This window comes from Methanoculleus sediminis, assembly GCF_001017125.1.
Lineage (GTDB): Archaea > Halobacteriota > Methanomicrobia > Methanomicrobiales > Methanoculleaceae > Methanoculleus > Methanoculleus sediminis.
Genome location: NZ_JXOJ01000008.1, coordinates 154654 through 210386 on the forward strand (window position 1 = coordinate 154654; position 55733 = coordinate 210386).

At 63.9% G+C, this 55733-nt stretch carries 57 protein-coding genes and 1 tRNA gene (2 of these 58 only partly in view); 33 read left to right on the forward strand and 25 right to left on the reverse strand.

The annotated features are described in order from the left end of the window. The 3 genes in view from hisG to hisB are tightly spaced (at most 4 nt apart) and all read left to right on the forward strand, a layout consistent with a single transcriptional unit that may run on beyond the window. Positions 1–722: the 3' portion of an ATP phosphoribosyltransferase gene (gene hisG, locus SZ63_RS11920; protein WP_048185682.1), read on the forward strand. It extends 181 nt beyond the left edge of the window; the window shows 722 of its 903 coding nt (coding positions 182–903); its start codon lies off the left edge, out of view; its stop codon occupies positions 720–722. Positions 723–726: 4 nt separating this feature from the next. Further along, positions 727–1446: a 1-(5-phosphoribosyl)-5-[(5-phosphoribosylamino)methylideneamino]imidazole-4-carboxamide isomerase gene (hisA, locus tag SZ63_RS11925; protein WP_048185684.1), complete on the forward strand. Its 720-nt coding sequence runs from the start codon at positions 727–729 to the stop codon at positions 1444–1446. After that, positions 1433–2014, forward strand: a complete 582-nt coding sequence (gene hisB / locus SZ63_RS11930; RefSeq protein WP_048185685.1) for an imidazoleglycerol-phosphate dehydratase HisB — start codon at positions 1433–1435, stop codon at positions 2012–2014. The genes hisA and hisB overlap by 14 nt, the downstream gene beginning before the upstream one ends. 318 nt (positions 2015–2332) lie before the next feature. On the opposite strand, the gene SZ63_RS11935 is transcribed toward hisB, so the two are convergent. From SZ63_RS11935 to SZ63_RS11945, 3 genes are all read right to left on the reverse strand, one after another. Next, positions 2333–2539: a histone family protein gene (locus SZ63_RS11935; protein ID WP_011843678.1), complete on the reverse strand. Its 207-nt coding sequence runs from the start codon at positions 2537–2539 to the stop codon at positions 2333–2335. 186 nt (positions 2540–2725) lie between these two features. Beyond that, complete coding sequence (mtxX, locus tag SZ63_RS11940; RefSeq protein ID WP_048185686.1) at positions 2726–3487, reverse strand: methanogenesis marker protein Mmp4/MtxX; 762 nt, start codon at positions 3485–3487, stop codon at positions 2726–2728. Further along, entirely contained in the window at positions 3478–4488 is a 1011-nt protein-coding gene (locus tag SZ63_RS11945; protein WP_048185687.1) for a methanogenesis marker 2 protein, read from the reverse strand. The genes mtxX and SZ63_RS11945 overlap by 10 nt, the downstream gene beginning before the upstream one ends. Before the next feature lie 223 nt (positions 4489–4711). Between SZ63_RS11945 and SZ63_RS11950 the strand changes: the two genes are divergently transcribed. Further along, entirely contained in the window at positions 4712–6076 is a 1365-nt protein-coding gene (locus tag SZ63_RS11950) for a replication factor C large subunit (protein ID WP_048185688.1), read from the forward strand. 96 nt (positions 6077–6172) lie between these two features. On the opposite strand, the gene SZ63_RS11955 is transcribed toward SZ63_RS11950, so the two are convergent. After that, positions 6173–6580, reverse strand: coding sequence for a UPF0146 family protein (locus SZ63_RS11955; protein ID WP_048185690.1), 408 nt, complete (start codon positions 6578–6580; stop codon positions 6173–6175). 17 nt (positions 6581–6597) lie between these two features. Between SZ63_RS11955 and SZ63_RS11960 the strand changes: the two genes are divergently transcribed. From SZ63_RS11960 to SZ63_RS11975, 4 genes are all read left to right on the forward strand, one after another. After that, positions 6598–7137 carry an archaemetzincin family Zn-dependent metalloprotease gene (locus SZ63_RS11960; protein WP_048185692.1) on the forward strand — a complete coding sequence of 180 codons (540 nt, stop codon included), beginning with the start codon at positions 6598–6600 and terminating at the stop codon, positions 7135–7137. Between the two features lie 116 nt (positions 7138–7253). Continuing rightward, entirely contained in the window at positions 7254–7796 is a 543-nt protein-coding gene (locus SZ63_RS11965; RefSeq protein WP_048185694.1) for a universal stress protein, read from the forward strand. 11 nt (positions 7797–7807) lie between these two features. Next, a complete protein-coding gene (locus SZ63_RS11970; protein ID WP_048185696.1) occupies positions 7808–9130 on the forward strand; it encodes an ArsB/NhaD family transporter in 1323 nt (440 codons plus the stop codon). Positions 9131–9135: 5 nt separating this feature from the next. Further along, positions 9136–9585, forward strand: a complete 450-nt coding sequence (locus SZ63_RS11975; RefSeq protein WP_048185876.1) for a universal stress protein — start codon at positions 9136–9138, stop codon at positions 9583–9585. Positions 9586–9839: 254 nt separating this feature from the next. On the opposite strand, the gene budA is transcribed toward SZ63_RS11975, so the two are convergent. The 3 genes from budA to SZ63_RS11990 form a co-directional block, all read right to left on the reverse strand. Next, positions 9840–10655, reverse strand: coding sequence for an acetolactate decarboxylase (gene budA, locus SZ63_RS11980; RefSeq protein ID WP_052959156.1), 816 nt, complete (start codon positions 10653–10655; stop codon positions 9840–9842). An 8-nt stretch (positions 10656–10663) separates the two neighbouring features. Continuing rightward, positions 10664–11098, reverse strand: coding sequence for a nucleoside deaminase (locus SZ63_RS11985; protein ID WP_048185699.1), 435 nt, complete (start codon positions 11096–11098; stop codon positions 10664–10666). Between the two features lie 158 nt (positions 11099–11256). Then, on the reverse strand, positions 11257–11799 hold the full coding sequence (locus SZ63_RS11990) for a HEAT repeat domain-containing protein (protein WP_048185702.1): 543 nt from the start codon (positions 11797–11799) through the stop codon (positions 11257–11259). Positions 11800–11900: 101 nt separating this feature from the next. Here SZ63_RS11990 and SZ63_RS11995 point away from each other — a divergent pair, with 101 nt between their 5' ends. Next, complete coding sequence (locus SZ63_RS11995; RefSeq protein ID WP_048185704.1) at positions 11901–12326, forward strand: hypothetical protein; 426 nt, start codon at positions 11901–11903, stop codon at positions 12324–12326. 11 nt (positions 12327–12337) lie between these two features. Here the strand turns inward: SZ63_RS11995 and nadC are convergent, their stop codons facing one another. Genes nadC through nadX form a run of 3 tightly spaced genes read right to left on the reverse strand, consistent with a single transcriptional unit; the run spans position 12338 to position 14855 of the window. After that, positions 12338–13192, reverse strand: coding sequence for a carboxylating nicotinate-nucleotide diphosphorylase (nadC, locus tag SZ63_RS12000; protein ID WP_048185880.1), 855 nt, complete (start codon positions 13190–13192; stop codon positions 12338–12340). Between the two features lie 5 nt (positions 13193–13197). Then, a complete protein-coding gene (gene nadA / locus SZ63_RS12005; protein WP_048185706.1) occupies positions 13198–14094 on the reverse strand; it encodes a quinolinate synthase NadA in 897 nt (298 codons plus the stop codon). Positions 14095–14096: 2 nt separating this feature from the next. Continuing rightward, positions 14097–14855, reverse strand: a complete 759-nt coding sequence (nadX, locus tag SZ63_RS12010) for an aspartate dehydrogenase (RefSeq protein WP_048185708.1) — start codon at positions 14853–14855, stop codon at positions 14097–14099. A gap of 188 nt (positions 14856–15043) precedes the next feature. On the opposite strand from nadX, the gene SZ63_RS12015 reads away from it, so the two are divergent. From SZ63_RS12015 to SZ63_RS12040, 6 genes are all read left to right on the forward strand, one after another. Next, the gene (locus tag SZ63_RS12015) at positions 15044–16246 is read left to right on the forward strand and encodes a MiaB/RimO family radical SAM methylthiotransferase (RefSeq protein WP_394298777.1); all 1203 of its coding nucleotides are present in this window, start codon (positions 15044–15046) and stop codon (positions 16244–16246) included. A 43-nt stretch (positions 16247–16289) separates the two neighbouring features. Next, positions 16290–16733, forward strand: coding sequence for a metal-dependent transcriptional regulator (locus SZ63_RS12020; protein WP_048185713.1), 444 nt, complete (start codon positions 16290–16292; stop codon positions 16731–16733). Between the two features lie 62 nt (positions 16734–16795). After that, entirely contained in the window at positions 16796–17698 is a 903-nt protein-coding gene (locus tag SZ63_RS12025; protein ID WP_048185715.1) for a metal ABC transporter solute-binding protein, Zn/Mn family, read from the forward strand. Beyond that, positions 17695–18462: a metal ABC transporter ATP-binding protein gene (locus SZ63_RS12030; protein WP_048185717.1), complete on the forward strand. Its 768-nt coding sequence runs from the start codon at positions 17695–17697 to the stop codon at positions 18460–18462. Before SZ63_RS12025 ends, SZ63_RS12030 begins: the two co-directional genes overlap by 4 nt. Before the next feature lie 2 nt (positions 18463–18464). Beyond that, positions 18465–19274: a metal ABC transporter permease gene (locus tag SZ63_RS12035; RefSeq protein ID WP_048185719.1), complete on the forward strand. Its 810-nt coding sequence runs from the start codon at positions 18465–18467 to the stop codon at positions 19272–19274. A gap of 50 nt (positions 19275–19324) precedes the next feature. Then, positions 19325–19849, forward strand: coding sequence for a hypothetical protein (locus tag SZ63_RS12040; RefSeq protein WP_048185722.1), 525 nt, complete (start codon positions 19325–19327; stop codon positions 19847–19849). Between the two features lie 417 nt (positions 19850–20266). On the opposite strand, the gene SZ63_RS12045 is transcribed toward SZ63_RS12040, so the two are convergent. Next, positions 20267–20719 (reverse strand): hypothetical protein, encoded by a 453-nt coding sequence (locus tag SZ63_RS12045; protein WP_048185724.1) that lies wholly within the window; start codon positions 20717–20719, stop codon positions 20267–20269. Between the two features lie 157 nt (positions 20720–20876). Between SZ63_RS12045 and serS the strand changes: the two genes are divergently transcribed. After that, positions 20877–22154 carry a serine--tRNA ligase gene (gene serS, locus SZ63_RS12050; protein ID WP_048185726.1) on the forward strand — a complete coding sequence of 426 codons (1278 nt, stop codon included), beginning with the start codon at positions 20877–20879 and terminating at the stop codon, positions 22152–22154. 161 nt (positions 22155–22315) lie between these two features. Then, a complete protein-coding gene (locus SZ63_RS12055) occupies positions 22316–23539 on the forward strand; it encodes a serine hydrolase domain-containing protein (RefSeq protein ID WP_048185728.1) in 1224 nt (407 codons plus the stop codon). A 19-nt stretch (positions 23540–23558) separates the two neighbouring features. Here SZ63_RS12055 and SZ63_RS12060 read toward each other — a convergent pair whose 3' ends face one another. Together SZ63_RS12060 and SZ63_RS12065 are read right to left on the reverse strand one after the other, a co-directional pair. After that, positions 23559–24260, reverse strand: coding sequence for a heme exporter protein CcmB (locus tag SZ63_RS12060; protein WP_048185730.1), 702 nt, complete (start codon positions 24258–24260; stop codon positions 23559–23561). Beyond that, positions 24257–25183: an ABC transporter ATP-binding protein gene (locus SZ63_RS12065; protein WP_048185882.1), complete on the reverse strand. Its 927-nt coding sequence runs from the start codon at positions 25181–25183 to the stop codon at positions 24257–24259. The genes SZ63_RS12060 and SZ63_RS12065 overlap by 4 nt, the downstream gene beginning before the upstream one ends. Before the next feature lie 1047 nt (positions 25184–26230). Here SZ63_RS12065 and SZ63_RS12070 point away from each other — a divergent pair. Next, on the forward strand, positions 26231–27517 hold the full coding sequence (locus SZ63_RS12070) for a uracil-xanthine permease family protein (protein WP_048185732.1): 1287 nt from the start codon (positions 26231–26233) through the stop codon (positions 27515–27517). A gap of 226 nt (positions 27518–27743) precedes the next feature. On the opposite strand, the gene SZ63_RS12075 is transcribed toward SZ63_RS12070, so the two are convergent. Next, positions 27744–27816: transfer RNA gene (locus SZ63_RS12075), tRNA-Ile, on the reverse strand. Between the two features lie 343 nt (positions 27817–28159). On the opposite strand from SZ63_RS12075, the gene iorA reads away from it, so the two are divergent. From iorA to SZ63_RS12090, 3 genes are all read left to right on the forward strand, one after another. Then, on the forward strand, positions 28160–29929 hold the full coding sequence (gene iorA / locus SZ63_RS12080; protein WP_048185734.1) for an indolepyruvate ferredoxin oxidoreductase subunit alpha: 1770 nt from the start codon (positions 28160–28162) through the stop codon (positions 29927–29929). Beyond that, entirely contained in the window at positions 29926–30513 is a 588-nt protein-coding gene (locus SZ63_RS12085; RefSeq protein ID WP_048185735.1) for an indolepyruvate oxidoreductase subunit beta, read from the forward strand. The genes iorA and SZ63_RS12085 overlap by 4 nt, the downstream gene beginning before the upstream one ends. 239 nt (positions 30514–30752) lie before the next feature. Further along, positions 30753–32093, forward strand: coding sequence for a small ribosomal subunit Rsm22 family protein (locus SZ63_RS12090; protein ID WP_048185737.1), 1341 nt, complete (start codon positions 30753–30755; stop codon positions 32091–32093). A 337-nt stretch (positions 32094–32430) separates the two neighbouring features. Here SZ63_RS12090 and SZ63_RS12095 read toward each other — a convergent pair whose 3' ends face one another. Both SZ63_RS12095 and SZ63_RS12100 read right to left on the reverse strand, forming a co-directional pair. Next, positions 32431–33411 carry a hypothetical protein gene (locus tag SZ63_RS12095; protein WP_048185885.1) on the reverse strand — a complete coding sequence of 327 codons (981 nt, stop codon included), beginning with the start codon at positions 33409–33411 and terminating at the stop codon, positions 32431–32433. Positions 33412–33546: 135 nt separating this feature from the next. After that, the gene (locus SZ63_RS12100; RefSeq protein ID WP_048185739.1) at positions 33547–34179 is read right to left on the reverse strand and encodes a hypothetical protein; all 633 of its coding nucleotides are present in this window, start codon (positions 34177–34179) and stop codon (positions 33547–33549) included. A 213-nt stretch (positions 34180–34392) separates the two neighbouring features. On the opposite strand from SZ63_RS12100, the gene SZ63_RS12105 reads away from it, so the two are divergent. The 5 genes from SZ63_RS12105 to SZ63_RS12125 all read left to right on the forward strand — a co-directional run bounded on the left by SZ63_RS12105 (position 34393) and on the right by SZ63_RS12125 (position 39334). Continuing rightward, the gene (locus SZ63_RS12105) at positions 34393–34806 is read left to right on the forward strand and encodes a hypothetical protein (protein ID WP_048185742.1); all 414 of its coding nucleotides are present in this window, start codon (positions 34393–34395) and stop codon (positions 34804–34806) included. 499 nt (positions 34807–35305) lie between these two features. Next, complete coding sequence (locus SZ63_RS12110; protein WP_048185743.1) at positions 35306–37237, forward strand: S8 family serine peptidase; 1932 nt, start codon at positions 35306–35308, stop codon at positions 37235–37237. 37 nt (positions 37238–37274) lie between these two features. Further along, a complete protein-coding gene (locus tag SZ63_RS12115) occupies positions 37275–37835 on the forward strand; it encodes a hypothetical protein (protein ID WP_082122784.1) in 561 nt (186 codons plus the stop codon). A 118-nt stretch (positions 37836–37953) separates the two neighbouring features. Beyond that, entirely contained in the window at positions 37954–38583 is a 630-nt protein-coding gene (locus SZ63_RS12120) for a hypothetical protein (RefSeq protein WP_048185748.1), read from the forward strand. A 280-nt stretch (positions 38584–38863) separates the two neighbouring features. Beyond that, entirely contained in the window at positions 38864–39334 is a 471-nt protein-coding gene (locus SZ63_RS12125) for a hypothetical protein (RefSeq protein WP_241481347.1), read from the forward strand. A 136-nt stretch (positions 39335–39470) separates the two neighbouring features. Here SZ63_RS12125 and SZ63_RS12130 read toward each other — a convergent pair whose 3' ends face one another. Both SZ63_RS12130 and SZ63_RS12135 read right to left on the reverse strand, forming a co-directional pair. Continuing rightward, positions 39471–41885, reverse strand: a complete 2415-nt coding sequence (locus SZ63_RS12130; RefSeq protein WP_048185752.1) for a DNA-directed DNA polymerase — start codon at positions 41883–41885, stop codon at positions 39471–39473. A 13-nt stretch (positions 41886–41898) separates the two neighbouring features. Then, positions 41899–42765: a malate dehydrogenase gene (locus SZ63_RS12135; RefSeq protein WP_048185754.1), complete on the reverse strand. Its 867-nt coding sequence runs from the start codon at positions 42763–42765 to the stop codon at positions 41899–41901. Between the two features lie 205 nt (positions 42766–42970). Here SZ63_RS12135 and SZ63_RS12140 point away from each other — a divergent pair, with 205 nt between their 5' ends. Together SZ63_RS12140 and SZ63_RS12145 are read left to right on the forward strand one after the other, a co-directional pair. Next, positions 42971–43858 carry a dihydroorotate dehydrogenase gene (locus SZ63_RS12140; protein WP_048185756.1) on the forward strand — a complete coding sequence of 296 codons (888 nt, stop codon included), beginning with the start codon at positions 42971–42973 and terminating at the stop codon, positions 43856–43858. Then, entirely contained in the window at positions 43851–44615 is a 765-nt protein-coding gene (locus SZ63_RS12145) for a dihydroorotate dehydrogenase electron transfer subunit (RefSeq protein ID WP_048185757.1), read from the forward strand. Before SZ63_RS12140 ends, SZ63_RS12145 begins: the two co-directional genes overlap by 8 nt. Positions 44616–44642: 27 nt before the next feature. On the opposite strand, the gene SZ63_RS12150 is transcribed toward SZ63_RS12145, so the two are convergent. From SZ63_RS12150 to SZ63_RS12170, 5 genes are all read right to left on the reverse strand, one after another. Further along, positions 44643–45863, reverse strand: coding sequence for a WD40 repeat domain-containing protein (locus SZ63_RS12150; protein WP_048185759.1), 1221 nt, complete (start codon positions 45861–45863; stop codon positions 44643–44645). Positions 45864–46120: 257 nt separating this feature from the next. Continuing rightward, on the reverse strand, positions 46121–46732 hold the full coding sequence (gene mobA / locus SZ63_RS12155) for a molybdenum cofactor guanylyltransferase (RefSeq protein ID WP_048185764.1): 612 nt from the start codon (positions 46730–46732) through the stop codon (positions 46121–46123). An 18-nt stretch (positions 46733–46750) separates the two neighbouring features. Next, on the reverse strand, positions 46751–47662 hold the full coding sequence (locus SZ63_RS12160; RefSeq protein WP_048185771.1) for a ketopantoate reductase family protein: 912 nt from the start codon (positions 47660–47662) through the stop codon (positions 46751–46753). A gap of 21 nt (positions 47663–47683) precedes the next feature. Further along, a complete protein-coding gene (locus SZ63_RS12165; RefSeq protein ID WP_048185773.1) occupies positions 47684–48151 on the reverse strand; it encodes a methylated-DNA--[protein]-cysteine S-methyltransferase in 468 nt (155 codons plus the stop codon). Next, complete coding sequence (locus SZ63_RS12170; protein ID WP_048185776.1) at positions 48139–50148, reverse strand: ATP-dependent DNA helicase; 2010 nt, start codon at positions 50146–50148, stop codon at positions 48139–48141. Before SZ63_RS12170 ends, SZ63_RS12165 begins: the two co-directional genes overlap by 13 nt. Before the next feature lie 163 nt (positions 50149–50311). Here SZ63_RS12170 and SZ63_RS12175 point away from each other — a divergent pair, with 163 nt between their 5' ends. The 5 genes from SZ63_RS12175 to purB all read left to right on the forward strand — a co-directional run bounded on the left by SZ63_RS12175 (position 50312) and on the right by purB (position 55304). Further along, positions 50312–50566, forward strand: coding sequence for a DUF5654 family protein (locus SZ63_RS12175; RefSeq protein ID WP_048185778.1), 255 nt, complete (start codon positions 50312–50314; stop codon positions 50564–50566). Between the two features lie 60 nt (positions 50567–50626). After that, positions 50627–51649, forward strand: a complete 1023-nt coding sequence (gene corA, locus SZ63_RS12180) for a magnesium/cobalt transporter CorA (protein ID WP_048185780.1) — start codon at positions 50627–50629, stop codon at positions 51647–51649. 111 nt (positions 51650–51760) lie between these two features. Beyond that, a complete protein-coding gene (locus SZ63_RS12185) occupies positions 51761–52738 on the forward strand; it encodes a mechanosensitive ion channel family protein (protein ID WP_052959155.1) in 978 nt (325 codons plus the stop codon). Positions 52739–52891: 153 nt separating this feature from the next. Next, positions 52892–53890: a magnesium/cobalt transporter CorA gene (corA, locus tag SZ63_RS12190; protein ID WP_048185782.1), complete on the forward strand. Its 999-nt coding sequence runs from the start codon at positions 52892–52894 to the stop codon at positions 53888–53890. A 73-nt stretch (positions 53891–53963) separates the two neighbouring features. Then, entirely contained in the window at positions 53964–55304 is a 1341-nt protein-coding gene (purB, locus tag SZ63_RS12195) for an adenylosuccinate lyase (protein ID WP_048185785.1), read from the forward strand. Positions 55305–55322: 18 nt separating this feature from the next. Here the strand turns inward: purB and SZ63_RS12200 are convergent, their stop codons facing one another. Further along, complete coding sequence (locus SZ63_RS12200) at positions 55323–55598, reverse strand: winged helix-turn-helix domain-containing protein (RefSeq protein WP_048185787.1); 276 nt, start codon at positions 55596–55598, stop codon at positions 55323–55325. After that, positions 55595–55733, reverse strand: the end of a protein-coding gene (locus SZ63_RS12205; RefSeq protein WP_048185790.1) for a hypothetical protein. Its footprint extends 512 nt past the window's final position; 139 of the gene's 651 nt are visible here — the last part of the coding sequence; the start codon falls outside the window, past its right edge; the stop codon is at positions 55595–55597. The genes SZ63_RS12200 and SZ63_RS12205 overlap by 4 nt, the downstream gene beginning before the upstream one ends.

The window sequence follows — 55733 nt, forward strand, 5'->3', positions numbered from 1 at the left end:
TCCTCTTCGCCCGCCCGATCGACATACCGGAGTACGTGGCGAGCGGCGTCGCCGATCTCGGCATTACCGGGAAGGATATGGTCATGGAGCGGGGTTCAGTGGTCGAACAGGTTCTCGACCTCCAGACGGGGAGGGCCACGCTCGTCGTCGCCGTGCCGGAGGAGTCGGACGTCGAGACCGTCGCCGACCTTGCAGGCGCAAAGGTGGCGACCGAGTTCCCGGCGATCACCCGCGCGTTCTTCGCCGGGCACGGGGTCGCCGTGACGGTGGTGACCGTCGGCGGGGCATGCGAAGCGACGCCGCACCTCGGGATCGCCGACGCCATCGTCGACCTCTCCTCCTCGGGGACGACACTCCGCACGAACCACCTCCGCGTCGTCGACGAGGTGCTTGCTTCCACGACTATCCTGGTGGCGAACCCGGCCTCGCTCACGGCCAAGCGCGAGAAGATCGACGAGCTTGCCCTCGCCCTCGAGAGCGTCATCCGGGCGAAGGGGCAGTGCTACCTGATGATGAACGTCCACAAAAGCGCGCTTGCGGACGTGCGGGAGGTGCTGCCCGGCCTCTCCGGCCCGACGGTGATGGACGTGGCTTCCGACGAGAATCTGGTCGCCGTTCACGCTGTCGTAAAAGAAGAGCGGGTCTATCAGTTAATCAACCAGTTAAAGCGGGCCGGCGCAAAAGACATATTAGTCATGCCCATCGAACGGATCATACGCTGAGAGCATGGAGATCTATCCTGCAGTTGATATCCTGGACGGGCGGTGCGTGCAGCTTGTGCAGGGGCGGCCGGAGGCGGCGACGGTCTACGGCGATCCGGCCGCCTGGGCGCACCGGTGGCTTGATGAGGGAGCGGACGGCCTGCACGTCGTCAACCTGGACGGGGCGTTCGGCCGCGCGCGCAAAAACGCCGACCTGATCCGGGCCTTCACCCGCGAGACGGAGACGTTCGTCGAACTCGGCGGCGGCATCAGGAGCGTGGAGGATGCCGCGGGGTGGCTCGACGCCGGCGTCGACCGGGTGATCGTCTCGACCCAGGCCGTCCGGGAGCCGGAGATGATCCGGACGCTTGCCGAAGAATTCGGCGGCGAGCGGGTGATGGCGGGCGTCGACGCCCGGGCCGGCGAGGTGATGATCGAGGGGTGGGAGCGCCCGGCGGGCAGTTACCTCTCCTGGGCGGAGCGGTTCGAGAGCCTCGGCGCGGGCTCGCTCCTCTACACGAACGTGGACGTGGAGGGGCTCCAGCAGGGGATCGCCATCGAGCCCGTGACGGAACTCCTCCATCGGGTGAAGGTTCCGGTCGTCGTCTCGGGCGGGATATCGAGCCCCGAAGACGTCGCGACGCTCCGGGAAGCCGGAGCGGCAGGGGCGGTCCTCGGGTCCGCCCTCTACGCCGGGAAGGTGCGGCTCCCGGAGGCCATGGAGGCGGCGCATGCGAACGAGTGAGATCCACCGCACGACACGGGAGACCGATATCACCCTCTCCCTCGATCTCGACGGGACCGGGGCAGGAACCGTCGAGACAGGGATACCGTTCTTCGATCACATGCTGACATCGCTTGCCCGGCACGGGCGGCTCGATCTTTCCGTCCGCGCGGCCGGCGACCTCGCCGTGGACGCCCACCACACCGTCGAGGATATCGGGATCGTCCTCGGGACGGCTCTCGCCGAAGCGGTCGGCGACGGGAGAGGGATCACCCGGTTCGCCGACGCCGCCGTCCCGATGGACGAGGCGCTCGCCAGGGTAGCGCTTGATCTGGGCGGCCGGGGCTACCTGGTCTTCGAGTGCGGTTTCTCGCCGGCGGGCCCGGGGGGCATCCCCGGCGATCTCATCGAACACTTCTTCTACAGCCTCTGCAACCACGCCGGGATCACCGCCCATATCACGGTCACGGGCAGGAACGACCACCACATCTGCGAGGCGGCGTTCAAGGCGTTTGCCCGGGCGCTCAGAGCGGCCGTGGCGATCGACCCCTCTATAGGCGACGTGCCGAGCACCAAAGGCACGCTGTGACTCCGCCAGATATCAATCTTTTTTTTCTCGGGGAGACAACCGCCGTCCGGGGAGCGACATATCGGCCCGTAGGGGCTCTTGCGTTCAACAAACGTGAAAGTCCACGGCATGAGGGCATAACCGGGCTGGAATCGCGGATATGAACGTCTGACGTGCATCGGCGATCCGTCTGCCGGTCTCACAGGAGCAAAACACAGTACATGCTCTCCTCATCCTCGCTATCACGGCAGCCGATCACGAGAGCATGTATGCTGCCCAAGCAAGATCTTAATTGGGGCCCAAACGGACCCCGGTAAAGAGAAGGAAAGAGAGGTCGATTTACGCGGACTTAACCGCGAGGTCGACGTCTTCCGCCTTGATCGTCTTGCGTCCCGCGTGCTGGGCAAGCCTGTTGGCTTCCTTGGTCAGCTCGGCGATGTACGCCTCAGCCTTGGTAACCAGTGCGGCAGCGGCGTCGCTGCCGACTCTCTCAGCACCATTCTTCTTTGCGATACGTACAACCGCAGCAATAGGTAGATCTGCCATAATCTCATTCCACCTCTAAAAAGAGGTGTATTAGTTAATATTTAAACGTTTCGGGATAATCTCGGAAATTTGCGTTTCTCTTTACCATTGAGGGTATGTCTGGACAGGGCACCCCGATAACCGGCAGGGAACAGTGCCGATTGAAAAAATCAAGATATGGGCCCCGACAGGGAATCCGAGGAAAAATCACGGACTTTTTGATTGCACCAGAGATTTCGCAAGCATTATTGCATTGGTATAATCTGCAGAGGCGCGCGACGTATCCACGAAAATTCTATCGATATTTACCACCGGAGCACCATGCCCCGCCCCGGCTCCGAGGAACGTGAGCGTGCGAAAGATCAGGTTCCCCGAGATCCCGTCGGGGGCCACGACCATCCCGTACCTTCCCGCCGCCTCCTCGATCAGGATCTCGGTGTGCTCCGCACCGGTCAGGCGTGCGACGAGCTCGGCATCCGCCATCGTCCGGTCGACGGACGGATGCCGCCCGAGATCCCCGAGCCGCCCTCCCGAGAGGATCGCCACTCCTTCGGCGAGGCCGAAATTCCGGGCGATATCCCTGCCGATTTTGACGAACCGTACCTTTTCTTCGACCGTCCAGCCCTCGTCGACCCCGACCGGGGCGAGGAGGAAGAGGCGCCCGTCGGCGGTCTCGAGGAGAGCGATTCGCTCGAGGCAGTCGACGCCTGCGGCCTGCTTGAGGGCTTTTAAGGTGGAGGACGCAGGCAGGGTGCCCCTGACGGCGGCATCGATCCTGCCGGCATAGAGAGCCTCGATGAGGGCGATCTCCGGCTCCACGGACTCGACAACCGTAACCGCATCACCAAGCGACCCGGCGGTTCCCGGAGGGGAAAAAAGGATGAGATCGACCTCCCGGCCGATCGCCCGGACGGTCGAGAGGATCTTCGCGTCGGGGGACGCCGCACCAAGCCCGACCGTTACCGGCATGCCCCTCCTTCGGTGAAGAAGCGCATGATGCCTTCCTGGTCCAGGTCAAAGACCTGCGTCTCCCGGCCCAGGTACCTGACGGAGAGCCTCCGGCTCCCGTTAACCTCCCCGATAGCGGCGGCGGTGATCCCGACATCGGCAAACCGGCGGCGGACCTCCTCCACGTTCTCGGGTTTGACGGTCAGGATGAACCCCATGCCGGGATACATGCGCACCCACTGCTCGAAGGGGAGGTCGATCGCCGAGAGATCCGGCCGGGGTATCGCCTCGAGGTCGATCACCGCGCCCTTCCCGCTCACCTCAAGGAGCATCCCGAGCGTCCCGATGACGCCCGGGTTGCTGATGTCCTTGCCGGCCGTCACCAGGTGCTCCTTCCCGAGATCCTCCATCACCCGGATCTGGGCCCGCACCGTTTCCGCCGGCTTCATCGTGACCGAGTCCCAGTTGAAGCAGCACGACGGGTGCACCCGGCCGTCGAGGTCTATCGCCGCGACGACCACATCGCCCTCCTCTGCCGTGTCCGAGAAGATGATCTGGTCCATCGTGGCCGTCCCGAGGATCGCCACATCCACGACGCTGTATGGCGTATTCGGGTGCAGGTGCCCGCCCACGATCGGGACGCCGAACTGTGCGGACGCCGCGACCATGCCCCGGGTCACCTCGTCGCGGAGCCGATCGTTCGTGACGGAGAGGATATCGACCATCGCAACCGGCCTCCCGCCCATGGCGGCGATGTCGTGAACGTTCACGAGCACCGCGCAATACCCCGCCCAGAACGGGTCCGCCTCCATCAACTTGCTCCAGATACCGTCCGCCGCAAGAAGCAGCGCGTCCTCTGCGTTATGCCGGATGACCGCGGCATCCTCACCGAACGAAGCGACAACGTCGGGGCTCTCTATCCGGAGAGACCGGATCATATCTCCGATCTCCTTCTTCCGGGTGACGCCTTCGTATTCCCTGACGGCCTGTGCTACCGTATCGGTGGAGCAATCCTTCACCACAAGAACACCAACACTCCAGGTTTCTTTATGGTATTCTGCCTCATCAGAGATAATGTATTTGATTCACCGGTATTATGCACTCCGTTCCGGGAACCTATCGGGAAGGGAACTGCCGGCAGGCGTCCGGCCGGGACAGGTGCGGCCCCGCTGCAACGCGTCCTTCGGATCGTTTTGCATCCGCACCGGGGTGGCATTTTTGATGCATCGCGTCGAATAGTCGGGTATGGACTGGGTGGAGAAGTACAGGCCGCAACACCTTCAGGATGTCGTGGGGAACTCCGGCGCCGTCAGGCAGATATACGAGTGGGCGCAGGACTGGTCGCGGCGGAAGAAGCCGCTCATCCTGTACGGAAAACCCGGTACCGGCAAGACCTCGAGCGCTTACGCCCTTGCAAACGACATGAACTGGGAGGTGGTGGAACTGAACGCCTCCGACCAGCGGACGAAAGCGGCCCTCGAGAAGGTGGCGGGCTCGGGCTCCACCACGGCGAGCCTCTCCGGCGCGAGCCGCAAACTCATCCTGCTGGACGAGGCCGACAACCTGCACGGGCAGGCCGACCGGGGCGGGGCGAAGGCGATCGTGGAGATCATTGCGGCGGCGCAGCAGCCGATCATCCTGATTGCAAACGACTACTACTCCCTCACGAGAGAACTCAAGGCGGTCACGGAGCCGGTGCAGTTCCGGGCGCTCCAGGCCCGCTCGATCGTCCCCCGCCTCCGCCAGATCTGCGCCGCGGAAGGCGTGGCATGCGATCCCGCCGCGCTCGACGATATCGCGAACCGCGCCGGCGGGGATATGCGGGCCGCGGTGAACATGCTCTACGCCGCGGCGATCGGGAAGGAGCACCTCGCGGCGGGCGACGTCCACACCTCCGCAAAGGACGAGCGCTCGACCATCTTCGAACTTGTCGGAGCGACCTTCAAAGGGAAGAGAGACGCCGACCTGCTCCGCATGGCGGTGGAGGTCGAAGATACCCCCGACGCCGTCGAGCAGTGGCTCGAGGGGAACCTCGACCACATGCCCGACCTCGCCTCCCGGGCGAAGGGCTACGCCTGCCTCGCGAGGGCGGACGAGTATATCGGCCGGACCTACCGGCGGCAGTACTACACCCTCTGGCGCTACGCGAGCGCGGTGATGCTCCTCGGCGTCGCCGACGCCGCCGGGGGGCACGGCGTCCACGGCCGCATCATGCCGCCGTCGCGCTGGCAGAAGATGGGGGCGTCGAAGAAGCAGAAGGCGGTCCGGGCGGGCCTCTCCCGGAAACTCAGCGAGATGACGCACATCCCACAGGATGCCCTCCGGGAAGACTTCTTCACCGCGATCACCATCCTCGTCGAGCAGGACCCTGCGAAATACGTCCGCGAGTTCGAGCTCGACGCCGACGAGCTGAACCTCTTCATCCACGACAAAGCCCGGGCCACGAAGGTCGTCAAAGAGGTGGCAAAAGAGGAGAAAGCGAAGGCGAAGAAGGCCCCCGCCAAAGGGAAGGATGCCGGCAAAGGCAAAAAGTCCCGGGACGACGACCCGCCCGCCGATACCGGTGAATCCCGGCGGGACCCGCCCCCGGGCCAGGCGACGCTGTTCTAACTCACAAAGAACCCTTTTTTTTGAGAGGCCCGGTGGTCGAGGCCACCATGCACATGCGAGGTCATGGCGCCATAACGTTGAGATGAAACGGCTCCGCTACGGGGCACGCCGGCGGTATCGATGAAGGAGAACCGGGCCGCAGTCCACGACCTCGCCGCCGTCTTCGTAGATCTCGCATCCCAGGTGGTAGACCAGGAGATCGCTGTCGATCCGGCCGGCAAGCGCGATCAGCGGCGGAACCATCTCCACGCCGGGCCTCACGGCGTAGATCAGGTCCGCACCCTCATAAAGCCGGAGATCCGGCTCGAATATATCGTCGGTCACGACGTCGAGCCCGTCGTGCCGGATGCCCGGCCGTATGTCGGTGCAGAGCATCAGGGCGCCGGCAGCCTTGATCAGCCTTGCAGCTTCAGGGTTGTTGCCGATACCCACCTCGACGGCCCGCCGGTAGCTGGCGGCGATATACTCCCCGATACTCCGTTCAATATGTTTATACCGACACATTACCCAGAGATTAGGTAATGGGCATCAATATTCTTTGGGACCCACAGGCACCGGAAGGTATCGAACTCCCGGTCGTCAGGATGATCGCGATGATCCTCGGGAAAGAGCCCGCACTCGTCGAATACCCGTTCCTCATCGACGGCTACGACCGGAACCGCGACCAGCACGATGCTCAAAAGATCCTGGATCGCCTGCAGGACACCCTCACGCGCAGGTACGATATCGACGGCCCCCTGCTGCTCGTCACCTCCCGCGACCTCTACGTCAACGGGTGCGACTTCGTCTTCGGCCTCGCACGACCGGCATGCGGCGTCGCCGTCGTCTCGACCGCCCGTCTCGGGAACGACTACTACGGCAGGATGCCGGACGACAGCGACCTCATCGACCGGACGGCAAAAGAAGGCGCGCACGAACTCGGGCACCTCCTCGGGCTCGATCACTGCCCCGACCCCGAATGCGTCATGTTCCGGCCGAGAACCCTGGACGAACTGGACCGGAAGAGAAAGATGCTCTGCCCGGACTGCCGGGAGGCGCTCGCGTCGCTGGCAACGCGGTGACGGCAAGCCCGATCCCTGCTGCCGCTAACTCCCACCGGGCGAGTCTCTTCCGGCTTTTCGACAGGAAGCGGGCAGACAAAAGTATTAAACGAGCGTGCCGGGAAACCTAGATCACGATGGGATACTCTTCTTCCTTGATCCAGCGAAAGTTCAAAGATATCGTCGGGAGGCGGTACGACTCGGTCCTGAAGGACTACAGCGAGTTCCTGTTGACCGACGAAGAGATGCTCGTCCCGGAGGTCCGGTCGATCCTGGTGCCGCTCGACCTTTTCGTTCACGATATCACCGACGAAGCAATCGACGTGCTCTCCGCCTACGACGCCACGATCTCGCTCGCCTACATCACGGATGCCGAGGTGATCGAACTCCTCGAGCAGGCGCTCGACCGTGAATCGACGGAGGAGTTCCGGGCAAAGAAGGAAGAGTACGGCCAAAAACTCCTTGAACGGACCGCAGCCAAACTCGAGGGACACGGCTTTTCGACCCAGACACGGATGTTTGTCGGACATAAGGGCGACGACGTCGTCCGGATGGCGAAGAACCACGACATGGTCGCGCTCTGCCGCCGCTACGCCGACGGTGAGTCGACCGACGTCTCGGTAAGCCCGATCGTTCTGCGCATCTGCCAGCGGGTGGAGACCCCCGCGCTCATCTACTGACGGGTGCATAGATGGAAGCAGTGGCGCTGATCGCAGTAGCGGTCTTCCTCTTCACCTACGCGCTCATCATCGACGAGCGGATCCACCGGGCGGTCGCCGCCATGCTCGGTGCGGCGATCGTGGTCTTCGTCGGGATCGTCCCCTGGGAGGCGCTCCTCGAGCACGTCGACTTCGGGACGATCTTTCTGCTCCTCGGGATGATGATCATCGTCAATACCGCCCGCGGGAGCGGCCTCTTCGAATACATCGCGATACGGACGGCAAAGCTCGCGAAAGGCAGCCCGATCAGGGTTCTCGTCCTCTTTGCGCTCGTAACGGCGATCGTGAGCGCGTTCCTCGACAACGTCACCACGGTCCTTCTCCTCACCCCGATGCTCCTCTATGTCGCGAGGGTGATGAACCTCAACCCCATTCCCTTCCTGGTCACGGAGATCTTCTCCTCGAACGTCGGCGGGGCGGCGACGCTCATCGGCGACCCGCCGAACATCATGATCGCGTCGTCTGCGGGGCTGACGTTCAACGAGTTCATCATCCATCTCGGGCCCATCATGGTCGTCGATATGGCGATCCTCCTCCTGATGATGTACGTCATCTACGGCAGATCGATGAGGGTGAGCGCCGAAGAGAGGGAGGAATTGGTCCGGACGCTCAACGGTCTCGACGAGCGGGCGGCGATCGTCGATCGGTCCCTCTTCAACAAATCGGTGACCGTCATCGCCTTCGTGGTCCTCCTCTTCTTTGTCCACGACCGGATCGGAGAGATCCTGCACGTCGTCCTGCCGTTCGTCGACCCGGCGATGGGGCTCGAACCCGCGGAGGTGGCTCTCATCGGAGCGGCGATCCTCCTCTTCTGGAGCAGGCAGTCGCCGGAGGAGATATTCGAGAAGATCGAGTGGCCGGCTCTCTTCTTCTTCGGCGGGCTCTTCATCATCGTCGGCGCCCTGGTCGAGACCGGCATCATCTCGAGCATCGCCTCGATCATGATCGAGAACGTCGGATCGACCGGGGAGGCGATGTTCATCGTGGCATGGTTCGCCGCGATCGCCTCGGCGATCGTGGATAACATCCCCCTCACTGCGGCGATGATCCCGCTCATCCACGACCTGGGGGCGACGATGGACGTCTACCCGCTCTGGTGGGCGCTCGCCCTCGGCGCATGCCTCGGGGGGAACGGAACCGCCATCGGGGCGTCGGCAAACGTGGTCGTCATCGGTATCGCCGAGCGCGAGGGGATCGGCATCACGTTCATCGACTTCCTGAAGGTAGGGATGCTGGTGCTCTTCGTGACGGTGGCGGTAGGATTTGTGATGCTCTGGCTGAAATTTGCGGTGTGAACGACATGAAGATTCTCGTGCTTATCGATGGTTCGAAGTGGAGCCAGAAAGCGGCTCTGCATGCGATTGGACTGGCAAAGCGGAAGAATGCCGAGGTAGTCCTCTTCTCGGTGCTGGATATCGCGGAGGCCAAGGCGATGGCGTTCAACTTCTGCGCCCAGAGCGGGATCTGCGAGCAGTTGAAGGGCTACGAGGGGCGGATATGGAAAGATATGCGAAAGAGCATCGAGGACGACCAGAACAGCATCCTCGCCCGCTACCAGGGGGAGAAGGTTCAGTGCTCGTCAAAGATCGTCGAGGGGTCAATCAGGGAGGAGATCCTTAAGGAGGCGAACTCCGGCGAATACGGGCTGATCGTCATGGGCGCTTTCGGCAGGAGCGGAAAGTCCCGGATCAGCGCCCTGCTCGAGCAGATCGGCGGCGCGGTCAGACCGCCGCTGCTCGTCGTCCGCTAACATTTTTTTTTTGGCCGCGGTGATGCGGAGTTCCCTTCGCGGCTTCGCGTCCTTCGCGTGAGACCGTATCGTTGCTCAGCCCCACCATCTCACGCGAAGCCGTGAAGAACGCGAAGACCAAGTTGATTGTGAGTTACGCTCCGGATGAGACATCCGTCGCTCTTCGCGTGAGGCCTGTAGCCTTATCCGGAAACAGGTCGTGAAAACCAGAACTCAAGCACCATCAGGTGCGAGAAAAAAGTGGTCCCTCGGGCTCATTCCACCTGCTCAAGGTCTCCCGAGAGGTCTCCCGAGAGGTCGACCGTCCAGAAGTCACCGCTCGCCGGGAGCGCCATGGTGAAGTTTGTCGTGGTGTCGACCTGCACGGTGCCCTCCGCCAGGACCATATCGAGCACGTGGCCGCCGGCGGTGCGGTCGCCGGTGATGAAGTGAAGGTGGTAGCCGGGGACGTTGACCCCTTTCGCCAGTGCCGGCGTCCAGAACCCGACGGCGGTTCCGGTGACGTTCTCGAACGTAAAGACCGTCTGGTTCGCCGTCACATCGGCGAGCCGCGGGTACGGCTTCTCCTGGGCGGGCACGCTCCGGGTCACCAGATGCGGGAAGGTGCCGTCCACCCTGATCGCGTAGAAGAGATTCTTCGAGGGGAGCTCCGCCTGCACCCGGCTCTCGAGAGCGGTCAGGTTCATCGGCGCGTCGATCGGGACCGTCATGTCCGAATCGAAGAAAGTCGCGACCGCGAACGGCGTCGTCGCATTCCCGGCAACCGGATAGGCCCGCCCGTCGACCCGGATCAGGTACCACTCGCCGTCGACGCCGATCAGTTCCCCGTCGAGCCGATCGCCGCACCCGATCCCGAAGTCTCCGTGCCTCGCGAGCTCGTCGAACGTCATGCTGCCGTCGTAGGTTCCCTGGAGGAGCGCGTCGATGGTCGAGACCTGAAAGAGCGTATCCCTGTCGGCTCCTCCCTCCGGCACGGGCGGGAGGGGAGCGGCGGCGAGGCCGATGCAGGCCCCGACGATGAGGGCGGCGGCGGCAACGACGATGTAACGGAACAACCTGTCCCCGGCCATGATCCGCCTCACAACTCCCCGATATCCTCGTACCAGAGGTCGGGATGCTGCTCGATGAACGTGCCCATCATCTCCTTGCAGACGTCGAGATCCAGGTCGAGCACCTCGACCCCGTGCGACTCGAGGAACTCCCGCGCTCCCGCGAAATTCGCCGATTCGCCGGCCACGACCTTCCCGATCCCGAACTGGACGGCCGCTCCCGCGCAGAGGTAGCAGGGCATCAGCGTGGAGTAGAGCGTGCACTCCGCGTAGTTGCGGACCCTGCCGGCGTTTCTCAGACAGTCGATCTCTGCGTGGAGCACGGGGTCGTCGTTCTGGACGCGCCGGTTCCGGCCCCGCCCGATGATCCGGCCGTCGCGCACCAGCACCGAGCCGATGGGTATTCCGCCTTCCCGCAGGCCCGTTTCCGCCTCGTTTACGGCGCACTTCATGAATATATCCATGTGAATCTCCTCCCGGGCGCTCAATTCCGTGGACAAACCGGCTGCAACACCCTATCAAGTATAAGAAGACGTTCCTGGATGATAAACGCATACGGGACGGGAACGGCAGTTCGGGACACCGGCGGGCGAAGGATCCGGTCAGGGGAGCCGCCGCCCCTTCAAACGCTCGGGATCTCCCGCTCGGTTCCGATCTCGTCGAGCGCCTGCCTGCCGGCAATCCTGACGTCGCGGTCGGCATCCCCGAGGAGGCGTAAAAGGGGTTCACGGGCCTGCGGGTTGCCTATCCGGCCGAGCGCCCAGGCCGCCATCCTCCTGACCCGGGGTTTTCTATCGTCGAGCAGCCGGATCAACGGCTCGACCGCCCGGGGATCACCGATCTTCCCGAGCGCCCAGGCCGCCCCCACCCGAACCCAGGGACTGTCGTCTTCCAGGCTCCCTATCAGCGGGAGAACAGGTTCGCGCCCATCCAGGAGCCCGAGCGCTTTCGCCGCTTTCCACCGTACTTCGACGTATTCGTCCTCCAGCGCCTCGATGAGCGGCCGTACCGCGCGGCTGTCGCCGAGTTCCCCGAGCGCCTCCGCAGCCCGCCACCGTTCATTGAGATTCCCGGACGCAAGCATCGAAAGGTGCCTGTGGAGTACCTTCTCCCTATCGAGACTCTCGGTCTCTCCCCCCGGCACCGGCGGATCCCTCCCTGCCATAGGCCACCTCACGCCCAACTGGGGGCGGCCGGGCATAAGGTTTTGCCACGGGAGATGCTCACAGGGGTGCATTTTTCTACTCTCCCTGCCTTCACCATAGTATGGAGAGTCCGACGGTTACACCGGAGGGGACGACGTTTCCCCCGGAACTGGAACGTCTCGGTGTCGTTGCCGGAGCGAAGATCGATATCAGAGACCTCGATGCAATGGGTCGCCGCCACAACTTCCACGTCTTCCTCTACTTCGAGGAGGACCTGGCCAGGGACTCCACGCTCCGGGAAGACCTGCAGGAATACGACGACGTTCCCGACCTGGAGCGCCCGTTCGTCAACCTGAACGCGTTCCTCCGGTACGCCGCGGAGCAGGACCCCCTCTTCACCCGGCGCCTGGACGAGCTCCCGCTGGTCATCGAAGTCGTGGCCTACGGGGAGCTCGGGACAGAGGAGGGCAAACTCATACCCTACGTCAAAGGGCTGATGCCGTTTCTGGACGAACTCACGCTGGAAGATGTCCAGACCGCGTCCTGAACTCTCTTTTTTTATGGAAGCCTGACGGTACCCGCGCCTTTCAGGATATCCAGGCTCACGTCGAAGTTCCTGACCGTATGGGTGAGCGCACCCATGCTGATGATATCGATCCCGGTCACGGCATATCCGGCAAGATCGTCGCCGGCGACGCCTCCCGAGACCTCGAGGGTGACCCGCTCCCGGAGCCCCTGCTCTTTAAGCGCCCCGACCGCCTCCCGGACCGCGTCCGGCGCCATGTTGTCGAGAAGGATAATGTCGGCACCGGCTACCGCAGCCTCGACGGCGTCCCGTGCCGACTCGACCTCAACCTCGACCGCCCGGTAGCGACTCCGCCCCTTCGCCTTCCGGATCGCTTCCGGGAGCGGCACCAGCGCAAGGTGGTTGTCCTTGATCAGGACCATATCCGAGAGGCAGTAGCGGTGCGGGTCACCCCCGCCGAGGACCACCGCCTTCTTATCGAGCACCCGCAAGCCCGGAGCGGTCTTCCGGGTCGCGGCAACCCGCACGTCGGGGGAGACCGCCCGGACGGCGTCGACCGCCTCCCGGGTCCGGGTCGCAATCCCGCTCATGCGCCCGATGATGTTGAGCGCCGTCCGTTCGAGAAGAAGGATCGCCCTCGCGGAGCCTTCGAGTTCGAGGAGAACCGCCCCGGGAGCAACCGGTCTGCCGTCGGCAGAACGCTGACGCACTGCGACCCCGAAATGCTCGAAGAGCGCCCGTGCCTCCTCGAGGCCGGCGACGATCCCCGTATCCTTCGCCCGGATCACCGCCCGGCAGGCGACGTCGGGGACGACCGCTTCGGAGGTGACGTCGCCCCACGGCGCATCCTCCCGGACGAAACGGAGCAGGTCCTCGATCGGGATCATCCGCATCACGCTCCGACGGCGATCATCCGCTCGATCGCCCGCCGCGCCCGGTCCATGACCTCTCCGGGGAGGACGACCTCGTGCTCCTCGGACTCGAGCGCCCGGCGGAGGTCTTCAAGAGAGATCTTCTTCATATCCGCGCAGACGGCCTCCGGCTTCTCGTAAAAGACCCTTCCGGGGTAGAGCACCCGCAGGCGGGAGGCCATCTCCCGCTCGGTGAAGACCCACCAGGGCTCGTTCCCGCCGGCCGCGGCGTCCCGGACCATGCCCCCCGTGGAGGCTATCCGGTCGGCCTGCTCCTGGATCTCCGGCGGGCATTCGGGGTGGCAGACGATCCGACCGCCTTTCTTCCGGGCAGCCTCGACGTCGGCAAGGGTGAACCCCGTATGGACGTAGCAGTGGCCGCCGGGAGGCAGGGGAACGATCGTCTTCTCGGGGAGTTCCCGCTGGACGTATGCCGCGAGGTTTGCGTCCGGCCCGAAGAGGATGGTGTCGTTTGGGAGCGAACGGACAACCCGGACCGCGTTTGCCGAGGTGCAGGTGATGTCCGCGAGCGCCTTGCTCTCCGCCGTGCTGTTGACGTAGACCACCACAGCCGCTTCGGGGTGCTGCCGGCGTGCCTCCCGGATCATCTCCGGGGTCAGGAAATCGGCAAGCGGGCATCCTGCGTCCTCTACGGGGATGACCACCTTACGGTCGGGGTTGAGGATCTTTGCCGTCTCGGCCATGAACCGGACGCCGCAGACGACGATCAGGTCCGCCGCGGTCTCCTTCGCCTTCACCGCGAGCTCGAGGCTGTCGCCCACCACGTCGGCGAGTCCCTGAATCTCCATGGGCTGGTAGTTATGCGCCATGACGACTGCGTTCTTCCCGGCCTTGAGCGCACGAATCTCCTTTTCCATTGTTACGTACCCACCACCAGAGGGTTCTCGAGGTTCTTTAAGAGCGTCAGGATGGAGAGGGCCGCCATATAGCTCGTCGCCGGGTTATCGGGGCTCGGGACGTTCCTGACCCGGATGTAGATGTCCCCGAAGTCCCCCTCGACGAATATCTCGTGGATGTTCCTCTCCGCAGCAGGGTCGACCCAGAGTTCCACGTCGGCATCCCTGCCGGCGGCGAGTCCCAGCGCTACCGCGACGTTGATGTTTTTGGGGTATTGCTTTATACAGTCGTGCGCCAGCCCCTTAAATATCTCTGTCCGGGCTTCGGCGGTCATCCCGAGCGACGCGGGAGGTTTCGTCGTCCGCAGGAGGAGGTGCTTCGGCGGTGAGATCTGGCCGATCTTGAGGTTGTCGAGTCCGGTGATGGCGCCGCTCGGGATGCGGATCTTCTTCCCCGCCTCCCGTGCGACCCCGATGAGGTGCTCGCGGAACGCGTCGTCAGCAAGAGCTCCCCCGGAGAGGACGACGATGTCCCGCCCCGACCGGAGGACAGCCTCGCCGTATGTTCTGACGGCGTCGACCGAAGCGGCTTCCACGACGATCGAGAAGTCCTCCCGCATGAAGGCGTCGAAGTCCGCGTATGACCGGGCATGGCAGAGTAATGCCAGTTCCTCCGCCCGCCCGGGGATGATATCGAAGACGGCGACGACCCGGATGCCCTCGGCGTGTGTGGCGATGATATGCCCGACGTTGCCGCATCCCAGCAACCCTATTTTAATCATCGAATAAAGAAGTTGTAATGTCAGCGGTTAAGTATTGTGCTCGGCACGAAACCGGCCAGAAGAGGAGCAAACTATCCTCCGACCGATAGGGGTGACCGGACCGCCGGGAGCCCGGGCCGGCCGCCGACCGCGCGCAGGGAGAGTCGATCACCATCATATTTGACGAACTGCAGGGAAGACGGGTCTACATCGAGACCTACGGGTGCACCTACAACCACGCCGACACGCGGAGGCTCGCGGCGATACTGGAAGGTCTCGGCTGCACGATGGCCGAACGGCCGGAGGAGGCGGACGCCGTCATCGTCAACACCTGCACGGTGATCGGTGCGACCGAACGAAAGATGCTCCGGCGCCTCGCTCTATTCGCCGACCGCGACCTCTACGTGACCGGGTGCATGCCGGTCGTCCAGATGGACAGGATCCGTTCGGTCTGCACGCCGCACGTCATCTATCCGGACGAGATCCACGAGCGCTCCGCCGGGGTCGGCACCCGGGGTGCGGGGGCGACCGGCGTGGTGCAGGTGGCGAGCGGGTGCGTCGGCCGGTGCAGTTACTGCATCACCCGGTTCGCCCGTGGACAGTTGAAAAGTGCGCCTGCACGGGAGATACTCGACGCCGTCCGGGTTCTTGTCGCGTCGGGCGCCTGCGAGATCCAGCTGACCGGGCAGGACGTGGCCGCGTGGGGACTCGACCGGGGTGAGTCGCTCCCCGACCTCTTGCAGGAGATAGCGGAGATCCCCGGGAAGTTCACCGTCAGGCCGGGGATGATGAACCCGGCTACGGTGCTCGGGATCCTCGATCCGCTCGTCGGGGCTTACGAGAGCGACACAGTCTTCCGGTTCCTCCACCTCCCCGTCCAGTCGGGCTCCGATACCGTCCTTGAACGGATGCAGCGCGGCTACACTGCGGCCGACGTCGTCCGGATCGTCGATACGTTCCGGGAACGCTTCCCGGATATGATGATCTCCTCCGACTTCATCACCGGGTTTCCCGGAGAGACGGACGAAGAGTTCTCGCAGACGCTCGAACTCCTCCGGAGGGCGGCGTTCGTGAAGGTGAACATCACCCGCTACTCCCGGCGGCCCGGAACGCCCGCGGCGGCCCTAAAAGACCTCCCCGAGCGGATACGCAAAGACCGCTCCCGCACGCTGCTTGCCGAAGCAAACCGGATCTACGACGCCTACAACGAGCGCTGGATCGGGCGGGAGACACCGATCGTCGCGACCGAGAAGAACGCGCCGGGATCGACCGTCTGCCGCAACCCCTGCTACCTCAATGTCGTCGTAAAAGAGGATCTCCCGTTCGGATTCACCGGGAAGGCGGTGATAACCGGGAACCGCCGGCACTACGTCACCGCCGAACGGATCCCATCCGATGACGAGAGGGTTTAGCCCCACCGAAACTTTTTCTTTGGATACGGCGTATCATCATTCCATGCAGGGGATCACCGGGCAAGAACTCTCCTCAAAGAAGGCGGAATACCTCAAGTACATCCACATGCAGGGCGACGTCGTGAAGACGACCGAGATCGCCGCCCACTTCTCCGTCGCGCCCTCGACGGTGACAAAAGCGCTCACGGAGATTGCAAGAGCAGGCTACATCGAGCATACGCCCTACCACGGGGTGCGGCTCACCTCTCGCGGCACCGAATACGCCCGGTTCCTGGTCCGCCGCCACCGGATCGTCGCCCTGGTGCTCAGCCGCCACGGGCTCGAGCCCGAAGAGGCGTGCAGGGAGGCAAAGAAGATCGAGCAGTGCTTCTCGAAAGACCTCACCGACAGGATGTGCACGTCGCTCGGGCACCCGATGATGAGCGTCTGCGGGGAGATCGAGCATGATCACCGCTGCTGCGGGTCTCCCGGTGGGTACCGCGGGTGACGGCGAAACGTCGTCCGGTGCGGGAAGAATTTAGATAGACACCAAATCCGGAGTGGAGAACGATGGGGTCGCAGGATAACAACAATATCGTCCGTTTATCCCTCGCCGCAACCATATTCACGGTCTTTCTGCTGGCAGCAGCCACGGCGGGGTGCACCGGCACCGACCGGCAGGACGGTGGGGAGGTCGTCGTCGCGGTCACCATACCACCCGAACAGGAGTTCGTAGAACGGGTGGGCGGCGATCACGTCCGGGTGATCCTGCTGGTGCCGCCGGGAGCCGACCCGCACACCTACGAACCCCCGCCGGGAACCCTCGCCGACGTCGCAGAGGCGGATATGTATGCCGTGGTCGGTTCGGGGATCGAGTTCGAACTCGCCTGGCGGGAGAAGATCGCCGCCCTGAACCCCGGGATGCTGGTCGTCGACTGTTCGCGCGGCGTCGACCTGATCGCGGCCGGTGACGCAGAACACGCGGGAGCCGACCCGCACATCTGGACGTCCCCGAAGAACGCGAAGGTCATGGTCGAGAACATCCGCGAGGGGCTCATAGCGGTCGACCCGGAAAACGCCGAAGACTACCGCCGGAACACCGATGCCTACCTCGGGGAACTCGACGCCCTTGATACGGAGATCACCGGTGCGCTCGCCGCATCGGGGGTGAAGAAGGTCATGGTCTACCACTCGTCGTGGGCCTACCTTGCCCGGGACTACGGCTTTGCTGAAGTGCCGATCGAGAGCGAGGGAAAGGAACCCTCGCCGCAGAGGCTGGAGCACCTCATCAAGCAGGCAAAGGTGGAGAAGATCCGGGTGATATTCGCATCGCCCGAGCACTCCACCCGGAGCGCCGAGGTGATCGCGGACGCGATCGGGGGCACCGTGGTGACGGTGAGCCCGCTCGCGAAGGACTACCTCGCGAACATGCGGTACGTGGCCCGGGCATTTGCGGAGAGCGGCAGGCCATGACCGCGCCCGTGATCGAGGTCGAGGACGTCCGGGTCAGGCTGCGCGGCCATACCGTCCTCGAAGACGTGAGCCTTGCCGTCTACCCGGACGACTTCTACGCGATCATCGGGCCGAACGGCGGCGGGAAGACGACGCTTCTCCGGGTGATCCTCGGCCTCCTCCAACCCTCCCGCGGCACGGTCAGGATCCTCGGCGGGACGGGGGCGGCGGCGAGGAGGGATCTCGGCTACGTCCCCCAGTTCCGGACGTTCGACTTCGAGTATCCCATCACCGTGCGGGAGATGGTTCTCTCCGGCCGCCTCGGCCACATCACCCGGCTCCCGCGGCGTTACGGGGCCGAAGACCACGCCCGGACGGAGGAGGCGCTCGAGACGATGGGCATCGCCGGTCTCGCCGACCGGCAGATCCGCGATCTCTCCGGCGGTGAGCAGCAGCGGGCGATCATCGCCCGGGCGCTCGTCGGCGACCCGAAGGTGCTGCTCCTCGACGAACCGACGGTCTACGTGGACGCTCCGACTGCGGCGCAGTTCTACGGGATCCTCGACCGACTCCGCGAACGGATGGCGATCGTCCTCGTCACCCACGACATCGGGGTGATCCCGGAGCACGTGACCCGGGTCGCCTGCCTGAACAGGCGCCTCTACACGCACGACACGAACGAGATAACGCCGGATATGCTCGAAGCCGCATACCACTGCCCGGTCGATCTCATCGCCCACGGGGTTCCGCACCGGGTCTTCTCGGAACATACGGAGGAGGAGTGAGCATGCTCGAGATTCTCGGGTTCGAGTTCTTCAGGAACGCCCTCATCGCCGGAGTGCTCGCGAGCATCGCCTGCGGCATCATCGGCACCTACGTCGTGGTGCGGCGGATGGTCTCGGTCAGCGGCGGCATATCCCACGCGGCCTTCGGCGGGATCGGCCTCGGCTACTTCTTCGGGATAGACCCGCTCCTCGGCGCAACCGGATTCACCGTGGCGACGGCGCTCGGGATGGGCGCGCTCCAGCTCCGGGCGCGGCAGCAGATGGACACCATCATCGGCGCGGTCTGGGCGGCGGGGATGGCCGTAGGCATCCTTTTCGTCTACCTGACACCGGGATTCGCCCCCGACCTCTTCTCCTACCTCTTCGGGAACATCCTCCTCGTCCCGAGGGGGGACATCCTCCTGATGGGGGTGCTCGTCGCCATCATCGTCGCGGTCGTGGCCCTCCTCTACCGGGAACTCCAGGCGGTCACGTTCGACCCGGACTACGCGACGGTCATGAACCTCCCGGTCGAGCGGCTCTCGCTCCTCCTCCTCGTGCTGATTGCGCTCACCGTGGTGATGCTGATCCGGGTGGTGGGGATCATCCTGGTGATCGCGCTCCTGACGCTCCCGGCGGCGATCAGCCGCCTCTACACCACCCGGATCCGGAGCATGATGGTCCTCGCCGTCGTCCTCGGCATCGCCTTCACCCTGACGGGGATAGGGCTCTCCTACCTCCTCGACGTCCCCTCGGGGGCGACGATCATCCTCGTGAGCACGCTCGCGTATGCGGGCGCCCTCGGGGCCGAACGCCTCCGGCAGGGCGACTAGCGGGACAAACCGGTGCGCTTATGCCGGCGTACGCAAGAGGTGAGTGAGCAATGGATCCGATCATCGAAGAGGGATACGCCCGCCTCCTCGAGACCCTTGAGGAACTGCAGGCGAAGAAGGAAGAATCGGCCTCGGAACTCCGGGGCAGCATGGGAGCCCTCCTTGCGCGGATGGCTGCCGATACGGCGCCGGTCGTGAAGCGGATCGGGCTCGAGATGCTCCGGCGCGCAAAGAGGGAGGCGTCAGGGGATCTCTACGACCAGGAGTTCTACGAGAAGAAGATGATCGTTCTCGGGAAAGGCGACCCGCTCCCCTACCGCCCCGACGACCCGACGAAGCCCGTCGATGCGCAGATCTGCGTCCTCGACGAGGACGGGGCCTTCCACGAACTGATGTACACCAACACCGATATCCGGACGGACTCCTATCTCGCGCCGCTCGCGCCGGAGGAGGCGTTCGAGATCTACGGCTACGAACTCGTCTTCATGCTCTACCGGGCGCTCTACGAGTATGCAGAGAAGGACGAGGAACTGACGGCCGCGCTCGCGCGGACGCTCGAGTATCTGGGGTCCTGAAAACATTTTTTCCGAAGGCGGCCCCGGGATATCGAAGGGGTGCCGGGTTTAGCGGGCCTCCCGGGGTTTTGATCACTGCTTGCGTGCTGCCATAGACGGACAGGCAGGACTCGATTAAAAGCCCGGTGCAGTGGACCGTGGGAGAATCGCCATTGGGGGAACGACACTCCGCTAGGAGTGGAGTTCGAGCACCGAAGGTGCGAGGGGGGGTTGCAGGGGAGTGCGATGGTTCGTAGAACCGGAGCTGGAGCACCGGAGGTGCGATATCCAACGGAAATCCGTGCACGGGTTCGTGGTGTCCCTATGAGCAATCGGCGGGGCACCCCGAGGCTTTGGCACCCGCAGGACATAGTGGGCGACCGGCAGAGGCAGTCCACCGTTATCAACACGCCGGCCTTCTCCCCCACCCAACCCCCTTCACCGGCGCCCGAAGATGGGGATGATCGGCTCGGTGAGGTCGCGCCCGGCCCCGAGCGCCGTGAGGGGATACGAGCGCTGGAACCGCTGTCCCTCGGCGTTTTCGTAGATGACGACCGCTTTTGCCTCCGAGACCATCGACGGCAGGCTGAACCCGGACTCCTCGTCCGGGTCGAGCGAGACGACCTCGAACTCGATGTCGAGCGGAACGAGGGCGACACGGATGTTTTGCGCCCTCGCGGTCCCCGTATTGGTGACGATGATCTCCCGCGCATCCTCCGCGAGCTCAGCGGTGACGAGCGGATAGTCCTCCGTATCTCCCATGATACGGAGAGTCATCAGGATAGCGATCATGAATACCAGCGCGATGAGGCCGAAGAAAGGCTCGATGACGAACAGCCCGAGCGCAATGAGGCCGCCCATTACCAGAACGATCTTCTGGTTCTTATCCATGCTAATGGGTTGGTCTGCCGGGAATTATAAGAGTAGGTTTCGTGTGCGGGAGCGGCGGGGCGCAGTCCGGGCGCCGTGCCCGGGAGCCCCCCGCGTTCATCATCGAGGACGGGCAACACGACCATATACCGTCATAGCGAAGTACGTACGAGACAGTATGCTTGAGTTGAAGTTCGTTCGTGCACACCCCGAGATCGTCCGGGCAGACCTCGCGAAGAGAGGAGACACCGAGAAGCTGGCCTGGGTCGATGAGGTGCTGGAGATGGACAGGAGGGCACGGGAACTCACCGTTGCGATCGGGGATCTGCGCAACCGCAGAAACGTCATATCCCGCGAGATCAGCCAGGCGAGGAAGGCGGGGAACGATATCGCGGATCTCCTCGCCGAAGCCGCAGGACTCCCGGAACGGATCAAGGAGGCAGAGGCGGAGCGCGAGACGCTCACCGAGGCGGTGACGTACCGCCTGATGCGGCTCCCGAACATCCTCCACGAGAGCGTGCCCGTCGGCAAGGACGACTCCGAGAACGTCGAGATCCGGCGCTGGGGCGAGCCGGTGATCCCCGCGTTCGATTTGGAGAACCACGGCGCGCTCGCCGTCAAGCACGACTGGGCGGACTTCGAACGCGCGGCGAAGATTGCCGGGGCCGGATTTTACTTCCTGAAGGGCAGGCTCGCCCTGCTCGATATGGCGCTCCAGCGGTTCGCGATGGATATCCTCGTCCAGCGCGGGTATACCCCGATCATCCCGCCTTACATGATGAACCGGGCCGCATACGAGGGCGTGACCGACCTTGCCGACTTCGAGAACGTCATGTACAGGATCGACGGCGAGGACGAGTACCTGATCGCGACGAGCGAGCATCCGATGGCCGCGATGTACTGCGACGAGATCTTCGAGGAGAAGGACCTGCCGCTCCGGCTTGCGGGGCTGAGCCCGTGCTTCCGGCGCGAGATCGGGGCACACGGACTCGATACGAAAGGGCTCTTCCGCGTCCACCAGTTCCACAAGGTGGAGCAGTTCGTCTACGCCACCCCCGAGCAGTCCTGGGATCTCCACGAGGAACTGATGGCGAATGCAGAGGAGGTCTTCCAGCGGCTCGGCCTTCCCTACCGGGTCGTCTCGATCTGCACGGGGGATATCGGGACGGTCGCCGCGAAGAAGTACGACCTCGAGGTCTGGATGCCGCGCGAGGAGCGCTACCGCGAAGCGGTCTCCTGCTCGAACTGCACGGCCTACCAGGCGGTCAGGCTGAACATCAAGGTGCGCGATCCGACCGAGTTCACCGAGAAGCGCTATGTGCATACCTTAAACAGCACCGCGATCGCGACGTCCCGCGCGATCCGGGCGATCCTCGAGAACAACCAGAACGAGGACGGCTCGGTCACGATTCCGAAGGCTCTCAGGCCCTATCTCTACGGCAGCGAGACGCTGTAGAACTTCGAGGGTCTGCGAGAGCCCGACAATACTTTTTTGACGGATCCGGACATCCGCCGGCCTCTTCCCCGCTCACCCGAACGGGCCGGTAAAGAGATGCGTCGGGCGCTCTTTCGGAAGAAAGAGATGGCATATAAGCAGAAAGCTTCATAGGAAAGATTATGCCCCTCTCTCCGCATACGAAGATTCACATACTCCTTCTCATCGGTATCGCCGTAGCCGCGGCAGTCCTCTCCTCCGGATGTTTACAGAGCGCCGGACCCGTGCAGGAAGCAGGCGATCCCAACCGGAGCACTCCGCCCCCGGCGGTAGCCTCCGAGCTCGCGTCGATCGTCTCGGCCGGTGTCCGGAACGCCGGCGTCCCCGGTACCCTGATCGAGATCTCGACGCCGGAATGGACCTGGAACTACGCGGCCGGCAACGCCTCGCTCTCCCCCGCAGTGGCGGCGACACCGGAGATGCGGTTCATCATCGCGAGCGTGACAAAGACCTTCACGAGCGTCGCAATCCAGCAGCTCGCCGAGGACGGAAAACTCTCGCTCGACGATCCCATCGACCTCTGGCTCCCGGCGGACGTGGCGGAGGAGATCCCGAACTCCTCCGCGATCACGATACGCCAGCTCCTCGATCACACGAGCGGGATCCCGGATTACGATGAGGACGCGATCGTCCTCGAAGAGTACATGAGCCCCGACACCCCGATACCATACCAGGAAGGGATGCGGCAGGGCCTCGATGCAGGCCCCCTGTATCCGCCGGGAACGGGTTACACTTACTCGAACGTGAACTACATCCTTCTCACGTTGATCATCGACGAGGCGGCCGGCGTCCCCTACGAGGACTACGTCACCCGCAACATCCTCGTCCCGGCGGGGATGAACGATACGTTCGTTCACCGGACCAACCACATCCCCGGGCCGCATATGCGGGCCCAGGAGAGCGAAGAGGACGGCACCATCATGGACTTCAGCGACCTCTATATTCAGTTCGACCGGGGCGCCGGAGATATCGTGAGCACGACGGCCGATCTCAACAGGTTCCACCATACCCTCCGCTCGGGTGCGCTGCTCAGCCCGGCGTCGCTCGCGGCGATGGAGAATACCTCCCCACAGTCTCGGAAGATCGGAATGGTGCCCGGACTTGGAGAGATGAACGTCGGATGCGGTTACGGATACTTCACGCAGCAGAACGCATCGGAGGGCCTGACCCTCTACGGCCATACCGGCGGGTACTACGGCTCGTATACGGCATGGTACTACTGGGCCGAGAAGGACACCTACATCGCCATGAACAGCAACTCTGCGGCAAAAGCGGGCGCGGTAAACGAGGAGATCCTCGCCCCGGTCATCCGGTATCTCAAAGAAGGGAAAGCGGCCGGGCAGTAGGCCGGCCCGTTTCATATTTTTACGGAATTGTTCTGACGATCCGCTCCTTCGTCACCTTCCCGGCGATGAAGCGGGCAAGGGCAAGGAGCGCGAATCCCACCGCCGCGAGGATTGCTTCCGCCGTCACCGAGATGGCCGAGCCGCCCGGTGCGACCTGCTGGAGCCCGACGATCAGGAAGATGAACCCGAATATCAGCACGAACCCGAGGATCTGGTTCTCCCGCATCCCGAGCGCGAGCTGGGCCGCGCCGATCAGCCCGGTCGCAGCGGCGATCCAGATCGGGACGACGGCCGCGAGGTGAAGGAGGAGCAGGGGTTCGCCGGCTACGGGAGCGCTCGCAAGGGTGTAAACCGCCGCAATGGTCACTGCGGCCGAGACAAGGGTCATCAGATACGCCGGCACGGCGACCCCTACGGCCTTCCCCTCCCAGAGGCGGCGGAGGGAGACCGGGGTGCAGAGGAGCGTCTCGACGGAGCCGTCCCGCTTCTCGCGGAGGAAGGCGTCGGCACAGAAGAGGTAGCCCATAAAGACCCCGACCGGGAGGGTAACCGTGGCGATGCCGCCGGAAATGGCCGCTGCGTCGCCTTCCGAGCCCGCAGCGATCCCGAGGATCGTCACGACGGGAAACCATACGGCGAAGATGAGCGCTGCGATGAGGGCGCTCCGGTTCCGGAGGGCGAGCCGGATCTCGCGCCGGGCGATGACGGCAAACGTGCTCATGCCCCACCCTCCGCCCTGCCGACGTGTTCGAGATAGATCTCCTCAAGCGACCGGGACGACCGGCGGACCTCCTCGATCCGGAACCCCGCCCCGACGAGGGCCGCGACGAGGTCGGGTGTCGCGCCCGGGTCGGCGAGGGTGCAACGGAGGCGGTCGCCGTCCGCGTCGCACTCCGTAACGTACGGGAGGGGTCCCACGACCTCGCACGCGCGGTCGCCGGCACCGGCAAGCGCGACCGTCACGGCAGGGCGGCCGGATGCCGTGGTGAGGTTCTCTACCGAGTCGAAGGCACGGATCCTGCCCTCGGCGAGGATCGCGACCGTGGAGCAGATCCGCTGAACCTCGTCGAGGTGGTGGGAGTTCAGGAACACGGTCATCTCCTCACGCCGGGAGAGTTCGACGATGAGGTCGCGGACCATCCGCTGCGCCCCGGGGTCGAGGCCGGAGGAGGGTTCGTCGAGGAAGACGACCTCGGGCCGGTGGAGAATGGCCCGGGCGATCCCGAGCTTCCGCTTCATGCCGGTCGAGAACGTCCCGACCGGGTCGTCCCGTCGGTCGGTGAGACCGACGAGCGCGAGGAGTTCGTCGATCCTCTCCACAGGCTCTTCGATGCCGTAGAGCCCGGCGTAGTAGGCCAGGTTGTCCGCGGCGCTCATCCGGTCGGAGAGACCGTTGTTCTCGAAGAGCACCCCGACCCGCGCCCGCGCATCGTCATCCGCGGCAAGGTCCCGGCCGAGAACCCGGACCTCGCCCGCGCCGGGGGCGAGCAGGCCGAGCAGGATCCGGATGGTCGTGGTCTTCCCGGCGCCGTTCGGGCCGAGGTAGCCGAAGATCTCGCCGTGCCCGACGGCGAACGAGACGTCGCGAAGGATCTCGCGGCCGTCGAACGACCGCGAAAGCCCCCTGACCTCGACGGCGTTCACGCCCGCCCCCTCCTCCCGCACCGCACGGCACAGGGCCGGGAGAGGGCGGGACGGATACAGGATCCAGCCGCATGACTGGGTGAAAGCATACCGATCAATTCCCGGCCACGGGGCATCAATCCATCGGTTTGTGCGGAAACGACCATGAGATTGCGCCGGAACCATATCCTGTAGGGTAGGGGAGGTCGGAGAAGGAGCGCATCTGAAGTTTCACCCGGCTCTTCTCCCTCGCATTGCCGCGAAGAACCCGAGATGAACCGGACACGCCTTCCCACCGGCTATCCCCACACACTGCCCCCGCCCCGCAGGAAGGGGGAGGAGCGTGAAGCGCGGGTGGGGTGGGGGCTACAGTTATCCGCGGCAGGTGGAGACAGGGGAGGGGGGATGCTCCCCTTCGCACCTATCGGTGCTCAAGCTCGCTTCGCTCGCACTTCCCACCTGACGGTGGTCGAGCTCCGGTTCTACGAACCATCGCACTCGCACCTCCGGTGCTCAAGCTCGCTACGCTCGCACTCCGCACCCTTCGGGTGCTCATGCTCCTGCCGTTCCGGCAGTCGCACCCTCCGGCCAGTCGCACTCCCCGTCAGCCCCTCAAAGAACTTCGTTCTTCTCATGCTCCTGCCCTTCGGCCAGTCGCACTCCCCCAATGGTGATACCCCCACGAAAGCCGTATCCGGGAGGGGAGCCATACATCCCCCTATCTAGAGCCTATCCCCAGGCAGTGTACCGTGGGGGTATCGCCATGACTGCCCCCGCCCCAAGGGGCGGGGAACGACTGCTGGAACAGCAGGAGTTTGAGCACCGAAGGTGCGGAGGAGGAGGCCGAAGGCCGGGTGGGGTTACAACAGATATACCGGATTGGTAGGAGGCTGCAAAGAGGTATCGCCAAACATCCGGACGCACCGCGCCCCATATCCTCCATCCGGCCCAGACCTTCTCCCGCTGAAATGGGAACAATTATGGAGGCAGAGAGGATATTATCATCATTATAGGCAGGAACACCCCGTGCTCCACCTCGGGCCGGTCGTTTCGCCAGGAGCCACTACGATGGAGTTCTCTTACGGCATCGACGACCGGCCGCAACCGGCATCGCTCCTCATCTTCGGCCTGCAATGGCTCGCGGTGAGCGTTCCCCTCGTCCTCATCATCGGCAGGGTGGTTGCCGGGCTCGAGGCCGACGGATCGGCCGTCCCGTACCTCCAGAGACTCTTCCTCCTCGTCGGGCTGGTGCTGCTCGCGCAGGTATATCTCGGGCACAGGCTCCCCCTGGTGCTCGGCCCGGCGACGGTGCTCCTTGTCGGCATCCTTGCAAGCCTCGATGCAGGGTTTCCGGCCATCAATGCGTCGCTGGTGATCGGCGGGCTCCTCCTCGCCGGTCTTGCGGCGACCGGCCTCATCGGGCACCTCCAGAGGCTCTTCACCCCCCGGGTGGTCGCGGTCGTCCTCATGCTCATCGCGTTCACCCTCGCACCCACCATCCTCGATCTCATCACGGACGGCAGTGCAACGGTCCCGGCGACGCAGACCTTCCTCTTTGCCGCCGGGTTCACCCTCGCTCTCTTCGCCGCACACGGATTTCTTAAAGGCATCTGGCGATCGACCCTGGCGCTCTGGGCGATCCTCCTCGGCACCCCGGTTTATATCGTCCTCTTCGGTGCGGTCTCCCTGCCGCCCGCGGATACCGCCCTCGTCGCGCTGCCTGAAATCCTTCTCGCGCCGCTCGCCGTGCCCGACGCCGGGGTGCTCGCAGCGTTCCTGATCTGCTACCTCGCGCTCGCCACGAACGACCTCGGGTCAATCCAGTCGGTGGGAAGTCTGCTCAAAGCCGACGGAATGGGGGAACGGGTGAACCGCGGGCTGGCCGTCACCGGTCTCGGGAACGCCCTCGCGGGCATTACCGGAGTGATCGGCCCGGTGAACTTCTCGCTCTCCCCGGGCATCATCGCCGCCACCGGGTGCGCGTCCCGGTTCGCCCTCGTCCCGGCCGCGGTCGCACTCGGGCTCATGGCCGCATCGCCCCTTGCCATCGGCTACCTGGAGAGTATCCCCGCGCCGGTCATCGGCGTCGTCCTCGCCTACGTCATGGCCGCCCAGATTGCAGCGGGGCTCATGCTCGGGCAGGAGAGCGGGGCGGTCGGGACGTTCGACGGAGGGCTGATCGTCGGTATTCCCCTCCTTCTCGGAACGCTGGTGGCCTTCCTGCCTCCGGAGGTCGCCGCAGGTCTCCCGGCAATGATCCGCCCCCTGCTCACGAACGGCTTTGTCGTGGGCATCGTCACCGTCCTCGGGCTAGAGCACATCGTTTACCGGCGGCGACCGCAGGAACGAAGCTGAACGGATGCGCTCTTGTATCGCCTCCCGTTTCCCGCGACTCGAAGTGAGAGAGAATATCACCGGATAACCGCAAATGCGGCATGAATTTTGGACAGGCGACCTGGAGAAAGACATAACATAAAGAGAACGGTAGGAAACCGAGATTCGAACGAACGATCACCCGGTAATCTGCCGGGTGCACCACCTGTTCAAACAACTCCTGGAAGTTACGTAAAATGAGGAACGATGGGCCCGATGCGATTCGAACGCACGACCTCCCGGTTATCAGCCGGGTGCACCACCAGCTATGCTACGGGCCCGAAACACCTGTATTAGTGCCTACAAATATTGTACAATCTTCAATTTAAAGGTTGTGCAAGGACTCTGCTCCTGAATCGTCGGAGAACGGCGCCGGCAAAGAACGGGCAGGGGCAACGGCACGGGGCGAACTCCAGAGATCGGTACCCACCCGGAAAAGGAGCCGGTTTGCATGGCCGCATCGGGGACGCGATCGCCAATCCTCCCCGGTGAACGATGGTGCGCAAAGATACGGGCCGTCGCGGCTACCCTGCAATACCCGGCGTTTCGGCACCGGAATGTTCCGGACAGGCATCCAAAGGGCTATGTTGAAAACCGATGATAGAAGTATAGTTGAGTGGAACAATGGCAATACGATACCTACTCGGAAACGAGGGCATCGCTCACGCATGCCTGGAGGCAAACATCGACTTTGCCAGCGGCTATCCCGGCACGCCGTCCTCCGAAGTGATCGACGTCCTCCGGGTGCAGAAGGAGCGGCCCTTCACCGTGGAGTGGTCCACGAACGAGAAGGTCGCCTTCGAGAACGCGCTCGCCGCCGCCTGGTGCGGGGTTCGCGCGCTCTGCACCATGAAGCACGTCGGGCTGAACGTGGCGGCCGATCCCCTGATGACGAGCGCATACACCGGGGTGACCGGCGGGTTCGTCATCCTCTCCGCCGACGACCCCTTCGCGCACAGCTCCCAGAACGAGCAGGATACCCGGCGCTACGCGCACTTCGCCCGGCTCCCCTGCCTCGACCCGGCATCGGTTCAGGAGGCGCACGACATGATACGGGACGCCTTCTCCCTCTCCGAGGAGTTCGGCCTGCCGGTGATCTTCCGCCCCACCACCCGGATCTGCCACTCGAAGGGCGACGTCGACCTCGGTGAGATCGGCACCGAGCACCGGGCTGCCGAGTTCCGGCGCGACCCGAAACAGTACGTGGTCATCCCCGCGCACACCCGGGTGCTGCATAAGGTCCTGAACGAGAAACAACCGGCGCTCAAGAAGCGGCTGGTCGAGCTCGGCTACAACCGCCACACCGTCCGGGGCAGGACCGCCGTCGTCGCGAGCGGTGTCGCCGCCGCCTACGTCCAGGAGGTGCTCGGCGACGACGTCTCGCTCGCGGTCGTCGGCGCCTACCCGATCGACGAGGAGTGGCTGGCGGACTTCGTCGACCGGCATGATAAGGTTCTCGTCGTCGAGGAACTCGACCCGGTCGTCGAGGAGGCGGTGCGCCAGGCGGCGACGAAGACCGAAGTATTCGGTAAGATAGACGGCACGGTCCCGTACGAAGGGGAGTTCACCCCGGCGACCGTCGCCGCCGCCCTCGAGAAGGCAGGCATGACACCCACGGTGGTCTTCCCGGCGGCCGCCCCGGTTCCGGGTGTGCCGCCCCGTCCGCCGATCCTCTGCGCAGGGTGCATGCACCGGCCGACGTTCTATGCCATGCGGAAGGTCTTCCGCGACGGCATCTTCCCGAGCGACATCGGGTGCTACACCCTCGGGCTCCAGCTCGGCGCGGTGGACACCACCATCTGCATGGGCGCCTCGATCACCGTCGGGAGCGGGATCGCCCGGTCTGGAGAGGAGCGCCCCGTGATCTCGACCATCGGCGACTCGACGTTCCTGCACACGGGCATACCGGGGCTCTTAAACGCCGTCTACAACGGCGCGGACATGGTCGTCGTCATCCTGGACAACCGGATCACCGCCATGACCGGCCACCAGCCGAACCCCAACACCGGAATGACCGCCACGGGCGAGGAAAGCACCCCGATATCGCTCGACGCGATCTGCCGGTCGTGCGGGGTCTCCTGGGTCGAGACGGTCGACCCCTACGACCTTCCCGTGCTCCTCGACACCTTCCGAAAGGCAAAGGAGCGCAGGGGCGTCCGCGTGATCATCGCGAAGCAGCCCTGCGTCATCACCGCACGGAAAAGCGGGATCAGGCGCAAGGCCTACACGGTCGACCTTGAGCGGTGCACGGGCTGCGGCGCCTGCCGGTCGTTCGGCTGCCCGGCGATCGCGTTCGTCGACAAGAACGCGACGATCACCGAACTCTGCGCCGGCTGCGGCGTCTGCGCGGACATCTGTCCGTCGGGCGCGATCGTCATGGAGGGACGGCGATGAAACCCTCGTTCGATATCCTGATCGTCGGTATCGGCGGCCAGGGAACCGTTCTCGCCTCGAACGTCCTCGGCGAGGCCTGCATCCTCGAGAACCGGACCGTCAGGAGCGCCGAGACCCACGGGATGGCGCAGCGCGGCGGGTCGGTGGAGAGCCACATCCGCATCGACGGGAAGCACGGTTCCCTGATCGTGCCGGGGACGGCCGATCTTCTCGTCGCCTTCGACCTCCTCGAGGCCCTCCGCTACCGGCATTACCTCCCGGCAGGAGGGAAACTGGTCGTGAACCGGAACCTGGTCGTCCCGACGTCGGTCTACCAGCAGGGCATCGACGTCCCCGACGAGGAGAGCATCCTCGCCGCGCTCGCCGACCTCGACGTCACCTGCATCGACGCCGCGGCCCTCGCAGAGGAGGCGGGGAGCATCCTCTCGCAGAACATCGTGATGCTCGGCGCAGCGTCGGGCGATATCCCCCTCCGGCCCGAGACCCTCGAAGAGGCGGTGCGGCGGTGCGTGCCGCCAAAGACCGTCGAGGTCAATACCGCGGCCTTCCGGCTCGGACGGGAGAAGGGCGCCGGCGCGCCCTGATCGGGAGGCTCCCGGGGTTTCCCCGCTCTCCCCATCACTACCGTCAACCGCATCCAGGCGTTTCATATGCCCCTTCGCGCCCTTCGCGGCTTCGCGTGAGACCCAATCCGGGTCTCAAAACCTTTGGCTCACGCGAAGATCGCGAAATAGCGGTATGAAATGTGTAAAAGTCCTGGAAGACATGAAGCACCTTTTGGCGCCCGCAACCTGTATTACCCATCCTGCCGAGCTGGTATGCCATGAGTGAGCGGGGTAGCGTTGAAGGGCCTTTAACGGTCGACGATGCCGGACGCGAGCGGCAGCTCGCGTTCTTCAAGAAGCCGGAGGTTCCGGACTACATCCAGAGTCTGGTCGAGTCCTACATCGGGAAGAAGACCGCCAAGTCCCGGGACGACCCGGTCGTGCTCGACCGGATGCGTAACGCTATCCTTGCCCAGAAGAGCCGGTACTGGAAGGAGAAACGGGTGAGTTACCGGAAGGCCTACCAGGTTCTCGGCTACCTGGCTTACCACGCGCCTGTCTACCTGGTGCAGTTCGAGCACATCCTCTGGCAGGTCATCAATCAGGGGCTCGCGAAACCCCGCATGCGCATCCTCGATCTCGGCACCGGCCCTGGAATCGTGCCGCTCGCCGTCATCGACCTTCTCGGACGGATAGGGAGCGGCTCCGCAGAGGTCTACGCCGTCGAGCAATCGGAGGAGCACCTCGAGGCCTACAACGCCCTCGTCCCGGCCGCCGCCGCGGCGCAGGGGAGCAGGGTGCAGGTGCATAAGCCCATCCGCGCCGACATCGGGGCGCTCGAAGCCGGGGACCTGCCCGACCGGATAGACCTCATGGTCTTCTCGAACGTCTTGAACGAACTCCGCCACCTCGATACCGACCGGCGCGCCGACCTCGTCGCGGGTCTTGCCGAACGGCTCGCCCCCGACGGGACGATCGTCGTCGTGGAGCCCGCCGATCTCGCGAACTCCACCGCCATGCGGCAGACCGTGCGGGCGATCGCGGATCGCGGCCTTACCGTCTACAGCCCCTGCTCGTTCATCCGGGGAACCGCCTGCAACCCCGCCCGGTGCTGGGCGTTCGAGCAGAAGGGCGACATCCGGCCGACCCGGCTGATGGAGCGTCTTGCAGCGGGGAAAGACGGCTACCGGTTCATGAACGTCGATATCAAATATTCGTCGGCGCTCCTGCGCAAAGACACGAAGACACAGCACGCCTACCGCGTCCCGCCGGGGGCGAAGTTCGCTCCCCTCTCCCACCTCCGCCGGCACCTTGATCGGAAGATCAACGTCGTCGCCGCGCTGATGTCGGGGAATCTCGGTGATAACCGGACAAAGGTCTACAAGATCTGTGACGGGACGCCGGCAGGCCCCACCTACGCCGTCGTCCCGGCGACCCTTCGCGGCACGAACCGCGACGCGCTCGAAGGCCTCCCCTACGGCGAGATCGTCCGGCTCTATGAGGTTCTCGTCCGGTTCAACCGCGACCACGGCGCATACAACCTGGTCGTCCTGCCGGGGACGCGGATCGAGCCGATCGGGTGTCCGGGGGGAGAGGAGAGCGAAACAAGGAGCACCTAGGCTCCCGGAGAGGCTCCTACCCCGCCAGATTACAGGGTTTTGTAGGTCAATCCAGTAAGAGGGAGAACTGCGTGCCCTGCTACAACTCCCATGCACGGATTTCGAGGGGATATCGCAACCGGGGGAAGGGGCTGACGGGGAGGGGGGAGACCCCCCTCCCCTGTCCCCACCCCCCGTGGCGATACTCCCACGGTCCACTGTATGGGGCTTTGCTCACGCCCCGCAGGCAGTGCTCCCACAGCAAGCACCCCGATCCCCACAGATCAATACAATTACCGACAACGTCCCCTGCCGGGGTGCAGAAGAAAGCGCGCCCCACAAACCCCAAAAAAAGATACTACGCCCCGCCACCACCGGCACCGAACGGACAGGCGCCCCTGAGCGCGTAGAGCAGCCCCCCGTAGCCGAGACTGACTGCGATCACCTGGACGATCGCCCCGAGCAGCGGGATGAAGATGAGGATCTGCAGGATCACGAACCCCAGAACGAAGATCCACGAACGCCCCGGACTCCATCCCGCCCGGGAAGCAATGGCGTCCCCGAGGGCGTATGCGACGAAGAGCGACGAGAGCATCAGGGCGACGATGAAGAGCATTCCTGCGACGAGCGCGATGGGGAGGCCGACGATCGTGATCGCGATGATGACGAGGATGATCGCCGATACGATGATTGCGACGAACCCGAGGACCGTCAGGAGAACCGGACTCTTCTCGACCTGTCCGACCACCGCCGCAAACAGGTCGGGGAACGCCCGGATGAGGAGGAGCCCGAGGATAAGGAATCCGATGGCGAAGAGCACCGAGACCAGGTCGGGCAGCAGTCCGGGCTCCGACGGCTCCTCGAACGTCACGTTCCCGGCCGTGCCGGGATTGTTGAAGGTCTCGCCCGATACCGTCAGGTTGCGGAGAACCGATCCCGCGTTGGTGACCTCCCCCGCCGAGATGAATGCGTCGCGCTCTATGACGGCATTTTCCCCGATTCTGACCGTGCCTCCGGTGATGAGGGCGTTCGTCGCGTTCCCGTTCAGTTCGATCTCGCCCCCGGCGGCAAGCACCTTTCCGCCGACATCGCCGTTGACGATCAGGGTGCCTCCCGCGGCGATGACGTCGCCGGCGACCGGCGCATCCACCGTCACCATGCCCCCGGCGACCGTCAGGCTGTCTACGGGGGCGTTGACGGTCACGGACCCGCCCGAGGCGACCACGTCGTCGGGGATGGGGGTGTCGATCACCTGCTGATCCCCGCCGAGGAAGGTGAGTGCCTGAACTCCGGACGGGATGAGCAGCAGACCGAGAATCAGCACTGCCAGATGCTTCATATACCAGAGATAGATCGCTCCCCTCAAAAACCTTCGTGCGAAAGGGACGGTGATACCGGAGCGGCGGTGCTCACGGCCGGCATGCACGCCGATCCGTCCGCCATCCGGAAGAATTACGCCCCGGAACCGTTCCGGCTACACCAGATCGCCGAGGCGGCGCTTGAGTTCGGCGATCGCCTCGTCCTTTCCGGGGACTTCCGATTCCTGGACGGAACGGATGTTCTCCTCGATCGACGTGGCCACCCACTCCTTCGGGACGCCGGACGCCGCGAAGAGTTCCTGCCACTCCCCGGAGCCGAACGGGATGACCCTGACCAGTTTGCCGAGGATGTTCCAGTCAACGACTTTGTACTCCTCTCCGGTACTGGTATCCGCCACCTGCACTGACCGGTCGTCGTTGCACCTGACGACCCGGGCGTGGATGACGTAGACGCTCACCTCGTCTTTGTCGGTGAAGGTGACCTGGACGACGTCGTCCGGCTGCGGGCTCTCGGGCACCATGTAGAGGGCGATGTCGCCGGGATACATCAGCTCCGGCTCGTACCGGTCTGCAATGCCGATGTAGCCGGTATCGGAGACGTAGAGCCGGAGGTACTCCTGGTAGAACTTCCGGACGATCCAGTAGACCGCTCCCGGATGCGTCTCCGCCAGTTTCAGAAGGAGGTTGTGGATGGCGCTCGGAATGCTCTCCGGCCGATCCAGCACCTGGCGAGCCAGATTCTCGTACGCTTCCACAACCCCGGCCTCTTTCTGCGTTGCCTCTGCCATACTAACAAACCCCGGTGCATAATACCGGTAGTAGGATAAAAGTGTTCCTCCGTGTTTTTCCGGCACGCCGCCCGGATCGACGCAGGTTCCCGGCATCGTACCGGTTCCCGGAGAAGCGAAACCGCCGGCACCGCCATCGAATACGCGAGAAGAGAAAAGAACTATAACGCTTATATTCGACCGTGACCATACAGTAAAGCAGAGGATATTGATATGGGTGGCATAAAGGATTCTACGTATCTTGATGTCCAGAAAGCACTCGCCCGGCGGTTCTCTCCCCAGGACGGGTGGCGGTTCGCATGGTCTCCCGCCGGCAGTGCGCAGCCGGAGGGCCTGGTCTCCCGCCGGGTCGCCGGCAGGACGGAGCGGGTGCTCGTGAACGTGAAGATGACTCCCAGTGTCCCGGTGAATGCCGTTGAGGCGCTCAGGGCAGCCGCAAGCGTCGGCAAAGCCGACAGGGCTGTTCTCGTCGTTCCCGGAGGGGCGGCCGTCCCGGAGGTTCCCGAGGGAGTCGACGTCCTGGAGATGGGCAACTGGCAGATCGTCGGCGGCCGCATCGCCTGGGCGAAGAACATCGAGCGGAGCGCGTTCCTCGAGGAGGAGCGTGCGAGAAGGGGTCTCGCGTAAGGCGGCCCTTCACAACACTTTTACAACGACGTTTGGGAGATCTTCCACCGAAAGGTGGGAACATTGCACTTTGGGATTTGAACCCCCATCTGCTCGTCCTGCCTCTGGCGATCCCGACATGTCGGGCAGAGCAAACGGCGCTCATATGATAGACGAGAGTTTACCCGCGATCCGCCGCCGGGAGCCGGACCCTCTTCCGCCATGCAGATCCTCCATCATTCGCGCGGCTCCCATTTCCGGCCGATAGCGGCTTTTTTCGGTGGAAACTCAATCCAACGGCCCCAAAGAGTCGATGCTTGTCACAGAAAAGGTATATACCGGAGCGTTGAGCTCTCCAGCGTGGATGTCGGAACAGGCATCTCACAGTGCGCGGGGGCCGCCCATCCCTGGTTGACGCCCCGGATGACGCACCCCGCGTGCCCGGAGGCATGACGATCTGAGCTTTCGAACTGTAAAAGCGTTGCGTCGTGCCTCTGTCTATCTACACGGAGGTGAAACGATGCAACCAAAAAAGATCGGGGGATTGCCCGTCGTTCTGGCAATCATCCTCGCAGGAATGATAACCGTGCCGGTGGCGAGCGCACAGAGTATCGAACAACCGTTCGATCTGCAGACCTACCGAGCGGAAGCACTCGAACATGTCTCCACGCGGGAGGGCATTCCCGTAGGAGAATTAACCATCATAAACGAAGCCTTTGCCACGTTCCCCCTTACAGGCCGGTCCCTTTGGGGGGCAAAGATACTGGACGAAAAGTCGTCCGCTATCTACGGGATTTATCTGGACGAAGAGGGCAAGGTTGCCGATATCGATGCCGTCAAGGAGGCTGAAGCGGCTGAGAAGAGCAAACGATACGGTAAACTGGACCCGGAACTTGCGGAGCGTGTCGCAACCATGCGATCCGATGAGAAGGTCGTCGTCTGGATCTGGCTAACGGAGCCCTCCACGGACCGGTCGCGGTTCCAGGGCAACCTGAGCGAGGAACAGCACCAGGAACTGCTGAGCCTACAGAGGGCCACGTATGCCGCCCACGAAGCGCCGGTGATCGACTTCCTGAAGACACAGGACTCGACCGTAGTCTATGCCTGTCAGTACGCCCCGGTGGTCTTCGCGGAGGTCTCCAGGGAGACGATCCAGGACCTGAGCAAGCGATCGGACGTCGTATCGCTGGACATCACCCGGAGTTACGAACCTGCGCTCAATAGTGCAGCGCCGACCGTGAAGGCAAATGTTGTCTGGGGGAGGGGGAAGACCGGCACCGGCATCAAGGTCGCGATTGTGGAAGTGCCTCTCGGTTCAGGTTCGGGGATACAGTTCTCAAACCCCTACCTGCTTGACGGGTCGTCGTACCGCCCCGATCTGCCCGTGAGTGGCCACGCAACACAGGTGGCCGGTATCGTTGCAAGTACCCACTCAACGTACAAGGGCATCTCCTACGGAGTACCGGCACTGCTCTCTGCAAATGCCCCCAGCGAGGACGATACCGATATTGTCGCTGCAACAGAGTGGGCGATAACGCAGGGCGCAAAGGTCATCAGTTGCAGTTTTGGGGGAGAGACTGGAAGCAGCCTCGGCGATATGGATCAGTACCTCGATCATGTCGTCTGGAGCAACCACCTGACCGTCGTTGTTGCTGCAGGTAACCCACCCAACAGTGGCAATGTATGGTGTCCGGGCCTTGCCTATAACGTCATTACTGTTGGTGCTTTTGATGATCGGGATTCATCAGCTTGGACAGGTGATACCATGTGGCAATACTCTGGCTATAACGATCCTGAATCGCCGCACGGTGATCGGGAGAAGCCGGAGGTGGTCGCCGTCGGGTGCGGGATAACATCCACCTCGACGGCCAGCCCCTGGCTCGTCAGTTGCGCCTCAGGAACAAGTCTCGCCGCACCGGCGGTATCCGGCGAGGCCGCCCTGTTGATGCACCGGCAGAGCCAGCTCACGTCCTGGCCGGAAGCCGTCAAGGCGGCCATCATGGCGGGAGCGGTCCACAACATCGAGGGTGCCAGCAGGTTGAGCGACCGCGACGGTGCAGGCGGGATCGACTGTTCGATCGCCGACGACACCATCGCGAACAACCGCTGGTGGGCGAACACCGTGACCTACGGCGACTTCCCGAAGACTTATGTCCTGAGCGGCATCCCCGCCGGGAAGAAGGTCCGGGTCGTTGCCGCGTGGGACTCGCATCCCCCGGATCTACATCCCCCTTACGGCACGATCAACGACCCGCTGCAATCCGATTTTGACCTGATCATCTACGATCCGAACGGCGAGCAGGTCGAAGTCTCGTCGTCCTACGACAACAACTACGAGATCGGCCAGTTCGAGACGGAAATGAGCGGGAACTATCAGGCGAGGGTTGTTAAATACCGGTTCGAAGGCGCATCCGAGCGTCTCGCGCTGGCTTACAGCATCAGCGACCCCTGAACCCACTTATTTTTGTATCATCAACAGAGGGACTGCAATGAAATTACGTATTTACTCATACATCGCAACGATAATCCTCGTCGTCCTTGCCAGCGCCGGGTGCCTGGGACCGGCTGATACTGCCGTAAATACCACCCCGGAACCGACACCGGAGCCCTGCGAGACATGCACCGTCCCCGAGGGCTTCTGCGGCCCGCCCGGGGTCTGCCCGGGGGAGCCAGTGAACGGCGTCTATGTCTTCACGGACAGGAACGTCTACCGGATCGGGGAGGTGGTGGAGTTCGGTATCGTCAACTGTGGCGATGAGCCGGTGGAATTCGGCAACCCGCGCCCATGGTGGATTGACAGATGGGTCACGAACGAATCAGGATGCATGCCGGGCAATTGCACCGGCGGCACGTGGGAGCCCGTCGGCAATGCGGGATGTGCTCCGACCGTGGTGTGCTTCCTCGACCCCGGAGAAAACTGGACGGTGCGTTGGGATACTTCAGGGGCGAACCGAAGTGAGACCCTATACATGGTGGCGGACAACCTCACTCCCGGGACACACTGCATCTGGTACGAAGGCGGCTACGCCAAGGAGTTCGAGTTCGTATGAAGCAGGAAAAGCAGGCAACGCCGGCCCCCGGCGTCCCCTTGAGTTCCGAGCCTGCACACGGTTTACATGCCTAATCCCCATGAGGTGTAAGGATGTGCATGCAACCGGAGAAACCACAATGAAACCACAAATTCACCCCTGCATCGCAACGATAGCTCTCATCGCTATCCTCGCGACCGCCGGGTGCCTGGGACCGGCCGATACCGCCGTAAACGCCACCCCGGAACCCACACAGGAGCCCTGCGAGACCTGCACCGTCCCCGAAGGATTCTGCGGCCCGCCCGCGGTCTGCCCGGGGGAGCCGGTGAACGGCGTCTACGCCTTCACAGACAGAAACGTCTACCATATCGGGGAGGTGGTGGAGTTCGGTATCGTCAACTGCGGCGATGAACGCATAATGTTTGCTCACCCATCTCCGTGGCAGGTTGAAAGATGGATCACAAACGCACCCAGAGGCACACCGGACAACGATACCGACGGTACGTGGGAGATGGTCGGCCATGTTGCAGGATTTGTTCAAACAATGGCATGGCCTCTTCATCCCGGAGAGACGGAGACGACGCGGTGGAATACTACAGACTGGAATACTCCAGAGTGGGGGAGAGAGGTACGGCCGATGAACGACAACGTCACCCTCACCCCCGGGACATACCGGATACGGTACCCCTGGATCGGGATATCCCGGGGGGACCGGATACATTACGTAGAGGGCAACCTCAACTTCACCAAGGAGTTCGCATTCGTATGATGGCGTTGAGCAGGCGGCCCCGTGCCAGCGCGCAGCCCGGTGGGTCCCGTTCACCAGGAGGGGTAAGGATGTGCACGCAACCGGAGAAACCACAATGAAGTCACGTATTCCCCCATGCATCGCGGCGATAGCCCTCATCGCCCTCCTCGCAACCGGCCGGGTGCCTGGGACTGACCGATACCGCCGTAAACGTCACGCCAGAACCGACACCGGAACCCTGCGAGACCTGCACCGTACCCGAGGGATTTGCGGCCCGTCCGGGGTCTGCCCGGGGGAGCCGGTGAACGATGTCTACGTCTTCACGGACAGGAACGTCTATCATATCGGGGATGTGGTGGAGTTCGGCATCGTCAACTGCGGCGATGAACAGGTGGAATTCAGCAACCCGTCCCCGTGGCGGATCGATAAGTGGGTCACGAACGCATCCGGGGGCACGCCGGGGAACAATATAGGCACATGGGAGATCATCGGCGATGCCGGGTGTACTCCATGTGCAAGGTGCTACCTCAATCCGGGACAAAACTGGACGCTCTATCGAACCTCAGCTCAGGAAAGGGCAGCCGGAGATCTCAAATACAGCTGGACGGAGGAACGGGTGCGATGGAACACTACAGACTGGTGGGATACTGCGGAGGCGAGCGGAAGTCCTGTACACCCATATGAGATTCGGATTCACGACGACCCCCTTACCCCCGGAAAGTACCGGATATGGTACGGGCGCAACCTCGCCAAGGAGTTCGAACTTGTATAAGGGGGAAGAAGCAGAGTAACTCCGGGCCACGGGACCAGGGTTTTCACGCCGTTTTCCGTGCGTAGAGAGAGCCGGCACGAACCGGCGGTGCAGAACCCCGGTCGACCGGGCCGTGCTATCGCCGGTTCGGGGAAGGTCACATCCCGAAATCAAAGAGCGTCGTCCGCGAGGGGTCGACGTCGTGCCAGTCCCACCCGAGCGGCTCGATGATCCGTGAGATAGGGCCTTTGAGCGTCTTCTCGAGCATCGTCTCCCAGTCGACGACGAACTCCGGCGGCACCTGATCGGCGTACTCGAAGCAGACCACGTCCGTCCGTGGGAACCTCGCCGTGACGTTCTTGATGTAGACCCGTTTGGGCTTGCTGCCACGCTTGAAGTCGGTCCCGAGATGCTCGTTCGAGTACTTGGCGCCCCGGATGTGGGCGTCGTCGTTCTCGTAACTATCGAGGCTCTTCCCGATACCGCCCGGAATGCCGGCCTCGTCGAGCGAGTACTCCCCCCGGCGGTACTTTCGGATGACGTCGCGGAGATACGCCTGCACGTCGCTGAACGCGTCCCCGCGAAGGATCATCTCGATGACGGCGCGCTGCACCTCCCGCGTGATCTGCGGGGAGTCGCTCCGCCGGATCTCGAAGCCGACGACGTCCACCTCGTCGACGTCCTTGCCCTCCTTCCAGACCAGGTGCCCCGCGTAGCGCTTCTTCTTGCCTGCCTGGAAGAAGCGGCGGTAGACCTTCTCGAACTTGATGGAGAAGTAATGCGTATCGGCGTTCAGTTCGGTCTTCGCGAAGTCGCCGTAGCTCGCGTTCAGTTTCGCCTCGATATCCCTCGCACGTGCGATCGTCGCCTCGAGGTCGCCCGGGGGAACCTGCACCATACAGGAGTCGGTGTCGCCGTAGAGGACGGTGTAGCCGAGGTTGGTGATGATATCGCGGGTGTGCCTGATGATCGCCCGGCCGACCGACGTGACGGCAGACCCGATCTCGCGGTCGTAGAGCCTGAACCGGGTGTAGCCCGAGACCCCGTAGTAGGAGTTCATGATCACCTTCAGGACGTTCTGCTGGAGGTCGTAGAGGACGTACTCCGGCGACCCGAAGGGGTAAAGGTTTCGGAGGCGCTTGCGCTCGTCCCGCTCCTCGAGGAGTTCCGCGATGATGCTCCTCGTCAACCCGTCCGGCTCCCGGGAGAACCGGATGCCGTTCGGCGCCCGCAGTTCGCCGTCCGGGTTCTTCGTCTCGGGCGAGGCGTTGATCGTCATCATCGCCATCGGGTAGAGCGATTTCAGGTCGAGAACCACCACGTTCTCCCGGAGGCCGGTCGCGGGCTCAAAGACGGTCGCTCCCTCGAACTCGTCGCCGGCGGCGAGCCCTTTTGATGGGAGGACGAACGTGCCCGACGCCTTCCGCAGGACGTAGATGTCGATGACGTTCGAGGAGTTCAGCGTCCGGTCGAGCGGGCATCCGACGTACCGGGCAATCTCCCGGTAGAACTCGATGATGTTGTTCTTTTGATCGATCCCGACGCAGAGCTCGACGTCGCGGTAGTTGTACTCCACGAGCCGCTTCGGATCCGACCGCCAGAGTCCGGTGATCGTCCCGGTGTAGCGGACCTTCGTCACCCCGAGTTCCTCTTCGGCGATTGCATCGAGCCGGTAGGACTCCTTCTGCGCCTGGTGCATCTTCCGGTAGGCGCCGAGGAGATCGAAGATCGAGCGACCCCGGACGGCGTTCCGCTCGGTCTGTCCGGGGATACGGGCGAGGTCTTCGGCCCTGAGGCCGAGCGCCGCCATCCGCTTCACGATGTAGGGGATATCGAAATCCACGAAGTTCCAGCCCGAGAGGATATCCGGGTCGCGCTCCCCGATGTAGGCGGCGAGCCCCTTGAGCATCGAGACCTCGTCGGGGTACCGGACGACCCGGTGCCGCTCGCCGACAGAGAGGCCGGGCACGTCGCCCGCCGCCCCGCCGGGCTGCCAGAGGAGCGTCGTGTAGTCGTCGTCGAACGAGTCCCAGCAGGTGACGCAGATGATCGGGTCGCGTTCGGGCTCGGGAAACCCCTGCTCGTCCACGCACTCGATGTCCATGATGCAGGTGCGGGCCGGAGCCTTGATCTCGGCCGGCGCGAGTTCGCGGTAGTCCACCGTGGATACACCGGCAGGAAGGTCCATCCCGGCGGAGAGGCCGCAGTCGATCATGAACCGGGTGGCGAACGGGATATCGGCTTCGAAGTGCAGGAATCGGTCACGGACCTCGCGGACGTCGCCGGGACGCCGGGTGTAGAGCCGCCGGAGCGGCTCTCCGCGGATGGAGCGGTAGGTCGTGTCCGGCTCAAGTTCGACCCCCTGCGGGAGGGGCGCCGTCTCCACCTGCCCGGCGGGCGCGTAGAAGTAGGGGCGAAAGCCGGTCACGTCGATCCGGACCGCCTTCCCCGAGGCGTCCCGGCCGAAGACGTGGATGACCGGGATCTCGAACCCGACCCCGGTGCTGTACTCCACCTGGTGGATGCCGATCCGGGCTTTCCCGAACTCCTCCAGCGTTGCCGGAACGCTCATCCCGGGTACCCGGTCAGCCATCGAACCTCCTCGAGAGGTCTCTGACGAACGCTCCCGCCTCCGCCATCTTCGCGGACTCCCAGGGATCGAGTTCCCACTCCTCGATACCGATGACGCCCTCGCGGCCGATCCGGGCGGGGACGCCGAGGGAGCAGCCGGAGAGACCGTATTCGCCGTCGAGAACGCACGAGCAGGGGAGCACCTCGCGCCGGTCTTCGAGGATCGCACGGATCAGCATGGCGATGTGGTATGCGGGTCCGAAGACCGTCCCTCCTTTGCCGCGGATCACCTCCATGCTCGCCCCCCGCATCCGGGAGAGGATTGCTTCCCGCTCTCTGGTATCGACGTCGCTGCCGGTCTTTGAGAAGACCGGCACCTGGCGGTCGCCGTGCTCCCCGAGCACCCAGGCCGGCCCGCCGATCCCCGCCTCGCGAAGGAAACCGGCAAACCGTGCGCTGTCGAGCTGGCCGCCGAAACCGATGCACCGCTGCCGGTCGACGCCCATCATCTTCCAGAGGCCGTAGTTGTTCGCGTCCATCGGGTTCGTGACGGAGACGACGACACCGGGGAACCCCTGCAGGAGCTCGCTGCACCGCTTCGCCACCGGGATATTGGCCTCGAGGAGGTCGGCCCGGGTCCTGATATCCGGTGTCCTCGGGGTGCCCGCCGCAAAGACGAATATATCGGCATCCCGCATCGCCGCCGTTTCGGTGGAGACCGCGACGTCGATACCCGTGTGCTGCAGGTCGAGCACCTGCGCCCGGAGGAGGGGCTCGTATACGTCGTAGACGACGATCTCGTCTACGAGACCGAGCGCGGCGGAGAGGAACGCCGTCTCGCCCCCCACCTTTCCGACGCCCAAGATTGCAAGCGAGGTCATAGTATCGGTCCTGATCAGAGTAATGATATAGGTTTATGCGCGCAAAGAGGCTCCCGACTGCACGGAGAATAACGATCCGGCGGGGAAAAGAGCCTTCTTACCGCCTCCCGTGCCGGTACCCGGGCTCCGGAGAGCGGAGTACATACCTTCCTGTCAGTACACTTGGCGCGAGAGTATAATAATACCCTGCTCCCACCTTTTTTCAATGGTTGCGCTTTATCCAGGCCCCGTCGAGGTCGGCGGCATCCGGTTGAGGAACCACCTCCTGCTCGCGGCCGGCATCCTCGGTACCACCGGGGCGTCGCTCGCCCGTATCCTCGCGAACGGTGCAGGCGGCGTGGTCACGAAATCCATCGGCCCGAGCCCGAAAGAAGGGCACCCCGGCCCCTGCCTGGTCGTGGTCGACGGCGGCATCATCAATGCGATGGGCCTCCCGAACCCCTCGGCCGCGTTTGTGGACGAACTGGCCTCTCTCGCGGGCGAGCCGGTGATCGTGAGCATCTTCGGGGGGACGCCGGAAGAGTTCCGGACGGTCGCCGGGTGGTTCGCCGGGAAGGCCTCCGGGCTCGAACTGAACCTCTCCTGCCCCCATGCAGAAGGCTACGGGGCGGCCATCGGGAGCGACCCGGCCCTCGTGCAGGAGTGCACCCGGGCGGTGGCCTCCCTCGGGGTTCCGACCTGGGTGAAACTCACCCCGAATGTCGCCGATATCGCCGAGATCGGGGCGGCAGCGGAGCGCGGCGGGGCGGACGCGATCGTCGCGGTCAACACCGTGAAAGCGATGCGAATCTCGACGGCGCTCCGGCGGCCGGTGCTCGGGAACCGGTTCGGCGGGCTCTCGGGGAAGGCCATCTTCCCCGTCGCCGTCCGGTGCGTCTACGACCTCTACGAGGCATGCTCCATCCCCATTGTCGGGTGCGGCGGGGTCTCCACCGCCGACAACGTCGTCGAGATGATGATGGCCGGAGCAAGCGCCGTCGAGATCGGGAGCGCGGTCATCGACGATATCGGCATCTTTGCAGCGATTGCAGACGACCTCTATAGCCTCGACGGCATCGACGCGGGCGAGATCGTGGGGTGCGCCCATGCATGAGCAGATGCCTGCAGGGGTTACGATAACGGAGATCGTCGAGGAGACGCCGTCGATCAGGACGTTCGTCTTCGACCGCGAGATTGAAGCGCGGCCGGGCCAGTTCGTGATGGTCTGGGTGCCGGGCGTGGACGAGGTCCCGATGGCCCTCTCTTCTCCGTTCTCGATCACCGTCCAGAAGGTCGGGGACGCGACCGCCGCGCTCTTTGCGATGCACGAGGGCGACCGGATCGGTGTCAGGGGCCCTTACGGGAACGGGTTTGCCGTCTCCGGCAGAACGCTTGCCGTCGGCGGCGGTGTCGGTGCCTCCCCGCTCCTGCCGCTCGTCACGGCCGGGCTGGTGGACACCTTCCTCCTCGGCGCCAGGACGGCCTCCGAACTCCTCTTCGAGAACAGGATACGCGGCGCGGCGACGCTGATGGTCGCGACCGACGACGGCACCGCCGGCCACCACGGGTTCGTGACGGAGCTCGTCTCGAGAGTCGATCTCGCCGACTTCGACCACATCTGCGTCTGCGGCCCCGAGATCATGATGACGGCGGTGCTCGCCGTTCTCGACCGTGAAGGATGTGCCGAGCGGGGACTCTTCTCCCTCCACCGCTACATGAAGTGCGGTGTAGGCCTCTGCGGCTCGTGCTGCACCGACCCGCACGGCTTGCGGGTCTGCAGGGACGGCCCCGTCTTCTCCGGTGACGTCCTGCTCGATAGCGAGTTCGGGCATTACGCGCGCGACGCGAGCGGGAGCAGGCGCCGCATCTAGTGCGCCCATCCTGCAGAAAAGAGTGGATCAGGCCAGGAAGTTTTCCTGGGGTTCAAAGAGAAGGGAGATGATGTTCTCCACCCACCCGTACACCCTTGAGGTTATCGGGACTTCTTCCCGGGCATCGGCGCTTACTCCCGCCATACCCGTACTGGTGTTCCCGGGTTCCGGAGGAACGGTCACGCCGACCGTCACGTTGGCCGACGGTTCGGTCTCGTTGATCGCAGCCTCCGGCGGATTCCAGGTCTCGATCAGGTCAGGATCGTTTGTGAAGAGACGGATCGACCGATCGCCCTCGCCGCCCCCGACGACGAGGAACGAACCTTCGGGGGTCACGGCAACGGATTCCGCACGGCCCTTGAGGGCGATCTTCTGGACCTCGGCTCCCGTGCGGTCGAGAACGTGGATCGTCTTGCCGGATGCAGCGAAGATCCTGTCAGCCTCGTTCGTCAGAGCCGTCGAGACGACGGCATCCCCCACGGGATATTTCCAGAGGTGCTCGCCCTCCCCCGTGGAGAGATAGAGGCACCGGTCGACCGAACCGGCCGCCACGAACCGTCCGTCGGGGGTGAGGTCAATCCCCCTCACCAGTTTGCCGGTTCCGTAACTCCAGGACTCTCCTTCCCTGCTGTTGAGGAGGTAGACCCCCTGGTTATCGCAGCCGATCGCGATCCTGCGGCCGTTCTCCGATATCGCGAGATCGTAGCTGTCGGTCCCCATATCGTAGTCCCAGAGCTGCTTCTTGTTCCGGTCGAAGATGTAGACCGCACCGTTGTCACAGCCGGCGGCGACATACATCCCGTTCGAGGAGAGATCCACGGAACGGTAGACGAACGTCGTCTTCTCGGTCCAGAGCAGGCCCCCTTCCCCGTCATAGAGATAGAGTTTGTCCGCAGCAACCCCTATTCGCGACCCTTCCGGCGATATTCCGACGCTGTTCACACGTCCGCCGACAGAGGCCTTCCAGAGGACGTTTCCCTGCTGGTCGAGAACGTACACCACGGAGTCTGCAGAGGCGACGATCGTAGAACCGTCGTGCGTGACCGCCACGGAACTGACAGGACCGTTGGCCCCCAATCCCCAGACCGGAACATACTCCCCCTCGTCCGCGGAAACAACCCCGCACAGGGCAGCGATAAGGCAGCAGCACAGCAGGAGCACCGTCCTGACACGCCCGGAATTTGCTATCCGGGAATACGCCCGGGCCCTGAAGGTAGAACTGGATGAAGTCACTTCCCCCGATGACATCAGGCCCTGATCCACAGATATAATATATATATCTTTCGGGCAACGTTCCGCACCCGGGTTCCGGGACGGTTCTCCGGCTCCTGCCCGACCCCAATCAGAGGCGGCCGGAGGCTGCCGCGGTTTCGGGAATACCGGTAGAACATTCTGAGGATTCGGAAGGGGCGGAGCCGGAGAACCCGCCTGCCGGGTCGCGAGGAAAGGATGGTTCACGACCGGAATGCTCGCAGGGACGGCAGGCGGGGTGGTCCCCCGTCCGCTTACGGGTCGTCGGTATCGCGTTCTGCCGCGGGATCGATCGACTCCAGGTCTTCGAGATTGTTGATATTCGTGAACGTCAGGAGACCCGGATCGATCTCGCGGATCTTCTCCATGCGGACGTACCGGGTATCGAGGCTCCAGATCATCGCCCGGAGCGAGAGCGACTCGTGCTCCTCCAGGTAGCCGAGCAGCGCGCTCCTCCGGTAGACTGCATGGAGCGGCTCGAGCATCTCGGCGTTCCAGCATGGTATGGCGGCATCGTAGCCGACGGCGGCATCGAAGAGCAGCCGGACCACCCCCGGGTGGATGCAGGGCATGTCGCAGGCGGCAACGAAGACGTACTCGCCGTGCACCGCGAGCGCCCCCGCGTGCAGGCCGCCGATGGGACCGAGACCTTTCCGGACGTCCGATATGCACCTGATATCCCCGAGATGGCCGAACCGCTCGCACTGCCCGGGATCCCGCGCGACGACCACGATCTCATCGACCGACTCCTTGAGGGTGTCGATGAGGCGGTCGATGAAGGTCTTGCCCCGGAACGTAAAGAAGTACTTCTCCCGCCCGCCGGCACGCCGTGCCGCTCCTCCGACAAGGACTATCGCAGATCGCATGCTCCTCTCTCCCGGCCGTCAGAGCCGCTCCCGGAAGCGGATCAGTTCGGCGATGCAGGTGTTGTAAGGCGCACCGACGCCGTGTTTTTCGGCGAGCGCCGCTACCGCACCGTTCATGAAGTCGATCTCGGTCTTCCTCCCGCCGGCGATGTCCTGGAGCATCGACGAGTGGTGGGCGGCCGTCGCGGGGAGCTGGGTCGTCCGGAGATACTCGAGGTACGCCTCCGCCGTCTCCCAGGGGAGAGGGACGCCTTCGACTTTTGCCACCCGGTAAGCCTCCTCCACAATCGCGGCGACGACCGCCCATGCATGCGGATCGACGAGCGCGCCGTAGGGAACGTTCATGAGGGCGCCGAGCGGGTTTAACGCGCAGTTGTAGAGGGTCTTGCCCCAGATATCCGTCCGGATACTATCGGTCGCCTCCGCCCGGATACCGGCATCCCGGATGAGGGCGGCGAGGTCTTCTACCGCGTCGTCCGTGCCGGACGGGAACCGCCCGATCTTCATGGGCGCCGCCTCCACGGAGACGTGGACCGACGCATCGCCCCGCCACTCGAACCCGGTGATGATCATGGCGCCGACGACCCGGTCGGTGAACCGCGCGATGATCTCCTCGTTCCCGATGCCGTTCTGGAGGCTTATCACCTCGCGTCCCCCGATGGCGTCGGCGAACTGGCGGCAGATCGCCTCCGTATCGGTGGACTTTGCGGCGACGATGTAGTAGTCGGCGTCCCGCCACGCACCGGGGAGGTCCTCGGAGCAACTGAACCGGTATGTGCCCTCTCCCCATATGCCGGTCATCAGAAAGCCCCGTTCCCGTACCGCATCTGCGTGCCGCGTCCTCGCTACGGCGTGAACGTCCGCAATGCGGGACAACTTTGCGGCAACGGTCAGCCCGACCGCCCCGGCACCCAGGACCACGATCTTCATTTCGGTACTAGTATGGCGGAGTTACCTGTTAACTCCTCGCTTTTCCGGCGTGCAGACATCTCCCCGGCGTTCCATGCCAAGCAGGATCTCTTTGATCGCAAGATCGGGGGAGAACCCGCCCATGCCGGTCTTCGCGACGACCCGGTGGCAGGGCACCACGATCGGGGTCGGGTTTCGGGCCATCGCCGCCCCGACCGCCCGGGGCGCGGTTCCGACCATCCGGGCAACCTCCCCGTAGGTGAGGGTCTCCCCGCAGGGGATTGACCGGACGACACGATAGATCCTGGCAAAGGTCGAGTCGCCCTCGGTCGCGACGCTTCGGAGGGAGGAGAGGTCCGCCGGCCGCCCGGCACAGTAGCGCAGGATCTCTTCCGGAACCGATCCGGCGATGCCCTCACGTGCGAAACGCACCCGGTAGACGAGGTCGTCCTGCCATGCGACGTGGACGTGCCACAGCCCGAACCGGCACGACCCGGTCAGGATCGCCATTTTTCAGCCTCCTTTTTGAAAACATCTACGGTGCATGCCGTCATCTCCTCCTGCATCCACGGCGGCAGCCCCGCATGAACCCGCCGTTCCAGGAACCTCTTCTCCCCGAGGACGAGCATGCCCCTGTCTTCGGGCGTCCGGAGCACCCGGCCGAGCGCCTGCAGGGCGCGGTTGACCGCCGGGAGGGTGTAGCTGATGAACTCCCCCTCCTCGCCGAACTTCATCCGGAAGTAGTCGATCACCATCCTCCTGACGCGGTTGAACGGCGCGAGCGGGAGGCCGATGACGAGCGCTCCTGCAAGCATCTCGCCGCGGTAATCCAGACCCTCGCTCCACTTGCCGCCGCAGACCGCAAAGAGGATGCCCGAACGGCCGGTTCCCGGGAGGGCCATGAACTCCCGGAGCATCGTGGCCGAGGCTGCGGTGTCCTTGGACTCGATGTAGATCTGCTTCTTTCTGATGCGGGGTGCGCAACGCTCCGCGAATGTGTTCAGGAGGTCATAGGAGGGGAAGTAGACCGCGAGGTTCCCCGGAAGGCGGGCGAACGTGGTGATGTAGTCCTCGGTCCGTGCGAGGTTCTCTCTGTCCCGGCGCATCGAGTAGGCGGTGGTGATGTCGGTTGCGCAGAAGATGCGGCGGTTCTGTGGGGGGAAGGAGTTCGGGAGCGACATCGTCGTGACGGGAAGGTCGCCGAAGTAGTAGCGGCGGTAACTCTCGATGGGGGAGAGCGTCCCGGATATCAGGACGCAACAGGCGTGCGCCCGGGCGATCTCCTGGAGCTTGGTGCTCGGGTCGATGTTTCGGACCTCGAGCGCCACGGCCCCGTCGTCCTCTTTGCGGTAGACCGTGAGGTACGCCGGGTCGGCGGCGGAGCGGAAGATCCGGTAGAAGAACTCGGTCAGCCGCTCGATCGCGCTCTCCCGGAACTCGCCCGCCTGCATGTTCTTCTCGCGGATCCCCTCGCTGATCTTGAGGAGGTCGTCCACGATCTCCTCCATGCTCCGGTAGAGCGTGCCGGAGAGGATCATCTTCTGAAAGACCGGGGGCTCGAAGAAGTCCTCCGTCTCGTAAGAGCCCTTGAGCGCCTCCATGAACCGGGTGATCTGCGGCAGGATCTGGACCACGGCGTCCGCCTGCGGCGATCGCCGGCGCCCGGAGAGTTCGTGCCCGGCCTGCACGATATCGCGCTCCTCGATCGTCACGCTCTCGATGCTCTGGACGACGTCCCCGCAGTTGTGCGCCTCGTCTATGAGCAGCAGGGCGTCGTGCCCCTCGATCCCGAGCGACTGGTAGAGTTGATCCCGGATCATATCGTCGAAGAGGTGGTAGAAGTTCACGAGCACCACGTCGGCGTCCCGGGCGGCATGCATCATCGTATCGTAGGGGCAGATGTCGCCGCAGAACCCGGCAAGCTGGTCGGGCCAGATGAGCTCGGTGCTCACCCGCTCGGCCCGGACGCGCAGGGCCGCCGACGGGATCATCTTCAATCCCCCGTCCTCGGGCTCCACGAACGATTTACCGTGGATGAAGTAGGGGCAGATGAGCGGGTGCTCCGGGTCCATCTTGCGGATCTGCTGCTTTATCTGGCGGTCGTTTGCCGGGACGAGCGAGCCCTTCTGCGCCCGTTCCCGCATCAGCGCCGTCGAGAAGGATTTGACGCCCTCGCACCGCCGGTAGATATCGCCTTCGCCGCCGAGCGGACACATGCTGGACTTGCCGATGAGGTAGGCGAACTTGAGGTCGCCGCGCTTCTTCCGGATGAGCTGGAGCTCGCGCATGAACGTCGCAAGCTGGCTGATGGTCCGGACGGCGACGAGCACTTTCCGTCCCCGGCTCTCCGCGAGGAGCGCGGAGACCACACTCGACTTGCCGCTCCCGGTCGGTGCATCGATCATGGCGATACCGCCGTCGCGTGCGATGGAGGCGGCCGCTTCGAGCATCTCCCGCTGATGTGGCCGGTACTCCAAGTACGGGAACCAGTCGTCGAGGCTATCCATTGCATACAGTTCGACGTCGTACGTCAATGTAGTTTGGGTGCCCGGGGCGAAAGTGAACGGTGGCGGTGCTGCCCGAACGGCGGAATGGAGGGAGAGCGCAGACCGGGAAGACTGTACGAAAGTATTATATATCAACCCGCTTACCGCTCACCGGTGAGACTGTATGTCACTCAAGGCTGAGGTCATCGATAAGATATCGGCTCTTCTCGCAGCTGCATTCGGCCTGATCGCCGCTCTTGCATGGAACGGAGCCATTCAGGAGCTTTTCGCAGTCATATTTGGAGATCAGAGCTCGCTCGTTGCAATGTTTGTGTATGCCATCGTCGTGACGATCATCGCGGTGATCGCGGTCATCCTGATCGGCCGCGCCGCAGCGAAGGCGAAGAGAGAGGACGAAATAGCGGCAACAAGAAGGTAAGACCCCGAAATCCCTTCATTTTCGGCAAATCCTCCCGACCCTGAACCTGCCGGATATCCTATGAGCCTGCATGACGACCGGGTGACGGGTGGAGCGACTCCCCGCTCACGGCCGGTCACCGTCACGGTCATCGACTACGATGAGTCCCGCCTCGATGAGCGGACGTACACGCTGCCGGAGATCCGGCTCCCGGCTCGCCGTCCGGCGGTCACCTGGGTCGACGTCGACGGCGTCCATGATACCGGGGTGATCCAGGCGGTCGGGGATGCCGTCGGGATTCACCCCCTGACCCTGGAGGACATCGCGAATACCCGCCAGCGGCCGAAGATCGAGGATTACGGCGATTACCTCTACGTTGCGGTCCGGATGATTGCTCCCGGCGACGGTGAGTTCCATAGCGAGCAGGTCAGCCTGGTGCTCGGGAGAGACTACGTCGTATCCTTCCAGGAACACCCGGGCGACGTCTTCGAGCGTATCCGGGAGCGGCTGCGTACGGGATCCGGACGGCTCCGACGCGTCGGGCCGGACCACCTCTTCCACGCCCTGCTGGACGCGATCGTCGACGGCTACTTCGCCGTGATCGAGGAACTCGGGGAGCGTATCGAGATCGTCGAGGAGGAGGTGGTGGCGGACCCCGACCGCGGGACGCTGCAGGCAATATATACCTTAAAACGATCCCTGATAGTGCTCCGGCGCTCTGTCTGGCCGCTCCGCGAAGCGGTTGCACAACTCGAGCGGGGCGAATCGCCCCTGATCGATGAAGCGACGCTCGTCTACTTCCGGGACGTCTACGACCACACCATAGAGGTCGCCGAGACGGTGGAGACCTACCGGGATATGATGTCCGGAACCCTCGACGTCTATCTCTCGAGCCAGAGCAGCCGGATGAACGAGATCATGAAGGTTCTCACCGTCATCGCCACCATCTTCATCCCGCTCACCTTCATCGCCGGGGTCTACGGCATGAACTTCGCGCATATGCCGGAGATCAGCCATCCCTGGGGTTATCCGGTCGCCCTCGCCTCGATGGCGGCCGTCGCGGCCGCGATGCTCCTCTACTTCAGGAAGCGAGGGTGGATCTGAACCGCGGCCGGCACCCCTACCCCATAAGCCCGGATACCATTATATCCCGTTGCGTCGAAGCCCGCGCCACTGAGCAGGCCGCGTGCGCCGGCGGCAGCAGGGCGAAGGGGTATGCAGGCGAGCCAACGGCACCCGGAGAGACGGAGACAGGCGACGCTGAGGACCGTCGCCGTCATCGTGATCTCCGGCACCGCCACGGCCCTGTTCCTGCTTGCAGCACTCCTCTACCCGGACATCTTCCTCGAACGCGTCTTCTACACGGCCCTCACGATCAGCCTTGTCTACCTCTTCTTCTTCATCGTCGAATCGCTCACCCTCCGGCGCATCAGGGACGAGCGGGAACGCTACTCGTTTCGCAAAACGGTATCCATCTTAAAGTTCGTCGTCGCCGGCGTCATCCTCCTCCGTGTCTGGATCGACACCAACTACATCTTCGTCGCCTACGGGATCGTCGGTGCCGGGATCGCCGTCGCGCTCCAGGATCTCTTCAAGAATTTCGTCGCCGGGATCCTGATCATCGTCTCCCGCACCTACCAGATCGGCGACCGGATCGAGATCAGCGAGACGATGGGCGACGTGATCGATATCGGAATCCTCACGACGAAGATCCTGGAGATCCACGCCCGCGACGTGAAGGGGGATCAGGCAACGGGCAGGATCGCCGTCGTTCCGAACGGCGACACCCTCTCATCGAGGGTCTTTAACTACACGATGGATCACACTTTCGTCTGGGACGAGATCACCATCCCCATCACCTATGGGTCGGACTGGCGGCGGGCGGTCTCCCTCTTCCTCGATATCGTTCGCCGGGAGACGGCGGCGACGGCCCGACGGGCCGAACGGGAGATCGAGAGGATTGGCGAGCGTTACTACCTGCCGGGAAGAGAGGTGGAGCCGTCCGTCTACCTGACCCTCACCGACAACTGGATCTCCTTCGACATACGCTACGTGACCGATGTCCGGAGAAAGCGGGCCACGAAAGACGACCTCTCCCGCAAACTCCTCGAGGCGGTCGAAGCGGCCGACGGTATCGCCATCGCGACCGAGAACATCATCGTCTACGACGGCGGACCGTTCGAAGACGCGTGATCGGCCCGACAGTGGTGTTTTATACCATGGGATGAATGCCCCCCTCCCCGAGAAGGTTTCTATGACTCCTGCCGGGCGGTTCGCCGGGTGATTTGCCGGAACCGGCAAGGTGTATCCGCCTCTTCCCGGGGGGCAGGCAGTCCGGAGGTGGTGATGCAACCGGAAAAAACCTGTGGGATACTCTCGATCCGGGTGATCGATTACACGGAGGATCGCCTCGAGGAGCACGAATGCATCGAACTCACCGAGGCATGGTCGTGGATCGGCCGGGAGACGGTCACCTGGATCGACGTCGTCGGGGTGCCGGAGCGCGACGAACTCGTGATCCTCGGCAGGCAGGCGGGGATCCACCCGCTCACGATGGGGGACATCACGGCCCCGGACCAGCGGCCGAAGGTGGAGGAGTTCGGGAGTTACGTCGCCGTCATCGCGAGGATGCTCTCGGAGAGAGACGGCAGGGTCGCAAGCGAGCAGGTCAGCCTGATCTTCGGGGAGAACTACGTCATAACGTTCCGCGAGCAGCCCTTCCAGGTCTTCGAACTGGTCCGGGAGCGGCTCCGGAACGAGCTGAGCGTCACCCGGGGATCGGGGCCGGATTTCCTCGCTTACACGCTCCTCGACGCCATCGTGAGCGTCTACCTCACCATCCTCGACGCGGTCGACGACCGGGTGGAAGACCTCCAGGGCAGGGTTCTGGCTTCCGCCGACCCGCTTGCCCTGAAGCAGATCTACGAACTCAAGGAAGACCTCCTGACCATCCGGAGAGCGGCCGTCCCGGCACGCGAGGTTCTCGGGGCGCTCGCGAGCCGGGAGTTGAGCCTTGTCCGGAAGGAGACGATCCCGTACTTCCGGGATATCTACGACCGGTGCATCCAGGCGGCAGAAGTTGCGGAGTATACCAGGGATACGCTCTCCGGCGTGATGGATCTCCATACCTCGAACCAGAACAACAGGCTCGCCGAGATCACGACGATCCTCACCATCGTCGCGAGCATCTTCATCCCCCTGAGTTTCATCACCGGGTTTTACGGGATGAATCTCAGGGACATACCGCTCGAAGACTCGCCGCTCGGGTATCCACTCGTCCTCCTCCTCATGGTAGGCGTCACCGTCGTGATGCTCCTCTACTTCAGGAAGAAGAAATGGATATGACGTCGAGCCCCGCGGCGCGGGGAGAGGGGCGGCAATCCCTTTTTTGTAGCGAGACTGCCAACACTTCTCTATTATGGCAATCCATCCCATCGACTACCGGTACGGCACTCCCGAGATGCGTGCCGTCTGGAGTGAGGAGAACCGCTTCCGGGCGATCGTCACGGCCGAAGTGGCGCTGGCCCGAGCCGAGGCGGCACACGGGATGATCCCCCGCGAGGATGCGGAGACGATCGCGACCTCTGCGCATGACGCGCGCCTCGAGCGGGCGAAGGAGATCGAGGCCGAGATCAACCACGACATGATGGCGATCGTCAAGGCCGTCACCGAGGTCTGCGGCGACGCCGGGCGGTGGATCCACTACGGGGCGACCTCGAACGACATCCTGGATACGGCGACCGCCCTGCAGATCCGCGAGAGCCTCGCGCTCATCGAGGAGAAACTGGGCAGACTCCTCTGCGTGCTTCTCGCCCGGAGCGCCGAGACGAAGACCCTGGTCTGCGCCGGCCGCACCCACGGGCAGATCGGGGTCCCGACCACCTACGGGCTGCGGTTCGCGATCTGGGCGAGCGAGGTCTCCCGTCACATCGAGCGGCTCCGCCAGATGCGCCCGCGGGTGGTCGTCGGGCAGCTCACCGGTGCCGTGGGCACCCAGGCGGCCCTCGGGGATGCCGGTATCGAGGTCCAGGAGACGATGATGGAGTTCCTCGGGATCCGGGCCGTGGACGTCTCGAACCAGATCATCTCACGGGACCGCTACGCAGAGTACTTCATGCTCCTTGCAAACATCGCGACGACGCTGGACAAGATCGGCCTTGAACTCCGGCTGATGCAGCGCTCCGAGATCGGGGAGCTCGCGGAGGCGTTCGGGAAGAAGCAGGTGGGCTCGAGCACGATGCCCCACAAGAGAAACCCGATAAAGAGCGAGCAGGTCTGTGGCCTTGCCCGAATCGTGCGCTCCGCGGTCGAACCGGCGCTGCAGAACAACGTCCTCTGGGACGAGCGCGACCTGACGAACTCCTCCCCAGAGCGGGTACTCTTCCCCGAGGCGTCGGTGCTCGCCGACCACATCCTCAACGTGATGATCGGCGTGATGGAGGGCCTCGAGTTCAACAAGGCGAACATCCGGAAGAACCTGATGCTGCTCCGGGGCGTGAACCTCGCCGAGTCGGTGATGATCGACCTCACGAAGCGGGGCATGAACCGGCAGGAGGCCCACGAGGCGATGCGGACGGCGAGCATGCAGGCCCTCGCCGAGGACCGCGATCTTGCCGAGGTGCTCGGCGAGCGGCCGGAGGTCACGCGGTTCGTCACCCGCGAGGAGCTCGACGCTCTCCTCGACCCGGACGCCTACATCGGGACGGCCGTCCGGCAGGTGGAGCGGCTGGTCGAGAAACTCACGCCGCTCTGCCGGTGAAGGGGTTTCGGACGCCCTTCATAGTTTGAACCGGGGAGGGGCATCGAAGAGTTTTCGATAGAGCGAGCTGAAGAGCGCGGTGTACTCCCCGGCCTTCTCGGTGGCGACGTACCGGGTCTTGTCCCCCTCTACCACTTCAACGAGATACTCTTTTTCCACGAGAAACCGGAGATACTCCTGGCCGGTCTTTGAGTTCAGGTCGCACCGGTTGATGATGGCGGTAAACGACTGGGGCGTTCTGCAGAAAACAAGGATCTCCCAGTAGATCTCGAAAGCCGTCCTGCGCCCGCTCATCGTCGATCCAGCTCCAGCGTTTCTTTCAGGAGAGCCTCGGACCCCTCGATCTCGCCAAGCCGCTCGTCCCAGACTTTCGCGAACCGGGAGAAATAGTAGGAGGAGGCAAGGCTGACCAGAGCGACCCCGAGCGTG

Bases quoted from the DNA above. Each gene is read 5' to 3' on its own strand.
- hisA (WP_048185684.1), top strand. From the start codon at position 727: ATGGAGATCTATCCTGCAGTTGATATCCTGGACGGGCGGTGCGTGCAG.
- hisB (WP_048185685.1), top strand. From the start codon at position 1,433: ATGCGAACGAGTGAGATCCACCGCACGACACGGGAGACCGATATCACC.
- SZ63_RS11935 (WP_011843678.1), bottom strand. From the start codon at position 2,539: ATGGCAGATCTACCTATTGCTGCGGTTGTACGTATCGCAAAGAAGAAT.
- mtxX (WP_048185686.1), bottom strand. From the start codon at position 3,487: ATGCCGGTAACGGTCGGGCTTGGTGCGGCGTCCCCCGACGCGAAGATC.
- SZ63_RS11950 (WP_048185688.1), top strand. From the start codon at position 4,712: ATGGACTGGGTGGAGAAGTACAGGCCGCAACACCTTCAGGATGTCGTG.
- SZ63_RS11955 (WP_048185690.1), bottom strand. From the start codon at position 6,580: ATGTGTCGGTATAAACATATTGAACGGAGTATCGGGGAGTATATCGCC.
- SZ63_RS11960 (WP_048185692.1), top strand. From the start codon at position 6,598: ATGGGCATCAATATTCTTTGGGACCCACAGGCACCGGAAGGTATCGAA.
- SZ63_RS11965 (WP_048185694.1), top strand. From the start codon at position 7,254: ATGGGATACTCTTCTTCCTTGATCCAGCGAAAGTTCAAAGATATCGTC.
- SZ63_RS11970 (WP_048185696.1), top strand. From the start codon at position 7,808: ATGGAAGCAGTGGCGCTGATCGCAGTAGCGGTCTTCCTCTTCACCTAC.
- SZ63_RS11975 (WP_048185876.1), top strand. From the start codon at position 9,136: ATGAAGATTCTCGTGCTTATCGATGGTTCGAAGTGGAGCCAGAAAGCG.
- budA (WP_052959156.1), bottom strand. From the start codon at position 10,655: ATGGCCGGGGACAGGTTGTTCCGTTACATCGTCGTTGCCGCCGCCGCC.
- SZ63_RS11985 (WP_048185699.1), bottom strand. From the start codon at position 11,098: ATGGATATATTCATGAAGTGCGCCGTAAACGAGGCGGAAACGGGCCTG.
- SZ63_RS11990 (WP_048185702.1), bottom strand. From the start codon at position 11,799: ATGGCAGGGAGGGATCCGCCGGTGCCGGGGGGAGAGACCGAGAGTCTC.
- SZ63_RS11995 (WP_048185704.1), top strand. From the start codon at position 11,901: ATGGAGAGTCCGACGGTTACACCGGAGGGGACGACGTTTCCCCCGGAA.
- nadC (WP_048185880.1), bottom strand. From the start codon at position 13,192: ATGATCCCGATCGAGGACCTGCTCCGTTTCGTCCGGGAGGATGCGCCG.
- nadA (WP_048185706.1), bottom strand. From the start codon at position 14,094: ATGGAAAAGGAGATTCGTGCGCTCAAGGCCGGGAAGAACGCAGTCGTC.
- nadX (WP_048185708.1), bottom strand. From the start codon at position 14,855: ATGATTAAAATAGGGTTGCTGGGATGCGGCAACGTCGGGCATATCATC.
- SZ63_RS12020 (WP_048185713.1), top strand. From the start codon at position 16,290: ATGCAGGGGATCACCGGGCAAGAACTCTCCTCAAAGAAGGCGGAATAC.
- SZ63_RS12025 (WP_048185715.1), top strand. From the start codon at position 16,796: ATGGGGTCGCAGGATAACAACAATATCGTCCGTTTATCCCTCGCCGCA.
- SZ63_RS12030 (WP_048185717.1), top strand. From the start codon at position 17,695: ATGACCGCGCCCGTGATCGAGGTCGAGGACGTCCGGGTCAGGCTGCGC.
- SZ63_RS12035 (WP_048185719.1), top strand. From the start codon at position 18,465: ATGCTCGAGATTCTCGGGTTCGAGTTCTTCAGGAACGCCCTCATCGCC.
- SZ63_RS12040 (WP_048185722.1), top strand. From the start codon at position 19,325: ATGGATCCGATCATCGAAGAGGGATACGCCCGCCTCCTCGAGACCCTT.
- SZ63_RS12045 (WP_048185724.1), bottom strand. From the start codon at position 20,719: ATGGATAAGAACCAGAAGATCGTTCTGGTAATGGGCGGCCTCATTGCG.
- serS (WP_048185726.1), top strand. From the start codon at position 20,877: ATGCTTGAGTTGAAGTTCGTTCGTGCACACCCCGAGATCGTCCGGGCA.
- SZ63_RS12055 (WP_048185728.1), top strand. From the start codon at position 22,316: ATGCCCCTCTCTCCGCATACGAAGATTCACATACTCCTTCTCATCGGT.
- SZ63_RS12060 (WP_048185730.1), bottom strand. From the start codon at position 24,260: ATGAGCACGTTTGCCGTCATCGCCCGGCGCGAGATCCGGCTCGCCCTC.
- SZ63_RS12070 (WP_048185732.1), top strand. From the start codon at position 26,231: ATGGAGTTCTCTTACGGCATCGACGACCGGCCGCAACCGGCATCGCTC.
- iorA (WP_048185734.1), top strand. From the start codon at position 28,160: ATGGCAATACGATACCTACTCGGAAACGAGGGCATCGCTCACGCATGC.
- SZ63_RS12085 (WP_048185735.1), top strand. From the start codon at position 29,926: ATGAAACCCTCGTTCGATATCCTGATCGTCGGTATCGGCGGCCAGGGA.
- SZ63_RS12090 (WP_048185737.1), top strand. From the start codon at position 30,753: ATGAGTGAGCGGGGTAGCGTTGAAGGGCCTTTAACGGTCGACGATGCC.
- SZ63_RS12095 (WP_048185885.1), bottom strand. From the start codon at position 33,411: ATGAAGCATCTGGCAGTGCTGATTCTCGGTCTGCTGCTCATCCCGTCC.
- SZ63_RS12100 (WP_048185739.1), bottom strand. From the start codon at position 34,179: ATGGCAGAGGCAACGCAGAAAGAGGCCGGGGTTGTGGAAGCGTACGAG.
- SZ63_RS12105 (WP_048185742.1), top strand. From the start codon at position 34,393: ATGGGTGGCATAAAGGATTCTACGTATCTTGATGTCCAGAAAGCACTC.
- SZ63_RS12110 (WP_048185743.1), top strand. From the start codon at position 35,306: ATGCAACCAAAAAAGATCGGGGGATTGCCCGTCGTTCTGGCAATCATC.
- SZ63_RS12115 (WP_082122784.1), top strand. From the start codon at position 37,275: ATGAAATTACGTATTTACTCATACATCGCAACGATAATCCTCGTCGTC.
- SZ63_RS12120 (WP_048185748.1), top strand. From the start codon at position 37,954: ATGAAACCACAAATTCACCCCTGCATCGCAACGATAGCTCTCATCGCT.
- SZ63_RS12130 (WP_048185752.1), bottom strand. From the start codon at position 41,885: ATGAGCGTTCCGGCAACGCTGGAGGAGTTCGGGAAAGCCCGGATCGGC.
- SZ63_RS12135 (WP_048185754.1), bottom strand. From the start codon at position 42,765: ATGACCTCGCTTGCAATCTTGGGCGTCGGAAAGGTGGGGGGCGAGACG.
- SZ63_RS12140 (WP_048185756.1), top strand. From the start codon at position 42,971: ATGGTTGCGCTTTATCCAGGCCCCGTCGAGGTCGGCGGCATCCGGTTG.
- SZ63_RS12145 (WP_048185757.1), top strand. From the start codon at position 43,851: ATGCATGAGCAGATGCCTGCAGGGGTTACGATAACGGAGATCGTCGAG.
- SZ63_RS12150 (WP_048185759.1), bottom strand. From the start codon at position 45,863: ATGTCATCGGGGGAAGTGACTTCATCCAGTTCTACCTTCAGGGCCCGG.
- mobA (WP_048185764.1), bottom strand. From the start codon at position 46,732: ATGCGATCTGCGATAGTCCTTGTCGGAGGAGCGGCACGGCGTGCCGGC.
- SZ63_RS12160 (WP_048185771.1), bottom strand. From the start codon at position 47,662: ATGAAGATCGTGGTCCTGGGTGCCGGGGCGGTCGGGCTGACCGTTGCC.
- SZ63_RS12165 (WP_048185773.1), bottom strand. From the start codon at position 48,151: ATGGCGATCCTGACCGGGTCGTGCCGGTTCGGGCTGTGGCACGTCCAC.
- SZ63_RS12170 (WP_048185776.1), bottom strand. From the start codon at position 50,148: ATGGATAGCCTCGACGACTGGTTCCCGTACTTGGAGTACCGGCCACAT.
- SZ63_RS12175 (WP_048185778.1), top strand. From the start codon at position 50,312: ATGTCACTCAAGGCTGAGGTCATCGATAAGATATCGGCTCTTCTCGCA.
- corA (WP_048185780.1), top strand. From the start codon at position 50,627: ATGAGCCTGCATGACGACCGGGTGACGGGTGGAGCGACTCCCCGCTCA.
- SZ63_RS12185 (WP_052959155.1), top strand. From the start codon at position 51,761: ATGCAGGCGAGCCAACGGCACCCGGAGAGACGGAGACAGGCGACGCTG.
- corA (WP_048185782.1), top strand. From the start codon at position 52,892: ATGCAACCGGAAAAAACCTGTGGGATACTCTCGATCCGGGTGATCGAT.
- purB (WP_048185785.1), top strand. From the start codon at position 53,964: ATGGCAATCCATCCCATCGACTACCGGTACGGCACTCCCGAGATGCGT.
- SZ63_RS12200 (WP_048185787.1), bottom strand. From the start codon at position 55,598: ATGAGCGGGCGCAGGACGGCTTTCGAGATCTACTGGGAGATCCTTGTT.